59 protein-coding genes (2 of these 59 cut by a window edge) are annotated in these 54,329 nt (G+C 72.3%); 37 read left to right on the forward strand and 22 right to left on the reverse strand.

The features are described from left to right. The 3 genes from Sspor_RS23645 to mshD all read right to left on the reverse strand — a co-directional run. A protein-coding gene (locus Sspor_RS23645; RefSeq protein ID WP_202200910.1) for a CHAD domain-containing protein crosses the window boundary here: on the reverse strand, positions 1-315 show its beginning. It extends 648 nt beyond the left edge of the window; only the first 315 of its 963 coding nucleotides appear in the window; it begins with the start codon at positions 313-315; its stop codon lies beyond the left edge, outside the window. Beyond that, on the reverse strand, positions 296-2,560 hold the full coding sequence (locus Sspor_RS23650; protein ID WP_202200911.1) for an RNA degradosome polyphosphate kinase: 2,265 nt from the start codon (positions 2,558-2,560) through the stop codon (positions 296-298). The genes Sspor_RS23645 and Sspor_RS23650 overlap by 20 nt, the downstream gene beginning before the upstream one ends. Positions 2,561-2,873: 313 nt before the next feature. Beyond that, positions 2,874-3,800, reverse strand: coding sequence for a mycothiol synthase (mshD, locus tag Sspor_RS23655; RefSeq protein WP_202200912.1), 927 nt, complete (start codon positions 3,798-3,800; stop codon positions 2,874-2,876). A gap of 168 nt (positions 3,801-3,968) precedes the next feature. Here mshD and Sspor_RS23660 point away from each other — a divergent pair, with 168 nt between their 5' ends. Beyond that, positions 3,969-5,786: a bifunctional metallophosphatase/5'-nucleotidase gene (locus tag Sspor_RS23660; protein ID WP_202200913.1), complete on the forward strand. Its 1,818-nt coding sequence runs from the start codon at positions 3,969-3,971 to the stop codon at positions 5,784-5,786. A gap of 97 nt (positions 5,787-5,883) precedes the next feature. Here the strand turns inward: Sspor_RS23660 and Sspor_RS23665 are convergent, their stop codons facing one another. Further along, positions 5,884-6,666, reverse strand: a complete 783-nt coding sequence (locus tag Sspor_RS23665; protein WP_202200914.1) for an alpha/beta fold hydrolase — start codon at positions 6,664-6,666, stop codon at positions 5,884-5,886. Between the two features lie 123 nt (positions 6,667-6,789). Here Sspor_RS23665 and Sspor_RS23670 point away from each other — a divergent pair, with 123 nt between their 5' ends. Both Sspor_RS23670 and Sspor_RS23675 read left to right on the forward strand, forming a co-directional pair. Beyond that, positions 6,790-7,359, forward strand: coding sequence for a TetR/AcrR family transcriptional regulator (locus tag Sspor_RS23670; protein WP_202200915.1), 570 nt, complete (start codon positions 6,790-6,792; stop codon positions 7,357-7,359). 141 nt (positions 7,360-7,500) lie between these two features. Then, entirely contained in the window at positions 7,501-8,367 is an 867-nt protein-coding gene (locus Sspor_RS23675) for a phosphatidylinositol-specific phospholipase C (RefSeq protein WP_202203815.1), read from the forward strand. Here Sspor_RS23675 and Sspor_RS23680 read toward each other — a convergent pair. The 3 genes from Sspor_RS23680 to Sspor_RS23690 form a co-directional block, all read right to left on the reverse strand. Further along, positions 8,347-9,762 carry a sensor histidine kinase gene (locus tag Sspor_RS23680; RefSeq protein ID WP_202200916.1) on the reverse strand — a complete coding sequence of 472 codons (1,416 nt, stop codon included), beginning with the start codon at positions 9,760-9,762 and terminating at the stop codon, positions 8,347-8,349. The two genes, Sspor_RS23675 and Sspor_RS23680, sit on opposite strands and share 21 nt — an antisense overlap. A gap of 23 nt (positions 9,763-9,785) precedes the next feature. Further along, on the reverse strand, positions 9,786-10,517 hold the full coding sequence (locus Sspor_RS23685) for a response regulator transcription factor (RefSeq protein WP_202200917.1): 732 nt from the start codon (positions 10,515-10,517) through the stop codon (positions 9,786-9,788). Positions 10,518-10,595: 78 nt separating this feature from the next. Next, on the reverse strand, positions 10,596-11,831 hold the full coding sequence (locus tag Sspor_RS23690; RefSeq protein WP_202200918.1) for a S1C family serine protease: 1,236 nt from the start codon (positions 11,829-11,831) through the stop codon (positions 10,596-10,598). Between the two features lie 141 nt (positions 11,832-11,972). Here Sspor_RS23690 and Sspor_RS23695 point away from each other — a divergent pair, with 141 nt between their 5' ends. Next, complete coding sequence (locus tag Sspor_RS23695) at positions 11,973-13,043, forward strand: DNA polymerase III subunit beta family protein (protein ID WP_202200919.1); 1,071 nt, start codon at positions 11,973-11,975, stop codon at positions 13,041-13,043. Positions 13,044-13,056: 13 nt separating this feature from the next. On the opposite strand, the gene Sspor_RS23700 is transcribed toward Sspor_RS23695, so the two are convergent. Continuing rightward, on the reverse strand, positions 13,057-14,079 hold the full coding sequence (locus Sspor_RS23700; protein ID WP_202200920.1) for a LacI family DNA-binding transcriptional regulator: 1,023 nt from the start codon (positions 14,077-14,079) through the stop codon (positions 13,057-13,059). A 24-nt stretch (positions 14,080-14,103) separates the two neighbouring features. Further along, a complete protein-coding gene (locus tag Sspor_RS23705) occupies positions 14,104-14,931 on the reverse strand; it encodes a response regulator transcription factor (protein WP_202200921.1) in 828 nt (275 codons plus the stop codon). Between the two features lie 459 nt (positions 14,932-15,390). On the opposite strand from Sspor_RS23705, the gene Sspor_RS23710 reads away from it, so the two are divergent. The 13 genes from Sspor_RS23710 (at position 15,391) to ygfZ (ending at position 25,090) form a co-directional block, all read left to right on the forward strand. Further along, a complete protein-coding gene (locus Sspor_RS23710; protein WP_030387258.1) occupies positions 15,391-15,645 on the forward strand; it encodes a MoaD/ThiS family protein in 255 nt (84 codons plus the stop codon). A gap of 10 nt (positions 15,646-15,655) precedes the next feature. Continuing rightward, positions 15,656-17,128 (forward strand): hypothetical protein, encoded by a 1,473-nt coding sequence (locus Sspor_RS23715; RefSeq protein WP_237403992.1) that lies wholly within the window; start codon positions 15,656-15,658, stop codon positions 17,126-17,128. Positions 17,129-17,191: 63 nt separating this feature from the next. Beyond that, the gene (locus tag Sspor_RS23720) at positions 17,192-17,908 is read left to right on the forward strand and encodes an LmeA family phospholipid-binding protein (RefSeq protein ID WP_202200922.1); all 717 of its coding nucleotides are present in this window, start codon (positions 17,192-17,194) and stop codon (positions 17,906-17,908) included. Between the two features lie 161 nt (positions 17,909-18,069). Beyond that, positions 18,070-18,153, forward strand: coding sequence for a putative leader peptide (locus Sspor_RS41605; protein WP_350206375.1), 84 nt, complete (start codon positions 18,070-18,072; stop codon positions 18,151-18,153). Positions 18,154-18,331: 178 nt separating this feature from the next. Next, positions 18,332-19,177, forward strand: coding sequence for a sulfurtransferase (locus Sspor_RS23725; protein WP_202200923.1), 846 nt, complete (start codon positions 18,332-18,334; stop codon positions 19,175-19,177). A 65-nt stretch (positions 19,178-19,242) separates the two neighbouring features. Beyond that, positions 19,243-19,533 (forward strand): DUF1416 domain-containing protein, encoded by a 291-nt coding sequence (locus Sspor_RS23730; protein WP_030011783.1) that lies wholly within the window; start codon positions 19,243-19,245, stop codon positions 19,531-19,533. A 145-nt stretch (positions 19,534-19,678) separates the two neighbouring features. Then, on the forward strand, positions 19,679-19,942 hold the full coding sequence (locus Sspor_RS23735; RefSeq protein WP_202200924.1) for a DUF3099 domain-containing protein: 264 nt from the start codon (positions 19,679-19,681) through the stop codon (positions 19,940-19,942). A gap of 113 nt (positions 19,943-20,055) precedes the next feature. After that, positions 20,056-20,847 (forward strand): hypothetical protein, encoded by a 792-nt coding sequence (locus tag Sspor_RS23740; RefSeq protein WP_237403993.1) that lies wholly within the window; start codon positions 20,056-20,058, stop codon positions 20,845-20,847. After that, positions 20,844-21,680 (forward strand): hypothetical protein, encoded by an 837-nt coding sequence (locus Sspor_RS23745; protein ID WP_237403994.1) that lies wholly within the window; start codon positions 20,844-20,846, stop codon positions 21,678-21,680. The genes Sspor_RS23740 and Sspor_RS23745 overlap by 4 nt, the downstream gene beginning before the upstream one ends. Beyond that, positions 21,677-22,666 carry a hypothetical protein gene (locus tag Sspor_RS23750; RefSeq protein WP_237403995.1) on the forward strand — a complete coding sequence of 330 codons (990 nt, stop codon included), beginning with the start codon at positions 21,677-21,679 and terminating at the stop codon, positions 22,664-22,666. Before Sspor_RS23745 ends, Sspor_RS23750 begins: the two co-directional genes overlap by 4 nt. Positions 22,667-22,947: 281 nt before the next feature. Next, positions 22,948-23,520 carry a heme-binding beta-barrel domain-containing protein gene (locus Sspor_RS23755; protein WP_030659031.1) on the forward strand — a complete coding sequence of 191 codons (573 nt, stop codon included), beginning with the start codon at positions 22,948-22,950 and terminating at the stop codon, positions 23,518-23,520. A 118-nt stretch (positions 23,521-23,638) separates the two neighbouring features. Further along, on the forward strand, positions 23,639-24,094 hold the full coding sequence (locus Sspor_RS23760) for a Fur family transcriptional regulator (protein WP_237403996.1): 456 nt from the start codon (positions 23,639-23,641) through the stop codon (positions 24,092-24,094). A gap of 21 nt (positions 24,095-24,115) precedes the next feature. Beyond that, positions 24,116-25,090 carry a CAF17-like 4Fe-4S cluster assembly/insertion protein YgfZ gene (gene ygfZ / locus Sspor_RS23765; protein ID WP_202200926.1) on the forward strand — a complete coding sequence of 325 codons (975 nt, stop codon included), beginning with the start codon at positions 24,116-24,118 and terminating at the stop codon, positions 25,088-25,090. 9 nt (positions 25,091-25,099) lie between these two features. On the opposite strand, the gene dtd is transcribed toward ygfZ, so the two are convergent. Then, complete coding sequence (dtd, locus tag Sspor_RS23770) at positions 25,100-25,525, reverse strand: D-aminoacyl-tRNA deacylase (protein ID WP_202200927.1); 426 nt, start codon at positions 25,523-25,525, stop codon at positions 25,100-25,102. Between the two features lie 136 nt (positions 25,526-25,661). Here dtd and Sspor_RS23775 point away from each other — a divergent pair, with 136 nt between their 5' ends. The 8 genes from Sspor_RS23775 (at position 25,662) to Sspor_RS23810 (ending at position 30,938) form a co-directional block, all read left to right on the forward strand. Continuing rightward, positions 25,662-26,237, forward strand: coding sequence for an RsiG family protein (locus Sspor_RS23775; protein ID WP_202200928.1), 576 nt, complete (start codon positions 25,662-25,664; stop codon positions 26,235-26,237). 46 nt (positions 26,238-26,283) lie between these two features. Next, a complete protein-coding gene (locus Sspor_RS23780) occupies positions 26,284-27,528 on the forward strand; it encodes a GNAT family N-acetyltransferase (RefSeq protein ID WP_202200929.1) in 1,245 nt (414 codons plus the stop codon). Between the two features lie 12 nt (positions 27,529-27,540). Continuing rightward, positions 27,541-28,305 carry a putative protein N(5)-glutamine methyltransferase gene (locus Sspor_RS23785; RefSeq protein WP_372499688.1) on the forward strand — a complete coding sequence of 255 codons (765 nt, stop codon included), beginning with the start codon at positions 27,541-27,543 and terminating at the stop codon, positions 28,303-28,305. Positions 28,306-28,325: 20 nt separating this feature from the next. Next, on the forward strand, positions 28,326-28,766 hold the full coding sequence (locus Sspor_RS23790) for a hypothetical protein (protein WP_202200930.1): 441 nt from the start codon (positions 28,326-28,328) through the stop codon (positions 28,764-28,766). A gap of 57 nt (positions 28,767-28,823) precedes the next feature. Then, positions 28,824-29,417: a hypothetical protein gene (locus Sspor_RS23795; RefSeq protein ID WP_202200931.1), complete on the forward strand. Its 594-nt coding sequence runs from the start codon at positions 28,824-28,826 to the stop codon at positions 29,415-29,417. An 82-nt stretch (positions 29,418-29,499) separates the two neighbouring features. Next, entirely contained in the window at positions 29,500-29,874 is a 375-nt protein-coding gene (locus Sspor_RS23800) for a helix-turn-helix domain-containing protein (protein WP_202200932.1), read from the forward strand. A 32-nt stretch (positions 29,875-29,906) separates the two neighbouring features. Next, positions 29,907-30,455 carry a hypothetical protein gene (locus Sspor_RS23805; protein ID WP_202200933.1) on the forward strand — a complete coding sequence of 183 codons (549 nt, stop codon included), beginning with the start codon at positions 29,907-29,909 and terminating at the stop codon, positions 30,453-30,455. A 141-nt stretch (positions 30,456-30,596) separates the two neighbouring features. Continuing rightward, positions 30,597-30,938, forward strand: a complete 342-nt coding sequence (locus Sspor_RS23810) for a DUF2516 family protein (RefSeq protein WP_202200934.1) — start codon at positions 30,597-30,599, stop codon at positions 30,936-30,938. A 75-nt stretch (positions 30,939-31,013) separates the two neighbouring features. Here the strand turns inward: Sspor_RS23810 and Sspor_RS23815 are convergent, their stop codons facing one another. From Sspor_RS23815 to Sspor_RS23825, 3 genes are all read right to left on the reverse strand, one after another. Beyond that, on the reverse strand, positions 31,014-32,402 hold the full coding sequence (locus Sspor_RS23815) for a PP2C family protein-serine/threonine phosphatase (RefSeq protein WP_202200935.1): 1,389 nt from the start codon (positions 32,400-32,402) through the stop codon (positions 31,014-31,016). 305 nt (positions 32,403-32,707) lie between these two features. Next, complete coding sequence (locus Sspor_RS23820) at positions 32,708-33,757, reverse strand: C40 family peptidase (protein WP_252309467.1); 1,050 nt, start codon at positions 33,755-33,757, stop codon at positions 32,708-32,710. Between the two features lie 261 nt (positions 33,758-34,018). Continuing rightward, positions 34,019-34,840, reverse strand: a complete 822-nt coding sequence (locus tag Sspor_RS23825) for a class I SAM-dependent methyltransferase (protein ID WP_202200937.1) — start codon at positions 34,838-34,840, stop codon at positions 34,019-34,021. 218 nt (positions 34,841-35,058) lie between these two features. On the opposite strand from Sspor_RS23825, the gene mshA reads away from it, so the two are divergent. Then, positions 35,059-36,429: a D-inositol-3-phosphate glycosyltransferase gene (gene mshA / locus Sspor_RS23830; RefSeq protein ID WP_202200938.1), complete on the forward strand. Its 1,371-nt coding sequence runs from the start codon at positions 35,059-35,061 to the stop codon at positions 36,427-36,429. Further along, entirely contained in the window at positions 36,422-36,907 is a 486-nt protein-coding gene (locus Sspor_RS23835) for a type III secretion system chaperone family protein (RefSeq protein WP_202200939.1), read from the forward strand. The genes mshA and Sspor_RS23835 overlap by 8 nt, the downstream gene beginning before the upstream one ends. A 67-nt stretch (positions 36,908-36,974) precedes the next feature. On the opposite strand, the gene Sspor_RS23840 is transcribed toward Sspor_RS23835, so the two are convergent. Beyond that, positions 36,975-38,273 carry an MDR family MFS transporter gene (locus tag Sspor_RS23840; protein ID WP_202200940.1) on the reverse strand — a complete coding sequence of 433 codons (1,299 nt, stop codon included), beginning with the start codon at positions 38,271-38,273 and terminating at the stop codon, positions 36,975-36,977. 163 nt (positions 38,274-38,436) lie between these two features. Between Sspor_RS23840 and Sspor_RS23845 the strand changes: the two genes are divergently transcribed. Then, positions 38,437-39,195 carry a phosphoglyceromutase gene (locus tag Sspor_RS23845; RefSeq protein WP_202200941.1) on the forward strand — a complete coding sequence of 253 codons (759 nt, stop codon included), beginning with the start codon at positions 38,437-38,439 and terminating at the stop codon, positions 39,193-39,195. A 64-nt stretch (positions 39,196-39,259) separates the two neighbouring features. Here the strand turns inward: Sspor_RS23845 and Sspor_RS23850 are convergent, their stop codons facing one another. After that, on the reverse strand, positions 39,260-39,751 hold the full coding sequence (locus Sspor_RS23850; protein WP_202200942.1) for a hypothetical protein: 492 nt from the start codon (positions 39,749-39,751) through the stop codon (positions 39,260-39,262). Between the two features lie 48 nt (positions 39,752-39,799). After that, on the reverse strand, positions 39,800-40,393 hold the full coding sequence (locus Sspor_RS23855) for a DUF2867 domain-containing protein (protein WP_202200943.1): 594 nt from the start codon (positions 40,391-40,393) through the stop codon (positions 39,800-39,802). Between the two features lie 96 nt (positions 40,394-40,489). Between Sspor_RS23855 and Sspor_RS23860 the strand changes: the two genes are divergently transcribed. Continuing rightward, positions 40,490-41,047: a TetR/AcrR family transcriptional regulator gene (locus tag Sspor_RS23860; RefSeq protein WP_202200944.1), complete on the forward strand. Its 558-nt coding sequence runs from the start codon at positions 40,490-40,492 to the stop codon at positions 41,045-41,047. 100 nt (positions 41,048-41,147) lie between these two features. Here Sspor_RS23860 and Sspor_RS23865 read toward each other — a convergent pair whose 3' ends face one another. Continuing rightward, a complete protein-coding gene (locus tag Sspor_RS23865) occupies positions 41,148-41,297 on the reverse strand; it encodes a hypothetical protein (RefSeq protein WP_202200945.1) in 150 nt (49 codons plus the stop codon). Between the two features lie 170 nt (positions 41,298-41,467). Further along, the gene (gene phoU / locus Sspor_RS23870; RefSeq protein WP_202200946.1) at positions 41,468-42,145 is read right to left on the reverse strand and encodes a phosphate signaling complex protein PhoU; all 678 of its coding nucleotides are present in this window, start codon (positions 42,143-42,145) and stop codon (positions 41,468-41,470) included. Between the two features lie 217 nt (positions 42,146-42,362). On the opposite strand from phoU, the gene phoR reads away from it, so the two are divergent. Then, positions 42,363-43,562: a two-component system sensor histidine kinase PhoR gene (gene phoR / locus Sspor_RS23875; protein WP_202200947.1), complete on the forward strand. Its 1,200-nt coding sequence runs from the start codon at positions 42,363-42,365 to the stop codon at positions 43,560-43,562. 50 nt (positions 43,563-43,612) lie between these two features. Next, positions 43,613-44,284 carry a two-component system response regulator PhoP gene (gene phoP, locus Sspor_RS23880; RefSeq protein WP_465270536.1) on the forward strand — a complete coding sequence of 224 codons (672 nt, stop codon included), beginning with the start codon at positions 43,613-43,615 and terminating at the stop codon, positions 44,282-44,284. Positions 44,285-44,558: 274 nt separating this feature from the next. Here the strand turns inward: phoP and Sspor_RS23890 are convergent, their stop codons facing one another. Beyond that, positions 44,559-45,257 (reverse strand): DUF461 domain-containing protein, encoded by a 699-nt coding sequence (locus tag Sspor_RS23890; RefSeq protein ID WP_202200948.1) that lies wholly within the window; start codon positions 45,255-45,257, stop codon positions 44,559-44,561. Positions 45,258-45,846: 589 nt separating this feature from the next. On the opposite strand from Sspor_RS23890, the gene Sspor_RS23895 reads away from it, so the two are divergent. The 6 genes from Sspor_RS23895 (at position 45,847) to Sspor_RS23920 (ending at position 52,102) form a co-directional block, all read left to right on the forward strand. Continuing rightward, a complete protein-coding gene (locus tag Sspor_RS23895) occupies positions 45,847-46,329 on the forward strand; it encodes a CarD family transcriptional regulator (protein WP_003953493.1) in 483 nt (160 codons plus the stop codon). A gap of 270 nt (positions 46,330-46,599) precedes the next feature. Then, positions 46,600-47,346, forward strand: a complete 747-nt coding sequence (gene ispD / locus Sspor_RS23900) for a 2-C-methyl-D-erythritol 4-phosphate cytidylyltransferase (RefSeq protein ID WP_202200949.1) — start codon at positions 46,600-46,602, stop codon at positions 47,344-47,346. Beyond that, positions 47,336-47,857, forward strand: a complete 522-nt coding sequence (gene ispF / locus Sspor_RS23905) for a 2-C-methyl-D-erythritol 2,4-cyclodiphosphate synthase (protein ID WP_202200950.1) — start codon at positions 47,336-47,338, stop codon at positions 47,855-47,857. Before ispD ends, ispF begins: the two co-directional genes overlap by 11 nt. Positions 47,858-47,951: 94 nt before the next feature. Further along, a complete protein-coding gene (cysS, locus tag Sspor_RS23910; protein ID WP_202200951.1) occupies positions 47,952-49,358 on the forward strand; it encodes a cysteine--tRNA ligase in 1,407 nt (468 codons plus the stop codon). A gap of 94 nt (positions 49,359-49,452) precedes the next feature. After that, complete coding sequence (gene rlmB / locus Sspor_RS23915; RefSeq protein ID WP_202200952.1) at positions 49,453-50,424, forward strand: 23S rRNA (guanosine(2251)-2'-O)-methyltransferase RlmB; 972 nt, start codon at positions 49,453-49,455, stop codon at positions 50,422-50,424. Positions 50,425-50,572: 148 nt separating this feature from the next. Further along, positions 50,573-52,102, forward strand: coding sequence for a DoxX family protein (locus Sspor_RS23920; protein ID WP_202200953.1), 1,530 nt, complete (start codon positions 50,573-50,575; stop codon positions 52,100-52,102). 202 nt (positions 52,103-52,304) lie between these two features. On the opposite strand, the gene Sspor_RS23925 is transcribed toward Sspor_RS23920, so the two are convergent. The 3 genes from Sspor_RS23925 to Sspor_RS23935 all read right to left on the reverse strand — a co-directional run. Continuing rightward, positions 52,305-53,072, reverse strand: a complete 768-nt coding sequence (locus tag Sspor_RS23925) for a nucleotidyltransferase family protein (RefSeq protein WP_202200954.1) — start codon at positions 53,070-53,072, stop codon at positions 52,305-52,307. Positions 53,073-53,100: 28 nt separating this feature from the next. Then, a complete protein-coding gene (locus Sspor_RS23930; RefSeq protein ID WP_202200955.1) occupies positions 53,101-53,514 on the reverse strand; it encodes a hypothetical protein in 414 nt (137 codons plus the stop codon). 204 nt (positions 53,515-53,718) lie between these two features. Beyond that, on the reverse strand, positions 53,719-54,329 hold the 3' portion of the coding sequence (locus Sspor_RS23935; RefSeq protein ID WP_202200956.1) for an ABC transporter ATP-binding protein. Its footprint extends 478 nt past the window's final position; the window shows 611 of its 1,089 coding nt (coding positions 479-1,089); its start codon lies beyond the right edge, outside the window — the gene reads right to left on this strand; it ends in the stop codon at positions 53,719-53,721.

Genomic DNA, 54,329 nt, shown 5'->3' on the forward strand with positions numbered 1-54,329 from the left:
GGCCAGCCGGGCGGCGTACGCGTGCTCGTCGGCCAGCGTCGAGGACAGCCACACCAGCTCGGTGCGCAGCCCGTCGGCCCAGGAGGACTCGGTCACCACCCGGAAGGTGGCCAGGGATCCGCTGATGCGGCGCGCAGCCCCCCGCAGGCTGCGCGCCGCGTCGTTTCCGTCGGCGGCGTCGGCCCCGCTCGCCGTGCTTTCACCGTGCAGGCGCAGTGCGCGCAGGAAAGCGGTGGCCTGCGCACGCAGGTACGTGCCGAGCACGGCACCCGCGTCCGCCGTCGCCGTAATCGGGTCATGGTTTGGCTGAGCCACGCCGGCGCCTCCGGGCGTCTATGAGCGTCTCCTGTACGTGCCGCAGCGGCTGGCCGTCCGCGTCCGTGCTGTGCCGGGTCCACTCGCCGTCCGGGCCCAGGTGCCAGGAGGAGGTGGCGTCGGACATCCCGGTTTCCAGCATCCGGTCCAGTGCCGCGCGGTGGGCCGGGTCGGCGACCCTGACCAGTGCCTCGATACGGCGGTCGAGGTTGCGGTGCATCATGTCGGCGCTGCCGATCCACACCTCGGGTTCGCCGCCGTTGCCGAAGGCGAAGACCCGGGAGTGTTCGAGGAAGCGGCCGAGGATCGAGCGGACCCGGATGTTCTCCGAGAGCCCGGGGACTCCGGGGCGCACCGCGCAGATGCCGCGCACCCAGATGTCGACGGGCACGCCCGCCTGGGCGGCCCGGTAGAGCGAGTCGATGAGGGCCTCGTCGACGATCGAGTTCATCTTGAGCCGGACGTAGGCGGGGCGGCCGGCCTTGTGGTGGGCGGCCTCCTTGTCGATCCGGGCTATCAGTCCGTCCCGCAGCGAGCGGGGGGCCACCATCAGCCGGCGGTAGGTCTCGCGGCGCGAGTAGCCGGACAGCCGGTTGAAGAGGTCCGAGAGGTCCGCGCCGACCTGCGGGTCGGCGGTGAGCAGGCCGAGGTCCTCGTAGAGCCGGGCGGTCTTGGGGTGGTAGTTCCCGGTGCCCACGTGCGAGTAACGGCGCAGCGTCTCGCCCTCCTGGCGGACGACGAGCGACAGCTTGCAGTGGGTCTTGAGGCCGACCAGGCCGTAGACGACGTGGCAGCCGGACTCCTCCAGCTTGCGCGCCCACTTGATGTTGGCCTGCTCGTCGAAGCGGGCCTTGATCTCGACGAGTACGAGGACCTGCTTGCCGGAGTCGGCGGCGTCGATCAGGGCGTCCACGATCGGGGAGTCGCCGGAGGTGCGGTAGAGCGTCTGCTTGATGGCGAGGACGTCCGGGTCGGCCGCCGCCTGCTCCAGGAAGGCCTGCACCGAGGTGGAGAAGGAGTCGTACGGGTGGTGCAGCAGGACGTCCCGCTCGCGCAGGGCGGCGAAGATGTCGGGCGCGGACGCGGACTCGACCTCGGCGAGGTCGCGGTGGGTGCCGGCGATGAACTTCGGGTACTTCAGCTCCGGGATGTCCAGCGAGGCGATCCCGAAGAGGGCGGTCAGGTCCAGCGGGCCGGGCAGCGGGTAGACCTCGGAGGCGTTCACCTTCAGCTCCTGGACCAGCAGGTCCAGTACGCCCGGGTCGATGGACTCCTCGACCTCCAGGCGCACGGGCGGGCCGAAGCGGCGCCGCATGAGCTCCTTCTCCAGGGCCTGGAGCAGGTTCTCGGCGTCGTCCTCCTCGACCTCCAGGTCCTCGTTGCGGGTCACCCGGAACATGTGGTGCGCGAGCACCTCCATGCCGGGGAACAGCTCCTCCAGGTGCGCGGCGATGACGTCCTCCAGCGGGACGTAGCGCTGCGGGGAGGCCTCCAGGAAGCGGGAGAGGAGCGGCGGGACCTTGACCCGGGCGAAGTGGCGGTGGCCGCTGACGGGGTTGCGTACGACGACGGCCAGGTTGAGGGAGAGGCCGGAGATGTACGGGAACGGGTGCGCGGGGTCCACGGCCAGCGGGGTCAGCACCGGGAAGATCTGGTTGCGGAACAGGGTGAAGAGGCGGGCCTGCTCCTTCTCGGTGAGATCGGGCCAGCGGATCAGGTGGACGCCCTCCTCGGCCAGGGCCGGGGAGATGTCCTGCTGGAAGCAGGCGGCGTGGCGGGCCATGAGCTCGCGCGAGCGCGTCCAGATGAGGTCCAGCACCTCGCGGGGCTGCAGGCCGGAGGCCGAACGGGTGGCGACTCCGGTCGCGATGCGCCGCTTGAGGCCGGCCACGCGGACCATGAAGAACTCGTCGAGGTTGCTCGCGAAGATCGCCAGGAAGTTGGCGCGCTCCAGCAGGGGCGTCGTCGGATCCTCGGCGAGCTCCAGCACCCGCTCGTTGAAGGCGAGCCAGCTGCGCTCCCGGTCGAGGAAGCGCCCCGGAGGGAGCTCGTCGCCGTCCTTGTCGTCGTAGGCGTCCAGATCCGCGTCGAGATCGGGCTCCAGGTCGACGTGCGGGCGGTGCGCCGAGATGGAGCCTATGCGGGCGTGGGCTCCGGTGACGGCGCGGCCGGGGGCGGCGGCGGGGGTGTGAGACGGGTGCTGGGCGGGGACCTCGGTGGGGCCTGCGCTGGGCTGGTGGCTCATGACTCCATTCTTCCGCGCACGCGGGAGGACAGGCACGTCGGAAGAGTCGGCTGTCAGTCGGAGTCGGGGTTGCATTGGGGGAGAGTCGCAAGCGCGTCTGAATGCCTGGTTAATGGCGTGTGGCTTCCCGGGTCCGGCGGGGTGCACGACTGCGTCCCGGCGGGTGCGGGGTGCGCCGGAGCACGTGCCGGTGCGGCGCCGTGGCGGGGGCGCCGCCCCCGGGCCCCCGCCGGGCCGCTGCCCGGACCCGCGCCTCGAACGCCGGCGGGGCGGGTTCGGCCCGGCGGGGCCGGATCCGGCGGGGCCGGGGCGGTCAGCTTTCCGTGCGGTACATCAGGTCGACCTCGTGGGTGGTGAAGCCGAGGCCCGCGTAGACGGCCAGGGCCGCCGGGTTGTCGGCGTCCACGTAGAGCATGGCCGTCGGCAGACCCTGGGCCGCCAGGTGGCGCAGGCCGATCGCGGTCAGGGCCTTGCCGAGGCCGCCGCCCTGGGCGCCCGGGCGGACGCCGACCACGTAGACCTCGCCCAGCTGCTCCGCCGCGTGGACCTTGGTCCAGTGGAAGCCGACGAGCTCGCCGTCGCGCTCCGCGAGGAAGAAGCCCTTGGGGTCGAACCACGGCTGCGCGATCCGGTCGTCCAGGTCGCGCCGGGTCAGCGAGCCCTGCTCCGGGTGGTGGGCGAAGGCGGCCGCGTTCGCCGCGAGCCAGGCCGCGTCGTCGGCCCCGGGCACGAAGGTCCGTACGGTCACCCCGGGCGGGAGCACCGGCTCCGGCAGCGGGTCCCCGTCGGCCAGCGGACGGCGCAGCTGGCGCAGCTCGCGGAAGAGGGTCAGGCCGAGGACCTGTGCCAGGTGCCGGGCGGCCGACTTGCCGCCGTGGGCCCATACCCGCAGGCGCTTGCCGGAGGCGGCCAGCAGGGCCGTGCCCATGGCCCGCCCGTGCCCGCGGCCGCGCAGGGCCGGGTGCACGACGAGTTCGGCGGCCGGGGCCTCCACCGGGTCGGTGTCCTCCAGTTGCCCGTAGGCGGCGAGTCGGCCGCCCTCGGTGAGCAGGAAGTGCCGGATCCCCTCGCGCGGGCCGCCGCGCAGCTGGAGCCGGCCCTGTTCGGACACGGCGGTGGTGCCGTCCGTACGGGCCGCGTCCTCGATGAGGTCGAGTACGGCGAGCGCCTGTTCCTCCGTCAGCTCGTCGAGGGTCTGAATCTGCCGTCCGGGCTCCAGGGCCGCTGCTGCGTCAGTCATGGCACGAGCCTACGACCGTCGCGGGGAGGGGTGGAGTGCGGGCGCGTGGTCGGTGCTTCTTCTGCGCGTAACCAACGCGATACCCCTACCCCCTGGTAGAGCTACGCGCGTTGACCTTAGGCTTCGGCGGACCTCCCAAGTCTTACCGCTGTCACATAAGGGGACTAAATGTCAGCGACGCCACAACGGCACCGCCGAACCCGCCGGTTGACCCTCACCGCTCTCGCCGTCACGGCCGGGGCCGGCGCGATGGTCGCGGCCGCACTTCCGGCCGGTGCCGCGAGTGGTGGCGGTGCGGCGAAGAGCCGGACCGTCGATGTACAGATGCTGTCGTTCAACGACTTCCACGGCACCCTGGAGCCCCCGCAGGGCTCCTCCGGCACCGTGACCGAGCGTCAGGCCGACGGCACCACCAAGGCCATACCCGCGGGCGGTGTCGAGTACCTCGCGACCAGCCTGCGCGAGGCCCGCAAGGGCCACGAGTACTCCGTCACGGCCGCCGCCGGTGACATGATCGGCGGCAGCCCGATGCTGTCCGGGCTCTTCCACGACGAGCCGAGCATCGAGGCCCTGAACAAGATCGGCCTGGACGTCTCCAGCGTCGGCAACCACGAGTTCGACGAGGGCAAGACCGAGCTGCGCCGCATGGGTTACGGCGGCTGCCACCCGGTCGAGGGCTGCTTCGAGTACGGCAAGGAGTTCACCGGCGCCGAATTCCAGTACCTCGCCGCCAACGTCACGGACGAGAAGACCAAGCGTCCGCTGATGTCGCCCACCTTCATCTGGAAGAAGGGGGACGTGAAGATCGGCTTCATCGGCGTCACCCTGGAGGGCACTCCGGACGTCGTGACCGCCGAGGGCGTCAAGGGCCTCAAGTTCGGCGACGAGGTCGAGACGATCAACAAGTACGCCGCCGAGCTGAACAAGCAGGGCGTGAAGTCGATCGTGGCGCTGATCCACGAGGGCGGTCTGCCCGCCAGCGGCGCGTACAACTACGACTGCGACGTCCCGGGCGCCGGCGCCGGCATCTCGGGCGCGATCGTGGACATCGCCAAGAACGTGGACGCCAAGGTCGACGCCCTGGTCACCGGCCACACGCACCAGGCGTACGCCTGCAACATCCCCGACCCGGCGGGCAACCCGCGTACGGTGACCTCGGCCGCCTCCATCGGCCGCCTGTTCACCGACACCACCCTCACCTACGACCGGCAGACCAAGGACATCGTCCGTACGCCGGTCACCTCGCCGAAGCCGGTGAACAAGATCGTGGGCCGGGAGCAGCCGAAGGCCCCGGACATGACCGAGCTGATCGACCGCTGGAAGGCGCTGGCGGCCCCGATCGCCAACCGTCCCCAGGGCTTCATCTCGGCCGACATCCCCGGCCGCGGTTCCGAGGCGCCCGAGAAGCCGCTCGGCGACCTGATCGCCGACGCGCAGCTCGAAGCGCTCGCTCCGGCGGACAAGGGTGGCGCGCAGCTGGCCGTCATGAACCCGGGCGGCATCCGCTCGGACCTCGCCTACAAGGCCTCGGGTGACGAGGGCGACGGTGTGGTGACGTACGGCGAGTCCTTCACGGTCCAGCCGTTCACCAACATGATGAACATCGTGGACCTGACCGGCGCGCAGCTGATCACCGCGCTCCAGCAGCAGGTCAGCGGACCGGTCAACGGGCCGAACCCGAAGATCCTGCAGGTGTCGAAGGGCTTCACGTACACCCTGGACATGACGAAGGCCGGCGCGGACCGCGTCGTCGTGGACTCGGTGAAGCTGAACGGCGTGCCGCTCGACCCCGCCAAGACCTACCGGGTCGCGATGAACGAGTTCCTCGCGGGTGGCGGTGACGGCTTCACCGTCCTGAAGGAGCACAAGAACAAGCTGGTGGGCGCGTCCGACCTGGACTGCTTCAACGCCTACCTGACGAAGAACTCCTCGGCGGCGGCCCCGATCGCCCCGCCGGCGGCGAACCGGATCACCGTCGTCAAGTAACACCGCGTGCGGTAGCCCTGGAGGGGCGGCGGGCCATGGGCCCGCCGCCCCTTCGGCGTTCCCCGGGCACCCCCGTGGCGCGGGGTCGGCGCAGGGGTCAGAGGGTGGCCAGGAACGTCCCGACGGCCGCGTGGAACCCCTCCGGGTCGGTGAACGGCACGAAGTGGTCGCCGTCGAGGGGCGTGTACGAGGTCTTCGGGCGCCGGGTGGTCATCGCGTCGGCCACGGTCCGGGTGAGGGCCCGGCTGCGGGTGCCGTGGACCAGCAGGGCCGGGCAGGTGCTCGCGAGCCAGGCGTCCCAGTGGTCGCCCTCGCAGGCGCGGATGGAGTCGAGCATGTCCTGGGGGTGGTAGGCCAGGCGCCAGCCGCTGCCGTCGGGGAGCGGGCGTACCGCGTCGGCGATGAAGGGCGCGGCCGGTCCGGCGGCGGCGAGGAGTTCCTCGCGGGTGGGGGCGGTGTAGGGGAGGCCGCCGAGGAAGTCGAACCAGTTCGGTCCGGTGGGGATGCGGATCTCGATGGTGGCGTCGACGCCGATGAGCGCGGAGAAGCGGTCGGGGTGGGAGGCGGCCAGGTGGTAGGCGTTGAGTCCGCCGAGGGAGTAGCCGAGGAGGGCGACGGGGGCGTCCAGGCCCAGGTGGTCGAGGAGGGCGACGGCGTCGGAGACGTAGCCCTCGCGGCGGTAGTCGGGGGCCCGGTCGGACGCGCCGTGGCCGCGCTGGTCGGGGGCGATGACCCGCCACCGGTCGCCCAGGGCCTCGGCGAGGCCGGCGAAGGCGAGCGCCTCGGACATGCCGCCGTGCAGGGCGAGGAGCGGGCGGCCGGGGCCGCCGAAGTCCATGTAGGAGAGGGTCCGGTCGTCGATCTTCAGCTCGTGGCGCATCGTCGTGCCTCCCGTGGGCCCGTGGATCTTTCCGATGGCTCCACCCTGCCAGCATTTGGGCAAGCGCGCAATACAGCTGTCTTGCGCAAGCGCCCAAGAAGGTGCGGTGGATACGATCCCGGCATGGGAAATCGCGAGGACCTGCTGGCCGGAGCCCGGCGCTGCCTGGAGGAGAAGGGTTATCTGCGCTCGACCGTGCGCGACATCGCCACGGCCGCGGAGGTGAGCATGGCCGCGATCGGCTACCACTTCGGATCGCGCGAGGCCCTGCTCAACCAGGCGCTCTTCGCCGCGATGGAGGAGTGGGCCGCGGGCTCCGGCCGGCTCACCGGTGAGGGGGAGACCGCCGGGGAGCGCTACGCCGACACCTGGGACCGCAAGATCCGGGACTTCGGCGAGATGCGCTGGCTGTGGCTGGCCTCCGTCGAGGCCTTCGTGCACGCGCAGTCCTCGCCCGAGCTGCTCGCGATCCTGGCGGAAGGGCAGCGCCGGAACCGCCGGATGGTGGCCGCCGCGCTGCGCGGGGTGCCGGTGGCCGACGTCACGGAGGAGGACGTGCGGTCCCTCGGGTCGCTGCACATCGCGCTGCTGAGCGGGGTGATGGTGCAGGCCCTGACCGATCCGGCCGGGGCGCCGGACGGCCGCGGGCTGCTCCGGGGGCTGCGCGAGATGGTCGAGCTGCTCGAAGACTGACCACTACCGACGGGTAGTAACTCTGACGTGTGCACGCCATAATCCGGCCATCACCGGGTCGGCAAAGGGGCGGGCATGGGCATCGGCATGGGCACGGGCACGGGTACCGGGGTCACCGGAACCACCGGAACGGGCACGGGAATGGGGCGGCGGACCTTCCTCGCCGGGGCCCTGGCCGCGGGCGCGGCCCTCGGACTGGGAGCCGCGTCCGCCCCGGCCTCCGCGGCGGCCCTCGGCACCCAGGACTGGATGGCCGGCCTCGGCGACTCCACCGCCCTCCAGCGCATGACCATCCCCGGCACCCACGACTCCGGCGCCACCAAGGGCGGCCTCTACGTCGCCTGCCAGAACACCTCCATCGCCCAGCAGCTCGACTCCGGCATCCGCTTCCTCGACGTGCGCTGCCGCGTCACCGGCGGCTCCTTCGCCATCCACCACGCGGCCTTCTTCCAGGACCTGATGTTCGGGGACGTCCTGGTCGCCTGCTGGAACTTCCTCGCCGCGCACCCCTCCGAGACCGTGCTGATGCGCGTCAAGCAGGAGTACTCCGGGGAGAGCGACGCCACCTTCCGCGCCGTCTTCGACGACTACCTGGACCACCGCGGCTGGCGGCCCCTGTTCCGGATCGCCGACACCCTGCCCACCCTCGGACAGGCCCGCGGCAAGGTCGTCCTGCTCGCCGACAACGGCGGCCTGCCCGGCCTGCGCTACGGCGACGGCAATGTCTTCGACATCCAGGACGACTACAACACCGAGCCCTTCGCCAAGCGCGGCCGGATCGAGAACCACTTCCGCAAGGCCGTCCAGCAGCCCGGCAAGCTCTTCGTGAACTACGTCAGCACCGCGGCGTACATGCCGCCGCGCTGGAACTCCGACCGGCTCAACCCGCAGGTGCACGGCTTCGTCGACGGCGCGGAGATGTCGGGCCGGACCGGGCTCGGCGTCGTCCCCATGGACTTCCCGAACACCCGATCCGGCCTGGTGACCTCACTGATCCGGCACAACTGACGGCTCGGAGGGCGGTGGCGTCGGCGCCCCCGGGATACGGAGCACCGCCTCCGTGCCCGGGCCGCCGTCGGCCGCCGCCCGCAGCTCGGCGCTCCCGCCCGCACGCGCCGCCGTACGGGCCACGATCGACAGGCCCAGACCGCTGCCGGGCAGGGCACGGGCCGACTCGGACCGCCAGAACCGCTCGAAGACGTACGGCAGGTCCTCGGCCGGGATGCCCGGACCGTGGTCCCGTACGGTCAGCTCCCCCGCCCGCAGCGTCACCACGACCGTGCCGCCCGGCGGGCTGAACTTCACCGCGTTGTCCAGGACGTTGACCACCGCCCGCTCCAGCGCCGCCGCCTCGCCCCGTACGTACCAGGGCCGCAGGTCCGAGTCGAAGCGGAGCTCCGGACCGCGCAGCCGGACCCGGGACAGCGCGGCGTCGGCGATCTCGTGCAGGGGGACCACCGCGAGCCGGCCCGGGGCGGCCGCGTCCGGCCGGGACAGCTCCTGCAGGTCGCCGATCAGCGAGGCCAGCTCCGTCATCTGCGCCTTGACCGAGGCGAGCAGCTCCCGCCGGTCGTCGGGCGGGATGGCCCGGCCGGTCTCCTCACTGCGGGCGAGCAGCTCGATGTTGGTGCGCAGCGAGGTCAGCGGGGTGCGCAGCTCGTGCCCGGCGTCCGCGATCAGCTGGGCCTGCCGCTCCTGGGAGGAGGCGAGGGCCGCCGTCATCGAGTTGAAGGACCGCGACAGGCGGGCGATCTCGTCGTCGCCCTCGTCGGGGATCCGTACGGTCAGGTCCTCGGTGCGGGCGATGTGCTCGACGGCCTCGGTCAGTTCGTCGACGGGCCGCAGTCCCGTACGGGCCACCCACAGCCCGGCCGCGCCCGCGCCCACCGCTCCTATGCCGCAGACCAGGAGCAGCACCCAGGCGAGGGTGGACAGCGGCTTGTCGATGTCGGCGAGCGGTTTGGCGATGGAGACGCCGAAGACCTGGCCGGTGTCCGGGGCCACGACCGGGATCGTGAGGACGCGCATGTCGACGCCGGCGGAGGTCGTCACGGTCTGCAGGGTCTTGGCCCGCCGGCCGGCCGCGATCTGCTTGTCGGCCTCGGTCACCGGCAGGGCGGTCGGCCCGGCGACCCAGCAGTGCCGGCCGTCGGGGAGGACGATCTGGACGGTCGCGCCCAGATTCCCGGCGGTCTGCTGCCGCGGCTGCTGCGGCGGCGGGAGGCAGTTGTTCTGGAGCACGATCCGGTCCAGCTCGGCGCCGACGTTCGTCGCCATCAGGGAGCGGTCGAGCTGGCCGCGGAGCTGGCTGCGGACCATCACCCAGGACACCGCCGCCACGGCTGCGACGGCGAGTGCCACCGCCACCGTGACCAGCAGGGCGAGGCGGGAGCGCAGTGGCATCGCGCGGAATCTGGCCACCGGGCTCACTCGGGCCCGCTCTCGCCGGCGCGCAGGGCGTAGCCGACCCCGCGCACGGTGTGGACCAGGCGCGGCTCGCCGCCGGCCTCGGTCTTGCGGCGCAGGTACATCACGTACACGTCCAGGGAGTTGGAACTGGGCTCGAAGTCGAAGCCCCAGACGGTCTTGAGGATCTGCTCGCGGGTCAGGACCTGGCGCGGGTGCGCGAGGAACATCTCCAGCAGCGTGAACTCGGTCCGGGTCAGCTCCACCGGCCGCCCGGCCCGGGTGACCTCGCGGGTCACGAGGTCCATGCGCAGGTCGCCGAAGGTCAGGGTGTCCTCGTGGCTCTCGCCGGTGGCCTGCGGGGCCGCGTAGGAGCTGCGGCGCAGCAGGGCGCGGACGCGGGCGAAGAGCTCGTCGAGCTCGAACGGCTTGACGAGGTAGTCGTCGGCACCCGCGTCGAGGCCGGTGACGCGGTCGCCGACGGTGTCGCGGGCGGTGAGCATCAGGACCGGTGTGCGGCTGCCGGAGGACCGCAGCCGGCGGGCGGCCGTCAGCCCGTCCATCCGGGGCATCTGGATGTCCAGGACGATCAGGTCGGGGGAGTACGAGGCCGCCTTGTCGAGGGCGTCGAGCCCGTCGACGGCGGTCTGCACGGCGTACCCCTCGAAGGCGAGACTGCGGCGCAGGGCCTCGCGTACGGCCGGTTCGTCGTCGACGACGAGGATCCGCGCTTCGCCTTCGGCGGGGTTCATGGATGGGTCTCCCGGAAGTGGTGGTCGGCCGTGGGGTGCGGCACGTGGCGGCGGCGCCTCCAGCCTCGCACGGGTGCGTCAGAAGCTGGTGCCGAAGCCGTTGGCGGCGGAGCCGGATCCGGAGCCGGTGTCCGTGCCGGAGGAGCCCGCACCGCCGGGGCCGCCCTTGCGCAGGGAGTCCAGGTCGGCCTTGATCGTGTCGACCGGGATGGCGAAGCCGAGGCCGACGCTGCCGGCGGCGGAGTTGCCGGAGGCGGGGGAGTAGATCGCCGAGGGCATGCCCACGATCCGGCCGTTCATGTCGACGAGGGCGCCGCCGGAGTTGCCGGGGTTGAGGGAGGCGTCCGTCTGGAGGGCCTTGTACGAGGTGGTGTCGGAGCCGGTGTCCCCGTTGAACTGGCGGCCGCCGAAGGAGAAGGGCCAGCTGTCCTCGCCCTGCTGCCGGCCCTGCGGGGACTGCTGCTCCGACTTCGGCACCTTCACCTCGCGGTTCAGCGCGGAGACGATGCCGCTGGTGACGGTGCCGGTGAGGCCGTCGGGGGAGCCGATGGCGACGACCTGGTCACCGACCTTGACGCCGCCGGAGTCGCCGAGCACGGCGGGCTTCAGCCCGGAGGCGCCCTGGAGCTTGATCAGGGCCAGGTCCTTGTCGGGGTCGGTGCCCACGATCTTGGCGGGGTACTTCTTGCCGTCGCTCATCGTCACCTGGATCTCGGCGGCGCCGCTCACCACGTGGTTGTTGGTGACGATCTCGCCGCCGGAGGTCAGGACGATGCCGGAGCCGGTGCCCTGGCCGGAGCCGGTGCGGACGTCGATCCGGACGACCGAGGGGCTGACCTGCTCGGCGACTCCGGCGACGGTGCCGGAGCTGGACTGCGAGACCGTGGTGCCGTCGACCCCGCCGGTGCTGCCCGCCTGCCGGTCCATCAGCTGCTGGACGGCCGCCGCGGTGCCGCCGCCGACCAGGGCCGCGGCGAGCGCCACAGCGGCGAGCAGGGCCACGGGCCGCTTGGCGCGGGGCGCGGGAGCCGCGGCGTGCGCGGGACCGTGAGACCCGCTGCCCTCGTACCCGCCGCCCTCGTACCCGCCGCCTTCGCCCGCGCCGCCCGCGCCCGCCGGGACCGTCTCGCCCCGGATGACCTGCGGCTGCGGCTGGTGCGCCTCGTGCCAGCCGGGTGCGGCGGGCGGGTACGAGGGCGGCGGCGGGTAGGCCGCCGCCCCTGCCCCGGCCGCGGGGTACGCGCCGAACGGCGCGTGCGGGGCCGGGCTGTTCTCCTGCGGGTACTCGCCTTCGCGGCGGAAGCTGTCGGTCATGACGACGACTCTGACCGCCGATCATGAGAGCTTCCTGAGTCAGGCCTGAGAAGCCCGACAGAACCGCGTACGACGCGCATGAGAACCGGCCTTGACCCTCGACCTGGTGGAGGTCCCAGAGTCACGGGTGTGGAGAGCGAGATGCACAGCATTGGCGAGATGGGCCGCGACAGCGGGCTGGGCGTGAGCGCGCTGCGCTTCTACGACCGGGCGGGCGTCCTGCCGCCCGCCCGGGTGGATCCGGCGACCGGATACCGCTGGTACGCGCCCGAACAGCTCGACGAGGCCCGGCTGCTGGCCCGGCTCCGCCAGGCGGGGATGCCGCTCGCGGACATCCGGCTGGTCCTGGCGGCCTGGTCCGGCGGGGACACCGGCCTGGTGCCCCGGCTGCTGGACGGGCACCTGCGACGGCTCGAACGCGAGCTCGCCGATGCGCGCGGCGCGCTCTCCGCGGTACGCGCGCGACTCGGACACAAGGAGAGAAGCATGACCACCACCACCGCCCCCACCACCCGGCTGACCGTGCCCGCCATGGAGCTCGCGGCCGCGCTGGACTCCGTACGCTTCGCCGTCGGGACCGACCCCGAGCTGCCGGTGCTCGGCGGGATCCTCTTCGACGTGCAGGGGACGGACCTGCACCTCGTGGCCACCGACCGCTACCGGATGGCCGTGGCCCGCGCGTCCACCGCCGGCCACGGCGGCGAGCGGGTCCAGCTGGCCGTGCCCGCACCGCTCGCCGACGCCATGCGGGCCGTGCTCACCGACGACTCCCCGGCCCGGCTCACCGTGGACGGCGACCGGGTCGAGCTGGAGACGCAGGGCCGCCGGGTGGCCGGACAGGGCCTGGGCGAGGAGTTCCCCGACTACCGCCGCCTGACGCGGCTCCCCGAGGGCCGCCGCATCCCGCTGGACGTACCGGCCCTGCGGGAGGCCCTCGGCGGGCAGGACGGCGAAAGGTGCGCCCTCGTCCTGACGGACACCGTGACCGTCGCCGACGAGGCCTCCGACGCGGCATCCGACGCTGGGTCCGGTTCCGGCTACGGCGTCGACGGGGACCGGGTCGGGGTCAACCCGGGCTTCCTCCTCGACGCGCTCGCCGTCGGCGACGACATGCTGCTGGAGTACGTCGGCCCCAAGGCCCCGCTCGTGCTCCTGCGCTCCGACACCGAGGACGCCTTCTCGCTGCTGATGCCGTGCACGCTGGACGCGTGACCCGCGTCCGGCGTCAGCGACAGCCGCAGGAGCGGCGGATCACCAGAGCCGACGGGAACTGCTTCAGCCGTTCCCGTCGGGAGCCTGCCACGCGCAGGCCGTCGTCCAGGACCAGGTCCACGGCCGCGCGGGCCATCGCCGGGCGGTCCGAGGCGATCGTGGTCAGCGGCGGGTCGGTGAGGGCGGCTTCCTTGACGTCGTCGAAGCCCGCGACGGCCAGTTCCCCGGGCACGTCGATGCGCAGCTCGCGTGCGGCGCGCAGCACACCGATCGCCTGGTCGTCCGTGGCGCAGAAGATGGCCGTCGGCCGGTCGGGCCGCGCCAGGACCTCCAGGGCGACCTTGTACGCGTCGTAGCGGTTGTACGGGGCCTCGATGAGCCGGCCCTCGACCGAGCGGCCGGACTCCTGCATGGCCCGGCGCCAGCCCTCGACGTGGTCGGCGACCGGGTCGCCGACGGAGGGGGTGTTCTCGATGCCGCCGATGCAGGCGACGTACTCGTGCCCGTGCTCCAGCAGGTGCCGGGTGGCGAGCTGGGCGCCGCCGACGTCGTCCGTGACGACCGCGACGTCGTCGATCGCCTCCGGGCGTTCGTGCAGCAGCACCACCCGGGCGTCCCAGGCCTCGATCTCGCTGGCGGCCTGCTCGCTCATGCCCTGGCTGACCAGGATCAGGCCCGACACCCGCATGCCGAGGAAGGCCCGCAGGTAGTGGACCTCGCGCTCGGTGCGGTAGTCGGAGTTGCCGACCAGCACCATCTTCCCGCGCTCGGCTGCGGCCTGTTCGACCGCGTGCGCCATCTCCGCGAAGAACGGCTGCCGGGCGTCCGGGACGATCATGCCTATGAGGTCGGTGCGCCGCGAAGCCATCGCCTGGGCGACCCGGTCCGGGCGGTAGCCCAGGTCCTTGATCGCGGCGAGGACACGCTCGCGCGTGGCCGGGGCGACCGGCCGGGGTCCGTTGTTGATGACGTAGCTCACGACGGCGGTAGACGTACCCGCAAGTCGTGCAACGTCATCCCGCGTCACCTTGGCCACGCGCGGCAGTCTACGCGGGGTGACCTACCTCTGGGCAGGGCGTCCGGCCGAGTGGATGCTCACAGGGTCTTCGGCCGATCGGGTGACGGCCGGAGCCGGCTGCGCGGCCGTCTGCGCGGCGGTCCGGGACGCGGCCTGGGCCGCCGCCTGGGCCGCGGCCTCCGCCGCCGCCCGCTCGACCTTCTCCGGCGTGACGAAGCGGTAGCCGACGTTGCGGACCGTGCCGATCAGGGACTCGTGCTCGGGGCCGAGCTTGGCGCGCAGCCGCCGTACGTGCACGTCGACGGTCCGGGTGCCGCCGAAGTAGTCGTAGCCCCACACCTCCTGCAGCAGCTGGGCGCGGGTGAAGACCCGGCCCGGGTGCTGGGCGAGGTACTTGAGCAGCTCGAACTCCTTGAAGGTGAGGTCCAGCACCCGCCCCTTGAGCTTGGCGGAGTACGTGGCCTCGTCCACCGACAGGTCGCCGTTGCGGATCTCCATCGGGGAGTCGTCCGAGCCCAGCTGCTGACGGCCGGTGGCCAGGCGCAGCCGCGCCTCGACCTCGGCCGGTCCGGCGGTGTCCAGGAGGACGTCGTCGATGCCCCAGTCGGCGGTGACGGCCGCCAGGCCGCCCTCGGTGACGACCAGGATCAGCGGACAGCCGGGTCCGGTGGAGCGGAGCAGCTGGCACAGCGACCGCACCTGCGGCAGGTCGCGGCGGCCGTCCACGAGGATGACATCGGCTCCCGGGGTGTCCACCAGGGCGGGGCCCTCGGCCGGGGCCACCCGGACGTTGTGCAGCAGCAGGCCGAGGGCGGGCAGTACCTCGGCGGACGGCTGCAGGGCGTTGGTGAGCAGCAGGAGTGAGCTCACGACCGACCACCTGCCCGGGTCGGACGGTGGTGCACGGTTCGCTGGTCCATCACGTCGGTTCCTCCTCGGTCCCGTCGAGGACGTGCGCGGTACTGCTTCGTACGGCTTGCCGGGTGTCCCTGCGGTCCCCGCGCCCTGGGGTCCGTATGGATACCACTGTTCTCGTCTCGTTCAACGTGCTGAAAGCACAAAAGGACCCGGGGGCAACGTTGCCCGGATCCTCTCGCCAAGCAGAATAGCCCACCCGCCCCGGCTCGGCCGAGGCTCTTCCGTTTTCGACTTCTGTGGTTCATCCCACGCGGATGCCCAGCTTGAGCCCCGTTCCACGGGACATGGGGCCGCCGATCGGTGCCGCCGGACCGGCCCGGCGCACACCCGGCGCGTCGGGGCACGCCGGGGTCAGCGGCGGGAGGGGCCATCATGGAGGCCGACGGTAGAGAGCCGACGATAGGAGCTGCAGTGGCAACCGGAACCATCCGCTACTGGGCGGCGGCCAAGGCCGCGGCCAAGACGGCGGAGGAGCCGTACTCGGCGGGCACGCTCGCCGAGGCGCTCGACGCCGTGCGGGAACGGCACCCGGGGGAGCTGACCCGGGTCCTGCTGCGCTGCTCCTTCCTCGTGAACGACGAGCCTGTGGGCAAGCGCCCGCACGATTCCGTGCCGCTGACCGAGGGGGGCACCGTCGAGGTGCTCCCGCCGTTCGCGGGCGGGTGAGCGGGAGCCGATGAGTACGCCTGAGGAACAGCAGCGCCGGCAGTACGCGCAGCAGCAGCACCAGCAGCACCAGCAGCACCAGCAGGACCCGCAGCAGGAGGACCCGTACGGGACCCAGACCTGGCAGTCCGACACCTGGGACACCAGCTACCAGCCGGTGCATCCGCCGCTGGGCGCGGTGCCCGGGCAGCCGGTCGCGCCCGAGGGCTGGTTCCGGGACGAGGCCCCGGCGGCCCCGGAGCCGTACCGGCAGCCGGCGGCTGCGGACGGCTGGTACCGCGACGAGCCGCAGGCCCCGGCCGCGGCCCCCGTGCAGGACTGGCCGCAGGGTGCCGCCGAGACGGCCTACCTGCCGCCGTACCCGGGCCCCGAGCAGCAGCACCAGCCGCAGCACGAGCCGCAGTACCAGCAGCCGGTGGCTCCGGAGGGCTGGTTCCGGGACGAGCCGCAGGCCCCGGCCCCGGCCGCGGCCCCTGTGCAGGACTGGCCGCAGGGTGCCGCCGAGACGGCCTACCTGCCGCCGTACCCGGGCCCCGAGCAGCAGCACCAGCCGCAGCACGAGCCGCAGCACGAGCAGCCTCAGCAGGAGCCGCCGGTCGAGCAGACCGCCTACCTGCCGCCCCAGGCGGCGGCCGACCCGGCCGGGGACCCGGCCGCCGAGGCCCCCGGCGAGCCCCAGGAGATCACCTCCTGGTCCCCGCCCACCCTCTCCGGCAACACCCTGCGCGCCGTCGACCCCGCCCAGGCACGCGCCGAGGGCCGGTCGCCGATCATCGACCCCGGCCCGCAGTCCGCCATACTGACCGCCGTCCTCGGGCTGCTGCTCGCCGTGGCCGCCGCCCTCGGGCAGTACGCCCTGCTCCTGCCGCTGATCGCCCTCCAGGGCCTCACGGCGGCCGGCTGGTTCCGCCTCAACGGCATGTGGCCCGCCCGCCAGGGCATCGCCCTCGCCTTCGCCGGAGCGCTGGTCGCCGACGCGGCCGTGCTCGCCGTGGACCCCTCGTACGGCCCCGGTGCGATCGTCGGGACCCTCGGCGCCTGGGTGCTGCTCACGCTCGTCCTGCAGCTGCGCAGCCACGCCGACCCCGACGAGCGGATGTACGGGCTGATGGCCTCGGTGGCCTCGGCCGCCCTCGCCATCATCTGCGCCGGCTACCTCGCGGCCGATTCCGCGGCCGCCACGGTCGGCGCCGCGGCCGTCGCGGTCGCCGTCTTCGCCCGTGCGCTGCCGCTGCCCACCGCCCCCTCGGTCGGCGTCTCGCTGGCCGCGGCCGCCGGCGCCGGTATCGCGATCGGCGGGATGACCCCGGTCGGTACGGGCGGGGCGCTGATCGGCCTCGCCGCCGGGGTGTGCGCGCTGGTCGGGCTGCGCGTGGCGGCGTACGACTACCCGTCGAAGTTCGTGCACATGACGGCCGGCGTCGCCCTGCCGCTCGCGGCGGCCGCTCCCGCCGTGTACCTGATCGGCCGGGTGGTGGGCTGATCCCTGCCCGACGGCGGGCATGGTCAACTAGAGCGCACGTACCGATTAGTAGGGGGAGGGAACGTGCGTTTCCTGCGCGTGATCGTGATCATCGGAGTGGTTCTGGGGGCCCTGTTCGTGGGGGTGGACCGCTGGGCCGCGAGTTACGTCGAGAACCGGCTGGCCGACCGAATACAGGCGCGGCAGGGCCTGGCCGGTTCCGCGGAGGTGGAGGTCCACGGCTTCCCCTTCCTGACCCAGGTGCTCAGCCGTGACCTCGGCCGGGTCGACCTGAAGCTGCGGGGCGTGGAGGTCACCGCCGAGGACCGCAAGACGCGGCTCTCGGAGCTGGACGCGAGCTTCCACGGCGTGAAGCTGAACGGTGACTACAGCGGTGGCACCGCCGACCGGGCCGAGGGCAGCGCGCTCATCACCTACGCCGACCTGACGGCGGCCTCCCAGACCGGCGCGACCCTCTCCTACGGCGGGGCGCCGGGCAAGGTGAAGGTCACCGCGGCCGTGGAGGTCGCCGGCAAGGCCCTGACGCACAGCGTGGTGTCGACGGTCACCCTGGAGGAGGCACCCGGCGGGAAGGGCGGCAAGATCGTCCGCGTGCACGCCGACCAGGTGCCCGGCGCGGGCGTTCCGCTGGTCGAGAAGTTGATCCGCAAGAAGACGGACTTCGACCGCGATCTCAGCAGCGGCATGCCGGCCGGGCTGCAGCTCTCCTCCCTGACCTCGGACGAGGCCGGTGTGCACCTCACGCTGGGCGGTACGAACGTCGTGGTGGCCGGATCGTGAGACAGTGCGGTCCGATCCGCAGAAGGACGGGCCGCACGGCGGGTCCGGGGGCGGTGCGGCGGCCGCCTCGGAGGCTTCTCATCCCACTATTCGGACGATCCTGTCTCGGTATATGACACGCCGGTGACAGGGCGGCTGATTCGTCCCTACGATCCATGGCTATGAAGCATCAGCAGGCGGACCTCACGAAGCGACGGGCAGTAGACCTGTGTCGCGTCGCCGCCATGCTCTGTCGATCCATGTGACCTGTGAGCGCATCCGCTCCACCGACCGGACGACGGCCCTACGGCCCTTCCCGCGTGACCGCACCAGCCTCCTGAACGCCTGACGCCTCCCCGCGCAGGACCTTGAGCGCACCCGCAGGCACGCAGCACACGCGTCACCCGCACCGCCCCGCCGCACACTGCCCCGGAGGAGAACACCATGAGCCGCAGCGACGTCCTTGTAGACGCCGACTGGGTCGAGGCCCACCTGAACGACGAGAATGTCGTCATCGTCGAGGTGGACGAGGACACGTCCGCGTACGACAAGAACCACATCACCAACGCCGTCCGGATCGACTGGAAGAGCGACCTCCAGGACCCGGTCCGCCGCGACTTCGTGGACCAGGAGGGCTTCGAGAAGCTCCTCTCCGCCAAGGGCATCTCCAACGACGACACCGTCGTCCTCTACGGCGGCAACAACAACTGGTTCGCGTCCTACGCCTACTGGTACTTCAAGCTCTACGGCCACCAGGACGTGAAGCTCCTCGACGGCGGCCGCAAGAAGTGGGAGCTCGACTCCCGCGACCTGGTCGACGGCAAGGACGTCCCGAACCGCCCGGCCACCCAGTACAAGGCCAAGGCCCAGGACACCTCCATCCGCGCCTTCCGCGACGACGTCGTGGCCGCGATCGGCTCCCTGAACCTGGTCGACGTCCGTTCGCCCGACGAGTTCTCCGGCAAGCTGCTCGCCCCGGCGCACCTCCCGCAGGAGCAGTCGCAGCGCCCCGGCCACGTGCCGAGCGCCCGCAACATCCCGTGGTCGAAGAACGCCAACGACGACGGCACCTTCAAGTCGGACGACGAGCTGACCGCCCTCTACCAGGCGGAGCAGGTCGACCTGGCGAAGGACACCATCGCCTACTGCCGCATCGGTGAGCGCTCCGCGCTCACGTGGTTCGTGCTGCACGAGCTCCTGGGCCAGGAGAACGTCAAGAACTACGACGGTTCGTGGACCGAGTACGGCTCGCTCGTCGGCGTGCCGATCGAGCTCGGCGCCAACAAGTAACCAGACCGGACGACCGGGCACGCGACGCCCTCGTAGTACGACCTCTCTAGGACAGGACAGAGAACATGTGTGGAGCACAGATCGGCGGGCCCGACCTCGCGACGCTGAAGCCCGGTGAGACCGCCATCCAGGGCCAGATCACCAAGGACGGCGAGCCGGTGTCCGGCTACGTCCGCCTGCTGGACTCGACCGGTGAGTTCACCGCGGAGGTCCCGACCTCGGCGACCGGCCAGTTCCGCTTCTACGCGGCCACCGGCTCCTGGACGCTGCGGGCGCTCGTCCCGGGTGCCCAGGCGGACCGTGCCGTGGTCGTCGCCGAAGCCGGCGGCGTGACGGACGTGGCGATCGCGGTCTGAGCACCGCACATGTGATCGCCTGATCGAACGGCCGAAGGGCCGCACCCCCGGGGGTTGGACGCCACTGGGACGGGGTGCGGCCCTTCGTGCCGTCCGCGTCCGTCCGTGCCCTTGCGCGCGGGGGCGCCGGACCTACGCTGGAGGCATGTACGCCCGGCGCCGGCGCGTCTACTTCCTGCTCATGGGCGGATGCCTGCTCCTCTTCGTGTCCGCCTGGGCCTTCGTGCGCCTGTTCTCGGTGGAGGCGGCGGTGGCCATGTGCGTGGTCGCCATGGTCATCCCGCCGGTCGCCGCGATGATCGCCAACCGGCGCGGCCCGGACGACCGCTGGTGGGACGACCCCTCGGGCGATCCGAAGTCCGACGAGTGGTGGGACGAACTGGACGGAAAGCGGCGTCACGAGGACTGAAACCTCACGAGACGAGAACGTGATCTACGTTCGTACAACTGCTCCCCGCAGGTGTGGGTCAAGGGGTACGCGCGGGTATCCAGCCCGCGCCGCCGGTTTTGTGGGGGACTCCTTTGGAACACGAACAGACCATTCCTGAGCAGCGGAAAGGGGAGGAGAGCGCACCGGATCCGGACACCTCGACCCCGCGCCGCCGGACGGGTCGCACCACCCTCCTGATCGCGGGCGCGGCCGTACTCGGCGTCCTCGCCGGGACGATCACCGGCTACGCGGTCCAGTACCACCGCGAGCCCACCCCGCTGCCGCCGCTGGCCCAGCAGGACATCGCCGCCCCGAAGCCGCTGGCGGTGAACGACGCGACGAGCCTGCGCTCGATCAACGCCAACCGCTGGCACAAGGCGGACGAGGACCTCGTCGCGAAGCTGGTGGAGGCCCCCGCGGGCGCGACGGTCGCCTTCTCGGGCGGGCAGTCCCCGGACGAGTTCGCCGCGGACTTCTACGCGAACCCTCCCGCGGGGATCGGCTCCCTCATCCGGTACAGCGTCCGCAGGATCGCCACCGAGCGGTGGTCCGAGGACCACACGAACTTCGTCGAGATCCGGCTGCTCCAGTTCCAGAACCGGCACGGGGCCGAGGGGTTCCAGTCGGGAGTGGAGGCCTACATGCCGACCACGAAGCACGCGGGCAACGCGGGCAGTGAGGTTCCGGGTGTTCCCGCCGACTTCGGCCACCTGTGGATCAATTCCGAGGCGAGTGAGAAGCCCGGTTACCTCCCGGTCCGGCGGGGCACCGCGGTGGTCCGCCGCGGCGACATCGTCATGCACATCACCTACGTGAACAACCGAGGCGAGGTCGACGAGAAGGTCGTGGCCGACCTGGCCAAGCGGCAGATGGAGCGGCTGTGAGCGAGCGGGAGAACGAGAACGAGAACGGAGCCGTCGCGGACGCCGTGCCGGACGCCGTCAACGAGGACGCCCAGGACGCCACCGGGCCCGCGCGCAGGGTGAAGACCCGGACGGTCGGGCTGGTGGCGGCGGCCGTGGGCGTCGTCGTCCTCGTGGGCGGGGGCCTGTGGTCCTCCGCCGTGCTCGACGATGCCGAGCGGACCGCGCCGACGCGGTACTGGATGGCGGAGAGCGCGCCCACCGGCTCGCCCGCCCCGATCCCGCCCGTGCCGGCGGCCGAGCTCAAGGCCAAGCTCCTGCCGCTGGCCACGGGATACTGGCCCGGCCCCGACATCGATGCCGAGGGCAACGACTACTTCGTCTCGGGCGAGCGGGCGGTGCAGGCCTTCAAGGACGACCACTCGGGACTGTCCACCGGTGACCGCGAGGCGCGGGACAAGGCGCTGGCGGATCTGAAGCTCAAGGGCCTGGCCGGGCGCAGCTACGCCCGGGGGAACGGCGGCGGAGCGATGGTCTCCGAGATCCAGCTCATGCAGGCGGACCCCAAGGAACTGGGGAAGTTCGCCGAGTTCGCCAAGAAGCTCCTCGATCTCACCGCGGCCGACGGTCAGGCGCCCAAGGTGGACGGTTTCCCCGATGCCAAGTGCGCGCTCGATTCCGTCGTCGACGGCAAGAAGCAGGAGATCGCCACCCTCGAATGCGTGGCCCTCGAGGGAGACGTGCTGGTGACCTACCGGACCTACGGGTGGTCCCCGGGTTTCCACGCGAGCGATGCCGTAGGCCTGTTCAAGGAACAGCTGAACCACCTCAAGTCCCCCGGGGAGTCCGTGTGAGCGAGCAGACCACCACCGGCACCGAGCCCGGCCGTGAGCAGGAGCCCGAGGCCGGGCTCGTGCCCGGGCCCACTGCCGGTCCGGCCCCGCGGACGCCGGAGAGCCCCGAGGCGGCGGCCGCCGCGGCCTCGGACGCCCCCGCCCCCGAGGCCGCTCAGGAGGTAGCCCCGGAGGCCGCGCCGATCGCGCCCAAGGACCGGCGACGCCTGTTCGCCGCACTGCGCTGGACCGCCGCCGTCGCCGTCTTCGCCGTCGTCGGCGCGGGGGTCGCCTACGGGATCACCCTGCCCGAGCGCACCCGCATCCCGGGCCTCTCCACGACGGACGACGGCCGCTGGACGTTCCCGGCGCTGTCGCAACCGGCGCTGCCCGCGGGCGCCCCCCTGGCCCAGGGCCCGGACAACAAGGAAGAGACGCACTACGCGCAGCTCACCGGTCTGCTCCTGCCCGCTCCCGAGGGCGCCAAGGCCGACGACGCGGTCAAGGCGGACAAGGACGGGGCGGTGTCGGCCGACGTCTTCCTGGAGGAGTACGCGCCCGACGTGCGCGAGAAGCTGAAGCAGTCCCTCGAATGGGATGGGCTGCGCCAGATCACCGGCCGGGGCTGGACGATGCCGGACGGCACCCGTACGCATGTCTACCTGCTGCGCTTCCACGCGTCGGGTTTCGTGGACGCCTTCAAGGGCTGTGACACCAACGCACGGCTGAACGGCGTCTCGGCCCTGGAGCTGGACGACGTCTGGACCGGGGTCAAGGGCACACAGAGCGCCATCGTCCCCTTGCGTTTCCCGGGTTCGGGCATGGCCGGCGAGAGCGAGGTCAGCGTGTACCAGGAGATCAAGCCCGTCCTCGGGGGCGAGCAGACCAAGGTCGGGTGCCTCCAGTCGGGTGATGTCCTGGGCATGGTCATCCAGACCCGCAAGGGCGAGGTGGCCTCCGTCCCCTTCCACCAGTCGGTGATCCTGCAGAGCCAGCTGCTGAGCTGACCGCAGCCCGGATCCGGGCCCGCGGCCGGGGTACGGGCCACCTCACACGGTGCGCCCGGCCCCGGGCCAGTACGCTTGGGAACCGGCCCGTACCCCCTGAACGAATTCCGAGGAGCACCCCGTGCTTGAGGCAGTCTTCACCTCCCTGCTGGTCCTGGTCTGCGTCGGCGTCCTGGCCTTCACCGGCCTGGCCGTCAAGAAGCTGTACCAGGGTCAGCGCTGAGCATCCGCCCAGCAGACCGCCCCGGAACCCCTCCGACAGATCGCCTGAGCAGCCATTCATGATCCAGATCCCGTCCGACCTGAACCCGGGCCTCGTCCCCCTCGCCTTCCTCCTCGGCAACTGGGAGGGTGCGGGAGTCTTCGACTTCCCCGGTGAGGAGAAGTGCAACTTCGGCCAGGAGGTCGTCTTCAGCCACGACGGCCGGGACTTCCTGGAGTACACCTCCCACACCTGGGTCCTCGACGCCGAAGGCAACAAGGTGCGCCCGCTGGAGTCCGAGTCGGGCTACTGGCGCATCGACAAGGACCGCAAGGTCGAGATCGTCATGGTCCGCGACCAGGGCGTCGTCGAGGTCTGGTACGGCGAGCTCGCCGACCAGAAGCCCCAGATCGACCTGGTCACCGACGCGGTCGCCCGTACCGCGGCCTCCGGCCCGTACAGCGGCGGCAAGCGGCTCTACGGCTACGTGAAGAGCGATCTCATGTGGGTCGGCGAGAAGGCCACCCCGGACGTCGAGCTGCGTCCGTACATGTCGGCCCAGCTGAAGAAGGTCGTCACGCCCGAGGAGGTCGCCGAGATGGCGCGCAACCTCCCGGACATGCCGGACGACGGCATCGCCTTCTTCCGCTGAGTCCACGGGCCCGGTCCGCGACCGCGCCCACGGGCTGTGCGCACGGCTGTGCGAAAGGCTGTGCGAAAGGGGACCGCGGGATCGCCCGCGGTCCCCTTCGCGCGCATACACTGGCCGGGTGGGGAGCAGCCTGGACACCGAGAGCTCTGACTGGAAGAGCGACCTGCGGCAGCGCGGATACCGGCTGACACCGCAGCGCCAGCTCGTGCTGGAAGCGGTCGACGCCCTGGAGCACGCCACTCCGGACGAGATCCTCGCCGAGGTGCGCAAGACCGCCTCCGGGGTCAACATCTCCACCGTGTACCGCACCCTTGAGCTCCTGGAGGAGCTGAAGCTCGTCTCGCACGCCCACCTCGGGCACGGGGCCCCCACCTACCACCTCGCCGACCGGCACCACCACATCCACCTGGTCTGCCGCGACTGCGCCGAGGTCATCGAGGCGGACGTGGACATCGCCGCCGAGTTCACCGCGAAGCTCCGTGGCGCCTTCGGCTTCGAGACCGACATGAAGCACTTCGCGATCTTCGGCCTGTGCCGCAAGTGCGCCGCGAAGCAGCGTGCCGCCCAGTCGTAGCAGGGTCGTACGCTTGGTCCCATGACCAGCAGCCCCTTGCTCCATCTCCCCGGCGCCGTACCGGCCGAAGGCCGTGACGAGGGCGTCGCCGCCCACTACGGCGAGCTGTACGGCGAACAGCGCGCCCTCACGGAAGGGCGCGGCTTCGTCGACCTCTCGCACCGCGGAGTCGTCACCGTCAGCGGGCCCGAACGCCTGAGCTGGCTGCACCTGCTGCTCACCCAGCACCTCACCGAGCTGCCGGCCGGGCAGGCCACCGAGGCGCTGATCCTCTCCGCCAACGGGCACATCGAGCACGCGCTCTACCTCGTCGACGACGGGGAGACCACGTGGGCGCACGTGGAGCCGGGCACCCAGGGCGAGCTGATCGCCTACCTGGAGTCCATGAAGTTCTTCTACCGCGTCGAAGTCGCCGACCGCACCGAGGAGTTCGCGGTCGTGCACCTGCCGGCCGGCTCCATCGCCGAGGTCGCCCAGGACAAGGAGCACGTCGTCCGGGAGACCGCGTACGGCCGGGACGTCTTCCTGCCCCGCGCCGAGCTGGAGTCCTTCGCCGCCGCGCACGGCCCGGCCGCGGGTCTGCTCGCGTACGAGGCCCTGCGCGTCGAGGGGCACCGGCCGCGGCTCGGCCTGGAGACCGACCACCGCACCATCCCGCACGAGCTGGGCTGGATCGGTACCGCCGTGCACCTGCAGAAGGGCTGCTACCGCGGGCAGGAGACGGTCGCCCGCGTCCACAACCTGGGGAAGCCCCCGCGCCGCCTGGTCTTCCTGCACCTGGACGGCTCGGAGGTGCTGCTCCCGGCGCACGGCACCCCGGTGCGGCTCGCCTCGGACGGGGAGGAGGGCCGCCAGCTGGGCTTCGTGACCACGGCCGTCCGCCACCACGAGCTGGGCCCGATCGCGCTCGCGCTGGTCAAGCGGAACGTGCCGGTGGACGCGCCGCTGCTGGCCGGGAAGACGGCCGCCGCGCAGGAGGTCGTCGTAGCGCCCTGACCGCCGCGGTCAGACGTCGATGACGAGGGTGAACGGGCCGTGGTTGGTCAGCGAGACCCGCATGTCCGCGCCGAACCGGCCCGTCGCCACCGTCGCGCCCAGGGCGCGCAGCCGTGCCACGACCTCGTCCACCAGCGGCTCGGCCACCGGGCCGGGAGCCGCCGCGTTCCAGGTGGGCCGGCGGCCCTTGCGCGCGTCGCCGTAGAGCGTGAACTGGGAGATCACCAGCAGCGGGGCGCCGTTGTCGCTGCAGGACTTCTCGCCCTCCAGGATCCGCACGGACCACAGTTTGCGGGCCAGCAGCTCCGCCTTCTCCGGGGTGTCGTCGTGGGTCACCCCCACCAGCACGCACAGCCCCTCGCCGACGATCTCGCCCACGGTCTCGCCGCCCACGACGACGCTCGCGCCGTCCACCCTCTGCACCACTGCTCGCATACCACCTGTGTACCAGGCTTGCACCCGTCCGGGGCCGATCGGGTGCACTGGGACTGCATGGGGGCCACGGGGAGTGGCACGATGCACGAAGGCGGTGCGGGTGCGCCGCACCGGTCGAGGGGACGGACCTGAACGCATGAATACTTCTGGTACCTCCGTACCTGCATCACCCGCCTCCGTCGCAGCTGCCGCGGTACGACCGCCCGCGCAGCGCACGGCCGAGACGCAGGGGCCGCCGGCCCCGACCGCCGCGCTCGGGCTGCCGGAACTGCGCGCGCTGCGCCGTGACGCGCAGCGCGACGAGGCCGATCTGAGCTACGTACGCAGATTGCTCCAGGGCCGCATCGACATCCTGCGGGCGGAGCTGGCCCGGCGGACGGACCCCGAGGCGCCGGTGGTGGACCGGCTCTCGGTGATCCTGGCCGACGCCCCCTCCAGCCGCAGCGCCTCCGCCCGGCACGTCACGCTCGGCACCCCGCACAGCGAGGAGTACCGGTTGCTGGCCGCGGAGATGCTGTCCGACGTGGAGCTGTCGGACCTGGGCGCCCGTACGGACGACGAACTGCACGACGGGATGGGGCGGCTGGTGCGCTACGAACAGCAGGTCTCGCGGCGCCGCCAGCAGCTCCAGCGCACGGTGGACGACTGCAGTGCGGAGATCACCCGCCGGTACCGGGAGGGAGAGGCGCAGGTGGACGACCTGCTGGCGTAGAAAATTCGGGCGACCGGAGGCGGTCGGGGGATTAGCGTGGGCCGCTATGAGTGCTGACATCCGGCCGATAGCCGAATCCGAACTCCCCGACTGGGTGCGCACCGTGCACACCGGTTTCCTGGTCAGCCCCCGGGTGACCGAGTCCGACATCGCGCAGCGCGCCAAGTACTGCGACTTCTCCCGGATGCAGGGGGCGTTCGACCCCGACACCGGCCGCTGCGTGGCGGCCCTGCGCTCCTTCCCGCAGGAGCTGACCGTGCCCGGCGGGGCGGCCGTCCGCTCCACGGCCGTCTCCAACGTGGCCGTGCTGCCCACCCACCGCCGGCAGGGTCTGCTGACCCGGATGATGGCCGGCGAGTTCGCGGCGGCCGAGGCGCGCGGTGACGCGCTGATGACCCTGATCGCCGCCGAGTACCCGATCTACGGACGGTACGGGTTCGGGCCCGCGACCTCCCTCGTGGAGTGGGAGATCGACGTACCGCGCACCGGGCTCGACCGGAGGCTGTCGGCGCCCGTCGACGGCGGCCGCATCGACCTGGTGGACGTCGAGGAGGTGCGGCGGGTGGGGCCCGGGCTGCACGAGCGGTTGCGGGCGCTCACGCCCGGTGCCGTGAACCGGGACGAGCGCTGGTGGAGCCTGGCGACCGGCCTGGAGGAGTGGTCGTACCGGCCGTACAAGGACAACTTCCACGCCGTGTACCGGACGGCGGAGGGGGAGGTGGCCGGCCTCGCCGTGTACAGCGCGGACGACCACTGGACGGACGCGAAGCTTCCGGAGAACACCGTGCAGGTCAAGTACCTGCTGGCCGTCACCCCGCAGGCGGAGCGGGCGTTGTGGCAGTTCCTGTGCTCGATCGACTGGGTGACGAAGGTCCGCACCGGCTACCGGGCCCCCGACGACCTCGCCCCGCAGCTGCTGCCCGACCCGCGGGCGGCGCGGGTCCTCACCACCGCGGACTTCCTGTGGGTGCGGGTGCTGGACGTCGTACGGGCGCTGGGCGCGCGCACGTACGAGGTGCCCGGGGTGCTCGTCCTGGAGGTCACGGACGAGACGGGCCCGGCGGCGGGCCGCTACCGGCTGGACGCGGGCACCGGCGTGTGCGAGCGGACCGAGGCGCCGGCGGACCTGCGGCTGGACGTGGCCGAACTGGGCTCCCTGTACCTGGGCGGCACTTCCGCGGTGCGGCTGGCCGCGCTGGGCCGGGTGACGCAGCAGCGGCCCGGGGCGGCCGCGCTGGCCGACGCGGTGTTCCGTACCGCGCGCAACCCGTGGTGCCCGGACATCTTCTGAAGAGGACTGAGCTTGTTGACATCACTTGTGGAATCCCTGCGCGCGGCGGGCTGCGTCTTCGCGGAGGAGGAGGCGGAGCTCCTGACCGGGGCCGCCGCCGATGCCGACCACCTGGCGGAGCTGCTGGCCCGGCGGGTGGGCGGCGAACCGCTGGAGCACGTGGTCGGCTGGGCGGAGTTCTGCGGCCTGCGCATGGAGGTCGGCGCGGGCGCCTTCGTACCGCGCCGGCGCACCGAGTTCCTGGTACAGGAGGCGGTGGCGCTGGCCCGGCCCGGTGCCGTGGTGCTGGACCTGTGCTGCGGGGTCGGCGCCCTGGGCGCGGCGGTGGCCGCGGGCCTGCCGGGCGGCGTCGAGCTGCACGCGGCGGACATCGACCCGGCGGCGCTGGCGTACGCGCGGCGCAACGTTGCCCCGTACGGCGGCCGGGTGTGGGAGGGCGACCTGTACGCGGCGCTCCCGTCCGCGCTGCGCGGACGGGTGGACGTGCTGGTGGTCAACGCCCCGTACGTGCCGACGGAGGAGATCGCCCTCATGCCGTCGGAGGCGCGGGACCACGAGCCGCTGGTCTCCCTGGACGGCGGGGCCGACGGGCTGGACATCCACCGCCGGGTGGCGGCGGGGGCCCTGCCCTGGCTGGCCCCGGGCGGCCACCTGCTGATCGAGACCAGCGCGCGCCAGTCCCCGTCGACGGCCTCGGCCCTGACCTCCGCGGGCCTCGCGGTCCGGGCGGTGACCTCGGAGGAGCTGTACGCGACGGTGGTCATCGGCACGGCCTGACGCCGCGCGGCGGCCCAGCGGTGTTCGAGGTGCTGCCGCGCACGGGTCTGGCCCTGCCGAACCGGGCGGGCGTCCTGCGGTTCGGCATGTCCGGGCGGGCGGCCCGGTGGGCCGTCGCGACCCTGGCGGACGTGCGGGACACCTGGGTCTGCGGGACGGGCTGGGCCTTCACCGCCCGCTGCGAAGGCCTGGAACTGCTCGCCTACGGGGACTGCCCGGACCGCCTCGGCCGCACCGGCCACGACCGCCACGGTCTGGCGGCCGTACACCTCGGCCGGTGCGGGCCGGAACCGGCCGGGCCGTCCGCCGTCCCGGTGGTCCTCCACGGCGTCGACCTGTTCGGGTACCCGGCCGCCGAGGTCCTGGAGGCCCTCGGGCCGGGCCCGCACTCCGGCGTGAGCCTGCCGCGGCCGGGACCTCCGGCCGGCTACCTGCGGGAGGTGCGGCTCTCCATCCCGTAGGCGAGCGGGTCCGGCGCAAGAAGACCTACGCGTGGTTCGGGAACCGAGGAGACGAAATTGATCACGGAGTACCAGCAGAGGCTGCGCGAGCGCTACATCGCCGCCCCCGCGCTGCCGGCCCCGGAGCCCTGGCGGCCGGTGCCGGACCGCCGGACGCCCATCGGGGGCCTGCTCGGCATCGGCTTCGCCGTCCACCCCGACCGTGGGCACGACCTCGTCATGGTCGTGTCCAGCGCCGGCCACGGACTCTTCGACGCGGTCACCGGCGAGAGGATCGCCCGCGACCGGGACCCGGACTTCGACACGAGCACCCCCGACGCCCACCCGGACCTCGCCTGCCCCGGGCTCGGCCCGATCGCCGGCGCCCCGGTACGCATCGCCGGACTCTTCGGCGGCGGCCTGCACCGCACCACACCGGACGGCTGGACCCTGGACGTGGTCAGCCCCGAGTGGCCCCGCGACCGCGTCATCCTCTCCGTCGACGGCGGGGCCCACGAAGGCCCGCCGGGAGGGAGCTGGTGGCACGTCTTCCACTCCGATTACTCGGAGCTCCGCGCAGCCGGGTTCTCCCCCTCCGGCCGCACCCTGGCGGTCGCCACCAGCAGCGACCTCACCCTGTGGACCCGGCCCGGGCTCGAGTTCGGCGACTGAGCGGATCGCCGCCCGCCGCCGGGTGGGAGATGCTGCAAGCATGTCGCTTGCAATAGTTAGCAAGGTCGGGCAGGATCTGAGCATGGCATCGCTCAACGTCGGAAATCTCGGCGAGTACCTCCGTGAGCAGCGCCGGCAGGCCCAGCTTTCGCTGCGGCAGCTGGCCGAGCAGGCGGGGGTGTCGAATCCGTACCTGAGCCAGATCGAGCGCGGGCTGCGCAAGCCGAGCGCGGACATCCTGCAGCAGCTGGCCAAGGCGCTGCGGATCTCCGCGGAGACGCTGTACGTGCAGGCCGGGATCCTGGACGAGCGGGACCCGGACGAGGTGGAGACGCGAGCCGTCATACTCGCCGACCCGTCCATCAACGAGCGGCAGAAGCAGGTGCTGCTCCAGATCTACGAGTCGTTCCGCAAGGAGAACGCGCTCGATGCGCCCGCCGACGAGATGCCGTCGTAGACGAACCGAAGTTGATCCGGGAGGACCAGCACATGGCCATCGCCGATGACCTGAAGAAGACCCTCACCGACCCCACTCCCCTCTACTTCGCCGCGGGCACGGCCGATCTCGCCGTGCAGCAGGCCAAGAAGGTGCCCGACCTGATCGAGCAGCTGCGCGCCGAGGCTCCCGCGCGCATCGAGGCCGTGAAGAACACGGACCCGAAGGCTGTGCAGGACGCGGTCACCGCCAAGTTCGCCGAGGTGCTCGGCGCGATCGACCCGAAGAAGCTCGGGGAGACCGCCCAGGACCTGGCGCTGCGCGGTGTCGGCGTGGCCGCCGAGTACGCGGTGCGCGCCAAGGAGACCTACGACAAGGTCGCCGTGCACGGCGAGCAGGCCGTACGGAACTGGCGGGGCGAGGTCTCCGCGGAGATCGTCGACATCGCCGTGGCCGTCGAGCCCGAGGCCGAGCCGGTGGCCGAGCCGGCGCCGGAGCCGGTGGCCGCGGCCGCCGACGGGGAGAAGCCCGGCGCCAGGAAGACCACCGCGCGCAAGAGCCCGGCCAAGAAGGCCGCGGTCACGGCGGACGACGCGAGCTGAGACGCAGCCGCATGAGCGACGGCGGGCCGGGCACCCTTCAGGTGCCCGGCCCGTTGTGGTTCATGAAGGGGCACGTGCCGGTAGCGTGGAGTCGGGCGGCATCCGAAGTGTGAAGCAGTAGCTGAGAAGGCGGTCGAAGCGATGTTGATGAACGGGTTCGATCTGGGCGTGATCCCGTTGCTCATGCTCGCCATGCGGGTGCTCGCCGTCGTGGCCTTCGTGTTCGCCCTGGTGGCACGGGAGGACGCGTACCGGGCGGCCGAGAAGCAGAGCAAGACCTTCTGGCTGGTCCTGCTCGGCGTCACCGTGGCCGTGGGCTTCGTCCCGGGGATGATGTTCCTGCAGATCGCCGGTCTCGTCGCGACCATCGTGTTCTTCGTCGACGTACGCCCGGCCCTCAAGCAGGTCTCGGGCGGCGGCGGCCGACGCGGCGGCGGCAGCAGCAGCGACGGGCCGTACGGGCCCTACAACGGCGGACGCTAGGCCGGAAGAGACGGCCTGGGCGGGCTGCGCGCGGCGGCCGCGAACGCGGCGCGCCCCGGCCGGGGCCCGGTGGGCTCAGCCCTCGGCGCGGGACAGCAGGACCACGGCCACGTCGTCGGTCAGTTCGCCGCCGTTGAGGCGGCGGGCCTCGGTGACGGAGGCCTCCAGCAGGCCCTCACCGCTCAGCCCGCGGTCCAGGTGGCGGTTGATCATGTCGACCATGCCGTCCTGGCCCAGACGTTCCTTGCCCTCGCCGATGTGGCCCTCGATGAGGCCGTCGGTGTACAGCATCAGACTCCAGGTGCCGCCCAGCTCCACCTGGCGGCGCGGCCAGCGGGCCCGGGGCAGCAGCCCGAGGGCCGGGCCGCTGTTCTCGTACGGGAGCAGCCGCGCGCGGCGGCCCGGCCGGGATATCAGCGGGGCCGGGTGGCCGGCCAGGCACAGGCCGGCGCGACGGCCGTCCGGGGCGATGTCGACCGTGCACAGCGTCGCGAAGATCTCCTCGCACGGCCGCTCCACCTCCAGGACCTCCTGGAGGGTGGCCAGCAGGTCGTCGCCGCAGAGTCCGGCCAGGGTCAGGGCGCGCCACGCGATGCGGAGCTCGACGCCGAGCGCGGCCTCGTCGGGGCCGTGGCCGCAGACGTCGCCGATCATGGCGTGGACGGTGCCGTCGGGCGTGCGGACGGTGTCGTAGAAGTCACCGCCGAGCAGGGCCCGGCTGCGGCCGGGGCGGTAGCGGGCGGCGAAGCGGAGGTCGGATCCCTCCAGGAGGGGCGTGGGGAGCAGCCCGCGTTCCAGCCGGGCGTTCTCCTGGGCGCGCAGTTTCGATTCTGCGAGCTTGTACTGGGCGATGTCCGCCCGTTTTCTCTCCACGGCGTAGCGGATGGCGCGGCTCAGCAGCCGGCCGTCCAGCTCGTCCCGGAAGAGGAAGTCCTGGGCGCCGACCCGGACGGCCTCGGCGGCGCGCTCGGCGTCGTCCTCGTCGGTGAGTACGAGGACGGCGTGGCGCGGGGCGAGGCGCAGCACCTGGCGGAGGGCGACCAGCTGGTCCACGGCGGTGGCGGTGGCGGTGCCGATCGCGGTCCCGGTCCCGGTCCCGTTCGCCGAGCTGTGGGCCGTGCCGTTGGCCGCGGCCCCCGGCGTACGGGCGCTGGCGTCCGGAAGGGACAGGTCGAGGAGGATGCAGTGCACGTCGGGGGTGAGCAGCCGCTCGGCCTCGGTGAGGTTGCGGGCGGTGCGGAGCCGGATGCGGTGGCCGTCCGCGTCGAGGATCTCGGGGACGGTGAGGCCGCCGGCCGGGTCGTCCTCGATGACCAGGAGGGTCAGGGGGGTCGTGTGCGGGGCCGCTTGAGGGGTCGCTTGCGCGACGCCCGGGGCGGCTATGGCCGGGGCGGCGGTGTGCAGAACGGCCTGACCGCTCTCCGTGGCAGGGATGTCCCTCTGCCGCGGTACGGGTACGGGCATCGTCTCCGGTTCCTTCCCTCCCCCCGAGGGTGCGCTCGTCCGGCAGACCCTAGCGGTCCCTGCCCGACAAACGGAATGCCGTTCTTGGCGAGGGCCTGCGTCATATGCGGTTATCGCGGGGGAAAATCGGCCTCACTGGATGACAAAGGTCACGGCGGGGCCGTGTTCCGTCCCGTCCAGCGAGACGTGTCCGAGCCCCGCGAGGTTGCCTGCGTCACCCTCCCGCGCATCCGGCCCCGGCCCGCGCATCCGGCCCCGGCCCGCGCATCCGGCCCCGGCCGGAGCGCCGGGCCGCCCCGCGGGGGCTACGCGTCGGGGCGGACCACTGCCTTGATCGGCATCGAGCCGGCGCCCGCCAGCGTCACGTCCCGGCCGGGGCGCGGGGCGTGCACCATCGCTCCGTCGCCCACGTACATGCCGACGTGGCTCGCGTCGTCGAAGTAGATGATCAGGTCGCCCGGGCGCATGTCCTTCAGCGCGACCTTCGGCAGCAGCCGCAACTGCTCCTGCGAGGTGCGCGGAATGCCCCGGCCCGCCGCCAGCCAGGCCTGGGAGGTCAGCCCGGAGCAGTCGAAGGACCCGGGGCCCACGGCACCCCATTTGTACGGCTTGCCGATCTGGGCCGTGGCGAACTGCACGGCCCGCTTGCCCGCATCCGTCGCCTTGCCGCTGACGTCCTTCATCGCGCCCGTCGACAGCCACGCCGTCTGCGCCTTGTACTGGGCTTCCTGCTCCAGCTGGATCAGCCGGGCCTTCTCCTCGGCCTGCAGCTTGCTCTCCAGGTCCTCCGCGGTCCTGATTTTCTCCTCGATCTCCTTCTTCGCGTTCTCCTGCTTGATCCGGTTGGCCTCCAGCGTCTCCCAGCGCTCGCCCGCCTCCTGGGCGTAGCGCTGCAAGTCGGCCTGGGTCCGGTCCAGTTCGGAGAGCATGTCGGAGGCGGCCTTCTCGCCCTGGCGCAGCCGGCCCGCTCCGTCGAGGTAGTGGTTCGGGTCGTCGCTCAGCGCCAGCTGCGCGCCCGGCGGCATCCCGCCCGAGCGGTACTGGGCGCGGGCGGCGGCGCCCGCCCGGTTCTTCAGGGTGGCGATCCGCTCCTTGCCGGCGACGATGAGATTGGCGATCTCGACGATCTTGGCCGACTGGGCCTTGGTCTCGGCCTCGGCGAGGTTGTAGGCGTCCGTGGCGCTGCCCGCCTGCCGGTACAGCTCCTCGATCTCCTTGCGGACCTGCTCCAGGGACTTGCCGCCCGGTCCGGGCAGGGGAGCGGCCGGTGCCGTCGGTGCGGCGGGCGCGGGCGGCGCCGCCGGAGCCGCGTACGCGAGGCCCGTCGCGAGGCCCGGCGCCGTCAGTATCGCCATCGTGCACAGCAGCACGAGAGTGCTTGCGCCTCGCCGTTGCCTTGCGGCTCCCATGGTCCCCCCAGGCACCCGAGCCAGATCCCGTATCAGATCTGACTATTCATCAGTAACTTGTCGCTGCCATCGGGATGGTGCCACGAGTCGATGAATTCCAACACCCTTGTGGACGGCGATCCGATCTTGTCCGCCCCAACGGACGCCGTTCCCGCCCCGCACGGTTCAACGGACCGCCCCCGCCCCCGGTTCCGCCGCGCGCCGCATTCACCCCACCGGGCGCAACGCCTCCCAGGGCAGCGTCAGTTCGCCCTGCCGCCACCGCCGCGGCCCGTCCACCAGCGGCCAGTCGCCGGCCAGCGCCCGCGCCGTCCGGATCCAGCGCTGCCGTGCCCCGTAGGCGGCGTACGGGGCCGCCGCCGCCCACGCCCGGTCGAAGTCCCGCAGGAACGCGTGCACCGGTTCGCCCGGCACGTTGCGGTGGATCAGCGCCTTCGGCAGCCGCTCCGCCAGGTCCGACGGGCGCTCCAGGGAGCCCAGCCGGGTCGCGAACGTCACCGTGCGCGCCCCCTCCGGGCCCAGCGCCACCCACACATGCCGCCGCCCGATCTCGTCGCAGGTCCCCTCCACCAGCAACCCGTCCGGGGCCAGCCGCCCGCACAGCCGCGCCCAGACCTCGGCGACCTGCTCCTCGTCGTACTGGCGCAGAACGTTCGCCGCACGGATCAGCGCCGGGCGGGCCCCACCGTCCAGCGGCACCTCGAAACCGCCGTGCCGGAAGCTCAGCCCCTCCCGCTCGTACGGCTTCGCCCCCGCCACCCGGGCCGGCTCGATCTCGATGCCGACCACGCGCACCCGCGGCGCCGCGTCCCGCAGCCGCGCCAGCAGTTCGACCGCCGTCCAGGGAGCGGCCCCGTAGCCCAGGTCCACCGCCACCGGCGCCTCCGCGCGCCGCAGCGCGGCCCCGTGGGTGGCCGCGATCCAGCGGTCCATCCGGCGCAACCGGTTCGGATTGGTCGTCCCGCGCGTCACCGAGCCCACAGGGCGGCCGGGCGCGCGGCTGGAGGGCGGGGTACTGCGGGAGGCCATGAGCCGAGGGTAAGCGGAGGGCCCGCGCACCATGAAAATGCCGTCACGCGCCACCGAATACGAGGAAACCTCCAGGAAAACCGGACACCCCGGAATGCGGGGGACTGCCATCCGGGTTGCACTCCTTGCAGGGCGTCCTACGCGCCCTCGCCGTCATGCCGTCCCGCATGTCGTCCGAGCGTCGTGCGCGCGCCGTCCGAGCCGAGAGGACTGGTCCTTTGAGCCAGTACGTGTCCCGCCTCAGCGGCCGCCTCGCCGCCGCCCGTGCCACCCGCCACGAGCCGCCCCGGCTGCGCCTCCCGGCCGTCGGCCACCACCGCAAGCCGCGCCGCGTGGCCATGCTCAGCGTGCACACCTCACCGCTGCACCAGCCCGGCACCGGCGACGCCGGCGGGATGAACGTCTACATCGTCGAGCTGGCCAAGCGGCTCGCCGCGATCAACATCGAGGTCGAGATCTTCACCCGGGCCACCACCGGCGGGCTGCCGCCCGTGGTCGAGCTCGCACCCGGCGTCCTCGTACGGCACGTGGACGCCGGCCCCTACGAAGGCCTCGCCAAGGAGGAGCTCCCGGCCCAGCTGTGCGCCTTCACCCACGGCGTGATGCAGGCCTGGGCCGGCCACCGCCCCGGCTACTACGACCTCGTCCACTCCCACTACTGGCTCTCCGGCCACGTGGGCTGGCTCGCCGCCGAACGCTGGGGCGTCCCGCTCGTGCACGCCATGCACACCATGGCGAAGGTCAAGAACGCGGCGCTGGCCGAGGGCGACACCCCCGAGCCGGCCGCCCGCGTCATAGGCGAGACCCAGATCGTGGCCGCCGCCGACCGGCTCATCGCGAACACCGCCGAGGAGGCCGACGAGCTCGTCCGGCACTACGAGGCCGACCCCACCAAGGTCGCCGTCGTCCACCCCGGCGTGAACCTCGACCGGTTCACCGTCGGCGACGGCCGCTCCGCCGCCCGCGCCCGCCTCGGCCTCCCGCAGGACGCCGTCATCCCCCTCTTCGCCGGGCGGATCCAGCCGCTGAAGGCCCCCGACATCCTGCTGCGCACCGTCGCCGTCATGGTCGACCAGGACCCCTCGCTGCGCCGCCGCCTCTTCGTCCCCGTCGTCGGCGGGCCCAGCGGCAGCGGCCTGGCCAAGCCGGAGGGCCTGCAGAAGCTCGCCGCGAAGCTCGGCATCGCCGACCTCGTGCACTTCCACCCGCCGGTCGCGCAGGACGGGCTCGCGGACTGGTTCCGGGCGGCGTCCGTGCTGGTCATGCCCTCCTACAGCGAGTCCTTCGGGCTCGTCGCGATAGAGGCCCAGGCCGCCGGGACCCCGGTGCTCGCCGCCGAGGTCGGCGGGCTGCCCGTCGCCGTCAACGACGGGGTCACGGGGATCCTCGTACCCGGGCACGACCCGGTGGACTACGCGCGGGAGCTGCGGCGCTTCGTGGACGAGCCGGCGCTCGCGGACCGGATGGGCGCCGAGGCGGCGCGGCACGCGCAGTTCTTCGGCTGGGACACCGCGGCGAGCGGCACGGCCGACGTCTACACCGCGGCCATGCATGATCATCGCCGTCGCGTACGCTCCCACCATGGCTGACACCGCCGAGATCATCGAGAGCGCGCTCACCGCCGCGGAGCTGAGCTGGGAGAGCCCCGAGCCGGGCTCGTACGTCGTCCAGCTCCCCGGCACCCGCAAGCTGAGCACCACCTGCTCGCTCAAGGTCGGCCGGCACTCGCTGTCGGTCAACGCCTTCGTGATCCGGCATCCCGACGAGAACGAGGCGGGCGTCCACCGCTGGCTGCTGGAGCGCAACCTCAAGCTGTACGGCATGGCGTACGCGGTGGACCGCCTCGGCGACATCTACCTGACGGCCCGGCTCCCGCTGTCGGTCGTGGACCCGGAGGAGCTGGACCGGCTGCTCGGCACGGTCCTGGAGGCGGCGGACGGCTCCTTCAACACGCTGCTGGAGCTGGGCTTCGCGAGCGCGATCCGGCGCGAGTACGAATGGCGGGTCTCGCGCGGCGAGCCGACCTTCAACCTCGACGCCTTCAAGCACCTGACGCGTCCGTCGTAGATACGGCCTCGCCGGCGCGTGAGGCGCGGGGTCCGGGGCCGGAGCCCCGGCAGCGGCCCGGGCCGCGCTACACCTCGGCGTCGGCCGGAACCGGCTTGGCCGCCGGTCGGGGAGCTCCACCGGCCACGGCCACGGCCGCGCCCGGGCCCGCGTCGCCCTCGGAGAGCCCCCGCATCAGCAGCCAGTAGCCGGCCGCCGCCACCGTGCCCAGCACGCCCGTGGCCCCCCAGAGCCAGTCGGCCCCGAACCGGTCGATCAGGAGGCCCGCCATCAGGGGCGCCACCAGCGAGGCCACCGCCCAGGACAGGTTGTAGACCCCCTGGTAGCGGCCGCGCCCGTGGACCGGCGACAGCCGTACGACCAGGCTCATCTGGGTCGGCGAGTTCACGATCTCGGCCAGCGTCCACACGCACACCGTCAGCGCGTACGTCCACAGCGGCCCGGCGAAGGCCGTCAGCGCGAACCCGTACCCGGCCAGCAGCGCCGAGATCACCAGGAGCTTCTGCGGGTCCCGCCGCTCGATGAACCCCGTGACCGGGATCTGCAGCAGCACGATCAGCAGCCCGTTCCCCGCGATGACCAGCCCGTAGTCCCCGGGCGAGAAGCCGGCGGAGCCCATGGCGACCGGCAGGCCGACCGAGCCCTGCGTGAAGATCAGCGAGATCAGGAACGACAGCCCGACCACGCCCATGAACCGCCCGTCCCGCAGCACCGTCCCGAGCCCGATCGCGGGCTCGTCGGCGGCGCCGGCCGACCCGCTCACGGGCCGTTCCGGACGGGACTCGGGCAGCTTGACGAAGACCAGCACCGCACAGACCAGCGTCAGTGCGGCCTCGCCCAGGAAGCCGGCCAGATAGCTGTACTCCGCGATCACGCCCGCCGCGGTCGCGCTGACGGCGAAGCCGAGGTTGATGGCCCAGTAGTTGAGCGCGAAGGCCCGTACACGGTCCTCGGGGCGGACGATGTCCGCCATCATCGCCGCGACCGCCGGGCGCGAGGCGTTCGAGGTCACGCCGACCAGCAGCGCCACGGCAGCGATCGCCGCCGGGTGCTCCATGAAGCCGAGCAGCGCCACCGAGAAGGCGGTCGACGCCTGGGCCGCCAGCAGCGTGGGCCGCCGCCCGAGCCGGTCGGTCATCACACCGGCGGCGAGCGAGGAGAGCACGCCGCCGAGCCCGTGGAGGGCGACCACGAGTCCCGCGAAGGAGGCCGAGTAGCCCCGGTCCAGGGTCAGGTACAAGGCCATGAAGGTGGCGACGAAGGCCCCGAGCCGGTTCACGAGGGTGCTCGTCCAGAGCCACCAGAACGCGGTCGGCAGCCCCGACACGCTCTCCCGGGCGGCTTGTCCGATACGGGCGACGGGCATGGAGAAGTTCCCCCCGGGGGCGTCAGTTTGTAAGCGTCACTCTTGCAGTCCGCACATTACGAGGGTCGGGGATTCGAACGCCACCGGATTGACGCCTGCCGTCAATCCGCCGGGACCGGGCGCCGCGCGCGAGCGCCGCCGGGCGTCCACTAGGCTCGTACGCATGGCCGACGCACCGTACAAGCTGATCCTCCTCCGCCACGGCGAGAGCGACTGGAACGCGAAGAACCTGTTCACCGGCTGGGTGGACGTCAACCTCACCGAGAAGGGCGAGAAGGAGGCGGTCCGGGGCGGTGAGCTGCTCAAGGACGCCGGCCTGCTGCCCGACGTGCTGCACACCTCCCTCCAGAAGCGCGCGATCCGCACGGCGCAGCTCGCGCTGGAGGCCGCCGACCGCCACTGGATCCCGGTGCACCGCTCCTGGCGCCTGAACGAGCGCCACTACGGTGCGCTCCAGGGCAAGGACAAGGCGCAGACCCTCGCGGAGTTCGGCGAGGAGCAGTTCATGCTGTGGCGCCGCTCGTACGACACCCCGCCGCCGGTCCTGGAGGACGGCACGGAGTTCTCGCAGTCCGCGGACCCGCGCTACGCGTCGATCCCGAACGAGCTGCGTCCGCGCACGGAGTGCCTCAAGGACGTCGTCGAGCGCATGCTGCCGTACTGGTACGACGGCATCGTCCCGGACCTGCTGGCGGGCCGCACGGTCCTGGTCGCCGCGCACGGCAACTCCCTGCGCGGCCTGGTCAAGCACCTGGACGGCATCTCCGACGCCGACATCACGGGCCTGAACATCCCGACCGGCATCCCGCTCTTCTACGAACTGGACGCCGACTTCAAGCCCCTGACCCCGGGCGGCACCTACCTCGACCCGGACGCCGCGGCGGCCGCCATCGAGGCCGTCAAGAACCAGGGCAAGAAGTAACCCCACGCTCGAAGAGGCCCCCGGCACGCTGATCCCAGCGGGCCGGGGGCCTCTTGGCCGCCCGCTACCGGGAGTCGAGCAGCTTCTCGCAGGCCGGGGTGATGCGGAGGGCGAGGAGGGAGAGGAACGGCGGGTCGGTCGGGCCTTCGGGGATGATGGTCACATCCCAGGTGCCCTTGGCCATGGCCACCGCCGTCGGGGCGGTACGGCGCCGGGTGACCCGCCAGCCGCGGTCGGTCAACCGGCTCACCATCGTGATCAGCTGCTCGTCGTCGGCCGGGCCGTCGTGAGCCCGGGCCGCCACGCACTCGGACGCGTGCAGCGCGGAGCCGCGGGCCTGCGCAGGGCCCGCGCCCGCAGCGGCCGTGGCGAAGTCGAAGTCCCCCAGCACGTCCTCCCGGGCCGGGTCCGGACCGCTGTACCGCTCGCCCGAGGGCGGCTCCGCCACCCAGGCGCTGCGGGCCGAGGCGTCGCCGTCCGGGGACAGCAGCGCCCCCGCCACGATGACGCCGATCCCGGCGGCGACCACCGCGAGCGTCCTGATCCTGCCGCGCATCCGTCCCATCCCCCTCGTGATCTCCGGCAGGAGTGTCGCACGCAGGGGTCAGGCCGCGTCCGTCGGCGGGTTCGCGTGCCATTCGCGGCCGATCGAGCGCAGCAGGGCCGGGTAGACCCCGAGGTGGCGGAACGGCTTGATGCCCAGCATGTACAGGCTGCCGAGGCGGCCGTTCGGCTTGACCAGGACGGTGAGCTGGCCGCGGTAGCCGCCGTTGCCGTCCGGGACCCAGCCGATGTGCAGCACCCCGTGCATGGTCCGGTTGGCGGACTCCGCCGCCCACTCGTCGTGGGTCTGGAAGACCGAGGTGAACGGGGCCGACCGCAGGTCCGGGCCGCGTTCGCCCTCGCGGAGGTCGGCCGGCAGCCGGTCGCGCAGGGTGGGGACCCGGGTGCCGAGGCCGCCGTCGGGCTTGTCCCAGCCGAACAGCCTGCCCAGCCCGCGGCGGGCCGCGAAGAGGACGCGCGCCACGGGGGAGGGGACCGGATCCCCGGTGCCCCCCGCGAACTGGCGCACCAGGCGGGCGAGGTCGTCGGGCCCGCCCGGGGTCGGTAGTGCCCACACGTCCTCGACCCGGAAGTCTCCGGCGATCTCGTGGATCCGCCAGGGGCGGGAGGTGTGGGCGGTCTTGGGGAGTCTCATCGGTCGGCCCCTATCTATACGATGCCGTATAGATCGAGGTTAGCACCCGTCTATACGGCACCGTATAGACGGGGGTCGCCTGAGGAGGAGCACAGCATGGGCGCGACCCGCACACCGCGCGGTAAATGGATCGAGGAAGGGCTGCGGGCCCTCGCGGCCGGCGGCCCCGAGGCCGTCCGAGTCGAGGCGCTGGCGCAGGCGCTCGGCGTCAGCAAGGGCGGCTTCTACGGGTACTTCGGCAGCCGGGGCGCGCTGCTCACCGAGATGCTCGACACCTGGGAGCACGAGGTCGCCGAGGCCGTGATCGAGCAGGTCGAGAGCGGCGGCGGAGACGCGCGGTCCAGGCTGGAGCGGCTGTTCGCGATCGCCTCGTCGGCCGACGGGCCGGTCAGGGGCACCACGGCCGACCTCGCCATCCGCGACTGGGCCCGGCGCGACGAGGACGTCGCGCAGCGGGTGCGGCGTACCGACAACCGGCGCATGGAGTACCTGCGTTCGCTGTTCCGCGCCATCTGCACCGACGAGGACGACGTGGAGGTCCGCTGCCTGCTCGCCTACTCGCTGCGGATCGGCGAGCACTTCATCCACGTCGACCACGGCGCTCGCACCCGCGCGGAGGTCATGGAGCTGACCCGGAACTGGCTCCTGAGATAGCCGGCGGACGTACGGGACGGTTCCGCGCGCACGCATGGGAAAGGCCCCGGCCGAGGGAACTCGGACGGGGCCCGTCCTCGCGTGCGGCCGGTGGAGGCCGTCAGCCGCCGCACTGGCAGGGGGCGCCGGACTGGCAGCCGCAGCCGCAGCCGGAGCCGCAGCCGCAGGCCGCGAGCAGCGGTAGCCGCAGCGGCTCGGGCCTCGGGGACTGCTCCTGCTCCGGGGTGATGGGGACGGGGGAATCGGGCATGGTTCCTCCTCGCAGGGGCGGTGCCCCGCGGCATACGGGACTACGTACGACGACCGCCCTCGCCCTCATTCATGCCCAGCGGTACCGGCGCGTCAACGGCGCATTGGGGCTCGGCGTGGCCCGCGGTCGGGCCGCCCCCGTCCGGATTCCCCGCTTCCGGTGCCGGTGGGTCAGACGCCGTCGACCTGGGTCGGCTGCTGGAGGTCGTCCGCGTGCTCACCCGTCACCAGGTAGACCACGCGCTTGGCCACCGACACCGCGTGGTCCGCGAAGCGCTCGTAGTAGCGGCCCAGCAGGGTCACGTCCACGGCCGTCTCGATGCCGTGCTTCCAGCGGTCGTCCATCAGGTGCTGGAACAGCGTGCGGTGCAGCTGGTCCATCTCGTCGTCGTCCTGCTCCAGCTGGAGCGCGAGGTCGACGTCCTTCGTGATGATCACCTCGGCGGCCTTCGCCATCAGGCGCTGCGCCAGCTGCCCCATCTCCAGGATGGTCGCGTGCAGGTCCCGCGGCACGGCGCGGTCCGGGAAGCGCAGCCGGGCGAGCTTCGCCACGTGCTGGGCGAGGTCGCCGCTGCGCTCCAGGTCGGCGCTCATCCGCAGGGAGGTCACGACGATGCGCAGGTCGGTGGCGACCGGCTGCTGGCGGGCCAGCAGGGCGATGGCGCGCGCCTCCAGGTCGTGCTGGAGGTCGTCGACCTTCTGGTCGGCGGCGATGACGCTCTCGGCGAGCTTCAGGTCGGCGTCGAGCATGGACGTCGTGGCCCGCCCGATCGCGGAGCCGACGAGCCGGGCCATCTCGACCAGGCCTTCTCCGATCGAGTCCAGTTCCTCGTGGTACGCGTCGCGCATGTCTCGTGTCCCTCTCTCGACCTACTACTGCGGTACTGCCCGGGGGCGGGCCGGGGCGGCCAGCGGCCCCACGTTGACACCGTGAGCCGCAAACGCGTCCGACTCCGGCACCACAAGTGAATCAACCCCGTCGCCAGGGTGAACTCTGGGCGACGACTGTTCGAGGTGCCACCCGAACGGCTGTGGAAGTGTCGTCGCGCCTGCTTAACCTGGATCCATGGACGTGAACGCGGCGGTCGCCGCAGCTGCAGCGATCGCCGGTCTTTGCACCGGTGTGATCGCGATGCTGGCGTTCCGCTGGAGCGAGCGCGACCAGGCCCGCCCCACCCGGAGCTCCATGCGCCCCGACATCAACGCGGTGCTGCCGCCCGGCGTGGACACCGTCCTCTCGGTGCTGCGGTCCTCGGCGGTCGTACTGGACGAGGGCGACGCGGTGGTCAAGGCCAGCTCGGCGGCCTACGCCCTCGGCCTGGTCCGCGGCGGCAAGCTCGCCGTGGAGCCGATGCTCCACATGGCCCGCGACACCCGCCGTGACGGGGAGATACGCCAGGTCGAGCTGGACCTGCCCCGGCGCGGCACCGGCCGCGGAGAGGCCCTCGCCGTCTCGGCGCGCGTCGCCCCGCTCGGCTCCCGCCTGGTGCTCCTCCTGGTCGAGGACCTCACCGAGGCCCGCCGCATCGAGGCCGTGCGCCGCGACTTCGTCGCCAACGTGTCCCACGAGCTGAAGACCCCGGTCGGGGCGATCTCCCTGCTGTCCGAGGCCGTCATGGACGCCGCGGACGACCCCGAGGCGGTCAGCCGCTTCGCGGGCCGCATGCAGATCGAGTCCACCCGCCTGATCAACCTCGTGCAGGAGCTCATCGACCTCTCCCGGGTACAGAACGACGACCCGCTGGAGGACGCCGAGCCCGTGCGCGTGGACACGCTCGTCGCCGAGGCCATCGACCGCTGCCGCCACACGGCCTCCTCGAAACAGATCACCATGGCCGCGGGCGGCACCGCCGACCTGCGGGTATGGGGCAACCGCGGACAGCTCGCGGCCGCCCTCGGCAATCTGGTCGAGAACGCCGTCAACTACAGCCCCGCCCGCACCCGCGTCGGCATCGCCGGACGCAGGGTGACGGCTCCTGGGGGAGACTTGATCGAGATCGCCGTGACCGACCAGGGCATCGGCATCCCGGAAAAGGACCGCGAGCGCATCTTCGAGCGCTTCTACCGCGTGGACCCGGCCCGCTCCCGCGCCACGGGAGGAACGGGCCTCGGCCTTGCGATCGTGAAGCACGTGGCGGCCTCGCACGGCGGGGAGGTGTCGGTATGGAGCTCGGAGGGCCAGGGTTCCACGTTCACCCTGCGACTCCCTGAAGCAGCCGCCCCGGCCCCGGTGGCGGCCCCCCGCACCCACCCGACCCCTGCCTGACCCAGAACCGCTCCAGCCATTCCTGCCCCGGAGGTCCTTCCGTGACCCGAGTGCTCGTCGTCGAGGATGAGGAATCCTTCAGCGACGCCCTGTCCTACATGCTCCGCAAGGAGGGCTTCGAGGTCGCCATCGCCGCGACCGGCCCCGACGGGCTCGACGAGTTCGAGCGCAACGGCGCCGACCTCGTCCTCCTCGACCTGATGCTTCCCGGCCTGCCCGGCACGGAGGTCTGCCGGCAGCTGCGCGGCCGCTCCAACGTCCCCGTGATCATGGTGACCGCCAAGGACAGCGAGATCGACAAGGTCGTCGGGCTGGAGATAGGAGCAGATGACTACGTCACCAAGCCCTTCTCCTCCCGCGAGCTGGTCGCCCGCATCCGCGCGGTCCTGCGCCGCCGCGGCGAGCCGGAGGAGGTCACCCCGGCGGCCCTGGAGGCCGGCCCCGTACGGATGGACGTCGACCGCCACGTGGTCACGGTCTCCGGCGGCAAGGTGGACCTCCCGCTGAAGGAGTTCGACCTGCTGGAGATGCTGCTGCGCAACGCGGGCCGCGTGCTGACCCGTATGCAGCTCATCGACCGGGTCTGGGGCGCGGACTACGTCGGCGACACCAAGACCCTCGACGTCCACGTCAAGCGCCTGCGCGCCAAGATCGAGCCGGACCCGGGCGCCCCGCGCTACCTGGTGACGGTGCGCGGCCTCGGCTACAAGTTCGAGCCGTAGGCCGACGGCGTACGCGCGGCCCGGAGCCGGTCGGAGGCCGGCACAGCGTCCCGAAGCCGGTGAGGCCCCCTGGGCCGCACCGTGCGAGGGGCGCACGCGGGATGGTGCTCGAGCCGGACCCGGGCGCCCCGCGCTACCTGGTGACGGTGCGCGGCCTCGGCTACAAGTTCGAGCCGTAGGCCGACGGCGTACGCGCGGTCCGGAGCCGGATATACGGGAAGGGCCCCCGGCCGCATCAGCGGCCGGGGGCCCTTCCCGTATGCGTATGTCCGCGTCAGTGGCCCGCGGCGTGCGACGGGGAACCCGACGGCGTGCCCGCGGGGGAGCCGGACGGGGTGGCGCCCGCGGCCGCACCGGTGGCCGCGCCCGAGGGAGTGCCCGAGGGAGTGCCGGACGGGGTGGTACCCGCGGCCGGGGGCGTGGCCGGGGACGCGGCGGGCGTCGGGGCCGCGACGGGGGCCGCGGACGGGCCGAACGGGGCGAAGGCGCCGGTGGCGGGGACCACGAAGGCCTGCAGCTCGACGCCGCCCGCGTTGCTCAGCTGGAAGACGACGTCCTGCACTTCGCCGTCCCGGGCGGCCACGGAACCGTCCTCGATCACGGCGGAGGCGTTGCCCTTGCCGCCGATCACCACGTAGCCGAGGGCCGGCACGGTGATCTTGCCGGAGCCCTCGGCGGGCTTCAGCGCGACCTTGCCCTTGCCACCCGGGAGGGTGATGCCGTCAAGCGTCTGTGCCTTGGTGCCGTTGTTGAAGACCGTCGCGGAGACGACCGCGGGGCCCTTCTCGCCCTTCTGGCCCTGGGTGATCACCAGTGCGTTCTGGACCTCGATGTCGCCCTTGGTGGCGGCGGCGTTGTCCGGCTTGATCTGGAGGGTCTGCGCATCCCGGCCCGCACCGCATGCGGCCAGCGAGGCGATCGAGAACACGACGGCGGTGGCGGCGAGGGCGCCGCGTCGAAGGCTGCGGCTCACGGCGGCGGCAACTCCTTGGACGAACGGAAGGGGCGGGTGGGCGCTCGGAACGGCCGAGGTAAAGCCGCTCTAAGGGTGTGTCAGCGCGCTTAGGTTACCGAGCCGCCGCCCCGCCCCCGCACCCGACCCTCCGCAGGGCGGCCCCCACCCTGGGAGCGCCCCGCGATCTTGCATTCCGGGGTGCCGTCCACCGCGCCGATCTTGAGGCGCTCGCATATCCCGTGCCGGACCCCCGTTGATCAATTTCCGGATTCTCTCGAACGGCACTTCGTGATCAATTCAGGATTGGGCCGGAACCCGCCCGGTGAGGGGGCCGCCAGTCGGACGGAGTAGTTCGGTTTCCCGACTCGGAACCCGGCAAAACGGGACGTACGTCACACTGATGGGGGTGCCGGGCAGGTGTAGCGTGGCCCTTTCGCCCGGTCCGCGCAGCGCCCCCGACCTGCGAATACCCGCTTCCGGAAGCTCTCCGCAGCACGTTCCTGTTGCTGTTGTCAAGCCCCGAGATGTGCCCTGACCTGCGAAAACGCCATTCATAACAGTCAGTTCTCGTGTTACCCTGGATAGCCACGGAAGGGGTACCTGTCACATGACGTTCAAGGTTGGCGACACCGTGGTCTATCCCCATCACGGGGCCGCGCTGATCGAGGCCATTGAGACTCGTCAGATCAAAGGCGTGGACAAGACCTACTTGGTGCTCAAGGTCGCTCAGGGCGACCTGACGGTTCGTGTGCCTGCGGACAATGCGGAGTTCGTCGGCGTTCGCGACGTAGTCGGCCAGGACGGGCTGGACCGGGTCTTCGAGGTGCTCCGCGCACCGTATGCAGAAGAGCCGACGAACTGGTCCCGGCGCTACAAGGCAAATCTGGAGAAGCTCGCTTCTGGCGATGTCATCAAGGTCGCCGAAGTGGTGCGTGACCTGTGGCGTCGTGAGCGTGAGCGCGGGCTTTCCGCGGGTGAGAAGCGCATGCTCGCGAAGGCGCGCCAGATTCTGGTGAGCGAGCTCGCGCTCGCTGAGAACACGAACGAGGACAAGGCCGAGGCCCTCCTCGACGAGGTGCTCGCGTCCTGACGCGAGTCCCCGTGCACCATGTGGTGCGCAGCTTGCCGCGGTGCCCGATGACTGGGTCTCTCCTCCACGAGAGGCCTGTTGCCGGGCGCTGCGGCATGTCTGTATCCGTATCTCTTGCCTCACTGCCCCACCGCCACCATCGCGATGGCGTGCCGGGTTCGGGCAGCCTGCTCGACCGGTCGTCACGGAAGGGGCGAGGGGCGTCGCACCCGGCACCCTTCAGGCCATACCCATGTCGGCCGAAGTCACAAACCTGGCTCGGAGCTACTGATGTCTGACGTAACGCGTCCCCACCGCACCGCCGCGGTGATCCCGGCCGCCGGCCGGGGGGTACGCCTCGGTCCCGGTGCCCCCAAGGCCCTGCGGGCCCTCGGCGGTACCCCGATGCTCATCCACGCCGTACGCGCGATGGCCCGCTCCCGTGCGGTCTCCCTCGTGGTGGTCGTCGCCCCGCCCGCCGAGGCCGCCGAGGTGCGCCTGCTGCTGGGCGAGCACGCGCTGCCCGAGCGCACCGAACTGCTGGTCGTGCCCGGCGGGGAGACCCGCCAGGAGTCCGTCCGCGCCGGCCTGGACGTGCTGCCGCCGGACATCACCTCCGTGCTGATCCACGACGCGGCCCGGCCGCTCGTGCCCGTGGACACCGTGGACTCGGTCGTCGAGGCCGTGCGCGACGGAGCGCCCGCCGTGGTGCCCGCGCTGCCCCTGGCCGACACCGTCAAGGAGGTCGAGCCCGGCAAGCCCGGCGAGCCCGAGCCCGTCCTCGGCACGCCCGAACGGGCCCGGCTGCGCGCCGTGCAGACCCCGCAGGGCTTCGACCTCGCCACCCTCCGGCAGGCGCACGACGCGATCGCCGTCGACGGCGAGGGCGCCACCGACGACGCCGGCATGGTGGAACGGCTCGGTGTCACCGTCGTGGTGATCCCGGGCCACGAAGAGGCCTTCAAGGTCACCCGCCCGCTCGACCTGGTCCTCGCAGAGGCCGTACTCGCCCGCAGGAGGGCCACCGATGGCTACTGATCCCACCCGGCACGACGCGCCCGCCGCGCCGCTGATCCCGCTCGTCGGCATCGGCACCGACGTGCACGCCTTCGAGACCGGCCGTGAGCTGTGGTGCGCCGGCCTGCTCTGGGAGGGCGAGGACGGCCTCGCCGGGCACTCCGACGGCGACGTCGCCGCCCACGCCGCCTGCGACGCGCTCTTCTCCGCCGCCGGTGTCGGCGACCTCGGAGCGCACTTCGGCACCTCCCGCCCCGAGTGGTCCGGAGCCGCCGGCGTCACCCTTCTGGCGGAGGCGGCCCGCATCGTCCGCGCCGAGGGCTTCGAGATCGGCAACATCGCCATCCAGGTGATCGGCGTACGCCCGAAGATCGGAAAGCGGCGCGAAGAAGCGCAGAAGGCGCTCGCGGCCGCCGCCGGCGCCCCCGTCTCGGTGTCCGGCACCACCACCGACGGGCTGGGGCTCACCGGCCGTGCCGAAGGGCTCGCCGCCATCGCCACCGCCCTCGTGTACCGGACGAACCGGGCCTGATCCCTCGTAGCGGTCGCACTTCTTCGGCAACAAAGGTGCCCCGGGCCCCCAAAGGGTCGCGGGGCACTGCTACAGGGCCACTACCCTGGATGCCGTGACTATTCGCCTGTACGACACCAGCGCCCGGCAGATCCGCGACTTCACCCCGCTCACCGCGGGCTGTGTCTCGATCTACCTGTGTGGCGCCACGGTGCAGGCCGCCCCGCACATCGGGCACGTCCGCTCGTACCTGAACTTCGACGTCATGCGCCGCTGGTTCGCCTACCGCGGCTACGACGTGACCTTCATCCGCAACGTCACCGACATCGACGACAAGATCATCGCCAAGGCGGCCGAACAGGGCCGCCCCTGGTGGTCCATCGGCTACGAGAACGAACTGGCCTTCAACTCCGGCTACGACGCGCTCGGCTGCCTGCGGCCCACCTACGAGCCGCGCGCCACCGGGCATGTTCCGGAGATGATCGAGATGATGCGCGGGCTCATCGAGCGCGGCCACGCGTACGAGTCCGAGGGCAACGTCTACTTCGACGTGAAGTCCTTCCCCGGCTACCTCTCGCTCTCCCGCCAGGAGCTCGACAACATCCGCCAGCCGGAGAGCACCGGTGAGACCGGAAAGCGCGACCCGCGCGACTTCGCCATGTGGAAGTCCGCCAAGCCCGGCGAGCCCTCCTGGGAGACCCCGTGGGGCCGCGGCCGTCCCGGCTGGCACCTGGAGTGCTCTGCCATGGCGCACAAGTACCTCGGTGAGGCCTTCGACATCCACGGCGGCGGGCTCGACCTGATCTTCCCGCACCACGAGAACGAGATCGCCCAGGCCAAGGCCTTCGGCGACGAGTTCGCGAAGTACTGGGTCCACAACGCCTGGGTCACCATGTCCGGCGAGAAGATGTCGAAGTCCCTCGGGAACTCGGTCCTCGTCTCCGAGATGGTCAAGCAGTGGCGTCCGATCGTCCTGCGCTACTACCTCGGCACCCCGCACTACCGGTCGATGATCGAGTACAGCGAGGACGCGCTGCGCGAGGCCGAGTCGGCCTTCGCCCGGATCGAGGGCTTCTACCAGCGCGTCATCGAGAAGGCCGGCGGCCCCGTCGAGCCGGCGCGCGAGGTCCCGCCCGCCTTCGCCGAGGCCATGGACGACGACCTGGGCGTCCCGCAGGCGCTCGCGATCGTCCACACCACCGTCCGCCAGGGCAACAGCGCGCTCGCCGCCGACGACAAGGACGCGGCCATCGCGCGCCTGTCGGAGGTACGGGCCATGCTGGGCGTCCTCGGCCTGGACCCGCTCGACCCCCACTGGGACGGCGGGAACGGGTCCGACCGCGGCGAGGAGCTCCACGGCGCCGTGGACACCCTCGTACGCCTGGTCCTGGAACAGCGCGAGTCCGCCCGGGCCCGCAAGGACTGGGCCACCGCCGACGCCATCCGCGACCAGCTGCAGCAGTCCGGACTGGTCATCGAGGACAGCCCCACGGGTCCGCGCTGGACGCTCGGCCCCCGCTGAGCCCAGGCAGCTGAGTTTGGTGTGCTGCCCGGCGCTCCGGGCGGCACACTCTTCATACGTACATATCGCAGCACCAACGAAACAGGTAGAAGTCATGGCCGGGAACAGCCAGCGCAGGAACCGCCGCACGTCCAACAAGAAGGGCGCGACGGTCGGCAGCGGTGGCCAGCGGCGCAAGGGTCTGGAGGGCAAGGGCCCCACGCCCAAGGCCGAGGACCGCAAGAAGCACAAGGCGAACCGCATCGCCAACGCCATGGCCCGCCAGGCCGCCAAGCGCCGCCCGGCGCCGCGCCGCGGCGGCCCCAAGGGCACCAGCGAGATGGTCGTCGGCCGCAACCCGGTCTTCGAGGCGCTGCGCGACGGCGTCCCGGCCACCACGCTCTACGTCCAGCAGTTCATCGACAACGACGAGCGCGTCCGCGAGGCCCTCCAGCTCGCCGCCGAGCGCGGCAACATCAACCTGATGGAAGCCCCGCGCCCCGAGCTCGACCGCATGACCAACGGGCTCAACCACCAGGGCCTGGTCCTCCAGGTCCCGCCGTACGAGTACGCGCACCCCGAGGACCTCACCGCGGCCGCCTACGACGACGGCGACGACCCGCTGATCGTGGCCCTCGACGGTGTCACCGACCCGCGCAACCTCGGCGCGATCGTCCGCTCCGTCTCCGCCTTCGGCGGCCACGGCGTGGTCATCCCCGAGCGCCGTGCCGCCGGTATGACCGCCGGTGCCTGGAAGACCTCGGCCGGCACCGCCGCCCGTACCCCGGTCTCGCGCGTCACCAACCTGACCCGCGCGCTCCAGGACTACAAGAAGGCCGGCATCACCGTCGTCGGCCTCGCGGCCGAGGGCACCCACGAGGTCCAGGACCTCGAGGTGCTCGGCGGCCCGGTCGTCATCGTCGTCGGCTCCGAGGGCAAGGGCCTGGGCCGTCTCGTCGGCGAGAACTGCGACTACCTCGTGCGCATCCCGATGCCGGGCGGCGCCGAGTCCCTCAATGCCGGTGTCGCCGCGGGCGTCGTCCTCTACGAGGCGGCCCGCCGCCGCGCCACCCGCGGCCGCGCCTGATCCTCCGGCCACTGATCCACTTGGCTCACGGAACATGACCCGTGAGCGTGTCACCCCGCCCGATTCGGGCGGGGTGGCTTGATCTTGACGGGTCTCGGACACATCCCTGACGTCAAGGCAGTGTCCTAAACACTGATCACTCGGTTAGATGAGTGTGGACACCAGAACGTCAGGGTTCGACGACCAGCCCGCGCTGAGCATGGTCAAGGTGCCGTGCGACCCCGCACAGGTCATCGTCAACCACGCCAGCTTCCGCGTGCGGCTCGCACCGAGCCCGAGCGCGCGTTCCAAGCCCGCGAAGGCCCCCGGCCGCGCACCCGTTCTGGGTGGCGCCGTGGTGGCGGCCGCCGGGGCCACCCGCCGCCGGGCCCCCGTGGTCTGGAGCGGCAAGTCCGACGCCGGTGACGCCGCCGCCATGGGCGGACTGCTCCAGGCCGTCCGCGAGGCCGGCCGGGGACTCGACGAGTACGACGGCGGCGCCACCCAGGTCATCCCCCGCGTCGACCTGGCCCACGACCTCGCCGAGGACACCCTCGCCACGCCGACCGTCATCGGCCAGCGCAGCTACGGGGACCCCGCCGAGACCCGCCCGCTGTCCGCCGTACGGGACCTCCCGTACGAGCAGCCGCACGGCCCCGGGACCGGCCCCGGGCCGGAATCCCGGCGCCCCGCCGGCGACAACCGCGGGCAGGCCTCCTACTACCCCGGCCGCCGGATGAACCTCGGCGTCGTGCTGCTCCCGCTGCGCGTCTTCCTCGGCTTCATCTCCATCTACGCGGGCATGGGCAAGCTCTGCGACCCCGTCTACTTCGACGGCGGCGAGCGCGGCTCCATGGTCACCTGGCTGCACACGCTGAACCCGTGGGCGCTCGCCGAGCCGCTGCGCGACTTCGCCCTCGCCCACCCCGTCGGCGCGGGCCTGAGCGTGGCCTTCCTCCAGGTCATCGTCGGCGTGCTGACGGTCTTCGGACTGTGGCAGCGGTTCGCCGCCTGCTTCGGGGCGCTGCTGTCCGCGGCGCTGCTGATGACGGTGAGCTGGAAGACGGTCCCGGCCTACGACGCGCCCGACATCATCTACCTCGCCGCCTGGTCCCCGCTGATCATCGCGGGCGCCCCGGTCTACTCCCTCGACGGACGCCTCGCCGGCGAGGCCTGGCGGACCCTCGGCCCGCGCTCCGAGATCTGGCGGCTGCGGCGGCGCGTCCTGCGGCGCGGGGCCGTCATGGCCACGGTCGTGTGCGGGCTGACGCTGCTCGTCGGTTCGCTCCTCGGCGGCGCCGTCCGCTCCTCCACCGTCGTCACGGTGCCCGGTCCGGGCGAGGCTCCCAGCAACTACCTGCCGGGCCGTCCGCTGCCGCAGGCGCCCGCCAGGCAGCAGCCCGGACCGCAGCAGCCCAAGCAGTCGCCGACCAAGTCGGCCTCGCCCTCGGCCGTCGCGACCGAGCCGGCCGCCAAGTCCGGGAAGACCGCGTCGGGCGCCCCGACCAAGGGGACCTCGGGCACCCGCTCCGAGTCGCCGGCCGCGACGCGCGGCACCACCGGCAAGCAGCAGACCCCGCGCAGCACCCCCCGCCAGTCCTCCTCGCCGAGGCAGCCGTCCTCCTCCGCGGGCAGCAGCACGGGCGGCGGGGCTCCGGCCCCGAAGCAGCCGGGCCTGATCGGCGGGCTCATCGGCTGACACACCGGCACGGCAGGACCGGGGCCCGGCGCGCGTGAGCGTGCCGGGCCCCCGTGCGTGTGCGGGCCCGGTGTGCGGGTGGGGTCCCGTGCGTGTGCGGGCCCGGTGTGCGGGTGGGGTCCCGTGCGTGTGCGGGCCCCGTGTGCGTGCCGGGCGCGCGAAGCCGCGTACGGTACGGGCGGCGATCGGCGCGGGAAGGGCCTCAGGCGCCCTTCTGAGCCGCCAACTCCCGTGCGGCCTCGGTGAGGTCCTTGGCGGTGTCGATGGCCCGCCAGTAGGCCCCCTGTGGCAGCGGGAAGCCCGCGAGGCGCCGCTCACGGGCCAGGCGCGGGAACGTGGTGCGCTCGTGGTCGCCCAAGTCCGGGAGCAGTGCGGTGAATTCGGCGCTGAAGACGTACACGCCCGCGTTGACCGGGTAGGGCGACTGGGGGGCCTCGATGAAGTCCAGGACCTGCCCGAACTCGTTGGTCTCCACGACCCCCCAGGGGATCCGCGGCCGGGCGAGCGCGAGCGTGGCCACCGCGTCGCGCTCCGCGTGGAAGGCGGCCATCTCGCGGAGCGAGAAGCGGGTCCACACGTCGCCGTTGGTCGCGTACCAGGTCCCGTCGGGGTGGGGGAGGTGCCGGGCGGCGTACTTGAGACCGCCGCCGCGGCCCAGCGGCTCCTCCTCGACCACCGTGGTCACGCGGAGCGGCAACCGGGCCCCGGCCAGCCACTCCTGGAGCACCTCGGCCAGGTGTCCGCAGGAGACCACGGCATCGGTGACCCCCTCCGAGGCCAGCCAGGCCAGCTGGTGCCCGATGATCGGCACCCCCGTCCCCGGGATCTCCACCATGGGCTTCGGGCGGTCGTCCGTGTACGGCCGCAGCCGCGACCCCTGGCCGCCCGCCAGGACGACGGCCTGGGTGGGGGCGGCGGGGAACGCGGCTGCGGGGGGAGCGGATTCAGCGGATCGGTGGTCGTCGGTCATGGCGGCCAGCGTAGGGACGCGGCGTGCGTCAGCCCATGGAGGCGACGCCGGAGGCGTACGAGGTGTCGCAGACGGGCCGGGCGAACGACTGGGCCTTCGTCGGGCCGTACGCGTCCACGGCCGCCCGTCCGAGGGCCCGCGCGATGCCCACGCAGTGATCGGCGAGCGAGGGCCGCCGGTTGACCTCCTGCTGGAGGTGGGTGAGGACGTCGTCCGGCCGGCCGCCCTGCTGCAGCTCGCCGACGAGCTGATCGCGCAGCACCTCGTGCGCGGCACGGGGCTTCGCGGGGACGGAGACGTCCTCGGCGGAGGCGGTCAGGATCTGGGAGGACGAGGTGTCCGCCCAGGGGACCATGGTGACCGCGAGGGTCCCGGACAGGACCAGGACGACGGGCAGGACCAGGGCGAGGGAACGGCCGATACGGCGGGCAGAGTGGGTCACGAGGGCGAGAGTAGCGCTCGGTGAAGATTTGGCGACATTTAGTCACCCTGTCGGGGGATGGTTCGACGTGGTTTTTCGAATCCGGGGTTGACGGTTGGGGCCGAATGGCCCGGTCTGCCGGGGTTCGGGACGCCGCCGGGATCGGCAACGGACGCCGGAGGGGCGCCCCTTGACGGGACGCCCCTCCCACACTTCCCGGAGCCGTCAGCCGGACAGCCGCTCGCCGGAGGAGGTGGAGAAGACGTGGATCTCGTCCGCGCGCGGCACCACGTGGAGGCTGGAGCCCTTCTCCGGGACCTGGCGGCCGCCCACGCGGACGACGAGGTCCTGCGAGCCGTCGGCGGACGCGGTGGAGCCGTAGACGTAGCCGTCCGCGCCGAGTTCCTCGACGACGTTCACGGTGATGGTCAGACCGCCGGTCTCGGCGACGTCGAAGTGCTCCGGACGCACGCCGACCGTGACGGTGCGGTCGCCCGCGTCGGCCGCCGCGGACAGCGCCTCGCGGGACACCGGGACGACGCTGTCGCCGAACTTCACACCGCCGTCGGTGATCGGGACCTCGACCAGGTTCATGGCCGGCGAGCCGATGAAGCCGGCGACGAAGAGGTTCGCGGGGCGGTCGTACATGTTGCGCGGGGTGTCGACCTGCTGGAGCAGCCCGTCCTTCAGGACGGCCACGCGGTCGCCCATCGTCATGGCCTCGACCTGGTCGTGGGTGACGTAGACCGTGGTGATGCCGAGGTCGCGCTGGAGCGCCGCGATCTGCGTGCGGGTGGAGACGCGGAGCTTGGCGTCGAGGTTCGACAGCGGCTCGT

Source organism: Streptomyces spororaveus, from assembly GCF_016755875.1.
GTDB classification, from domain to species: domain Bacteria; phylum Actinomycetota; class Actinomycetes; order Streptomycetales; family Streptomycetaceae; genus Streptomyces; species Streptomyces spororaveus.

Excerpts from the sequence above, each read along its gene's own strand:
- Sspor_RS23650 (WP_202200911.1), bottom strand. The coding sequence starts at position 2,560 with ATGAGCCACCAGCCCAGCGCAGGCCCCACCGAGGTCCCCGCCCAGCAC.
- mshD (WP_202200912.1), bottom strand. The coding sequence starts at position 3,800 with ATGACTGACGCAGCAGCGGCCCTGGAGCCCGGACGGCAGATTCAGACC.
- Sspor_RS23660 (WP_202200913.1), top strand. The coding sequence starts at position 3,969 with ATGTCAGCGACGCCACAACGGCACCGCCGAACCCGCCGGTTGACCCTC.
- Sspor_RS23665 (WP_202200914.1), bottom strand. The coding sequence starts at position 6,666 with ATGCGCCACGAGCTGAAGATCGACGACCGGACCCTCTCCTACATGGAC.
- Sspor_RS23670 (WP_202200915.1), top strand. The coding sequence starts at position 6,790 with ATGGGAAATCGCGAGGACCTGCTGGCCGGAGCCCGGCGCTGCCTGGAG.
- Sspor_RS23675 (WP_202203815.1), top strand. The coding sequence starts at position 7,501 with ATGGGGCGGCGGACCTTCCTCGCCGGGGCCCTGGCCGCGGGCGCGGCC.
- Sspor_RS23680 (WP_202200916.1), bottom strand. The coding sequence starts at position 9,762 with ATGCCACTGCGCTCCCGCCTCGCCCTGCTGGTCACGGTGGCGGTGGCA.
- Sspor_RS23685 (WP_202200917.1), bottom strand. The coding sequence starts at position 10,517 with ATGAACCCCGCCGAAGGCGAAGCGCGGATCCTCGTCGTCGACGACGAA.
- Sspor_RS23690 (WP_202200918.1), bottom strand. The coding sequence starts at position 11,831 with ATGACCGACAGCTTCCGCCGCGAAGGCGAGTACCCGCAGGAGAACAGC.
- Sspor_RS23695 (WP_202200919.1), top strand. The coding sequence starts at position 11,973 with ATGCACAGCATTGGCGAGATGGGCCGCGACAGCGGGCTGGGCGTGAGC.
- Sspor_RS23715 (WP_237403992.1), top strand. The coding sequence starts at position 15,656 with ATGAGTACGCCTGAGGAACAGCAGCGCCGGCAGTACGCGCAGCAGCAG.
- Sspor_RS41605 (WP_350206375.1), top strand. The coding sequence starts at position 18,070 with ATGAAGCATCAGCAGGCGGACCTCACGAAGCGACGGGCAGTAGACCTG.
- Sspor_RS23725 (WP_202200923.1), top strand. The coding sequence starts at position 18,332 with ATGAGCCGCAGCGACGTCCTTGTAGACGCCGACTGGGTCGAGGCCCAC.
- Sspor_RS23730 (WP_030011783.1), top strand. The coding sequence starts at position 19,243 with ATGTGTGGAGCACAGATCGGCGGGCCCGACCTCGCGACGCTGAAGCCC.
- Sspor_RS23735 (WP_202200924.1), top strand. The coding sequence starts at position 19,679 with ATGTACGCCCGGCGCCGGCGCGTCTACTTCCTGCTCATGGGCGGATGC.
- Sspor_RS23755 (WP_030659031.1), top strand. The coding sequence starts at position 22,948 with ATGATCCAGATCCCGTCCGACCTGAACCCGGGCCTCGTCCCCCTCGCC.
- ygfZ (WP_202200926.1), top strand. The coding sequence starts at position 24,116 with ATGACCAGCAGCCCCTTGCTCCATCTCCCCGGCGCCGTACCGGCCGAA.
- dtd (WP_202200927.1), bottom strand. The coding sequence starts at position 25,525 with ATGCGAGCAGTGGTGCAGAGGGTGGACGGCGCGAGCGTCGTCGTGGGC.
- Sspor_RS23775 (WP_202200928.1), top strand. The coding sequence starts at position 25,662 with ATGAATACTTCTGGTACCTCCGTACCTGCATCACCCGCCTCCGTCGCA.
- Sspor_RS23780 (WP_202200929.1), top strand. The coding sequence starts at position 26,284 with ATGAGTGCTGACATCCGGCCGATAGCCGAATCCGAACTCCCCGACTGG.
- Sspor_RS23800 (WP_202200932.1), top strand. The coding sequence starts at position 29,500 with ATGGCATCGCTCAACGTCGGAAATCTCGGCGAGTACCTCCGTGAGCAG.
- Sspor_RS23805 (WP_202200933.1), top strand. The coding sequence starts at position 29,907 with ATGGCCATCGCCGATGACCTGAAGAAGACCCTCACCGACCCCACTCCC.
- Sspor_RS23810 (WP_202200934.1), top strand. The coding sequence starts at position 30,597 with ATGTTGATGAACGGGTTCGATCTGGGCGTGATCCCGTTGCTCATGCTC.
- Sspor_RS23815 (WP_202200935.1), bottom strand. The coding sequence starts at position 32,402 with ATGCCCGTACCCGTACCGCGGCAGAGGGACATCCCTGCCACGGAGAGC.
- Sspor_RS23820 (WP_252309467.1), bottom strand. The coding sequence starts at position 33,757 with ATGGCGATACTGACGGCGCCGGGCCTCGCGACGGGCCTCGCGTACGCG.
- Sspor_RS23825 (WP_202200937.1), bottom strand. The coding sequence starts at position 34,840 with ATGGCCTCCCGCAGTACCCCGCCCTCCAGCCGCGCGCCCGGCCGCCCT.
- Sspor_RS23835 (WP_202200939.1), top strand. The coding sequence starts at position 36,422 with ATGGCTGACACCGCCGAGATCATCGAGAGCGCGCTCACCGCCGCGGAG.
- Sspor_RS23840 (WP_202200940.1), bottom strand. The coding sequence starts at position 38,273 with ATGCCCGTCGCCCGTATCGGACAAGCCGCCCGGGAGAGCGTGTCGGGG.
- Sspor_RS23845 (WP_202200941.1), top strand. The coding sequence starts at position 38,437 with ATGGCCGACGCACCGTACAAGCTGATCCTCCTCCGCCACGGCGAGAGC.
- Sspor_RS23850 (WP_202200942.1), bottom strand. The coding sequence starts at position 39,751 with ATGCGCGGCAGGATCAGGACGCTCGCGGTGGTCGCCGCCGGGATCGGC.
- Sspor_RS23855 (WP_202200943.1), bottom strand. The coding sequence starts at position 40,393 with ATGAGACTCCCCAAGACCGCCCACACCTCCCGCCCCTGGCGGATCCAC.
- Sspor_RS23860 (WP_202200944.1), top strand. The coding sequence starts at position 40,490 with ATGGGCGCGACCCGCACACCGCGCGGTAAATGGATCGAGGAAGGGCTG.
- Sspor_RS23865 (WP_202200945.1), bottom strand. The coding sequence starts at position 41,297 with ATGCCCGATTCCCCCGTCCCCATCACCCCGGAGCAGGAGCAGTCCCCG.
- phoU (WP_202200946.1), bottom strand. The coding sequence starts at position 42,145 with ATGCGCGACGCGTACCACGAGGAACTGGACTCGATCGGAGAAGGCCTG.
- phoR (WP_202200947.1), top strand. The coding sequence starts at position 42,363 with ATGGACGTGAACGCGGCGGTCGCCGCAGCTGCAGCGATCGCCGGTCTT.
- Sspor_RS23895 (WP_003953493.1), top strand. The coding sequence starts at position 45,847 with ATGACGTTCAAGGTTGGCGACACCGTGGTCTATCCCCATCACGGGGCC.
- ispD (WP_202200949.1), top strand. The coding sequence starts at position 46,600 with ATGTCTGACGTAACGCGTCCCCACCGCACCGCCGCGGTGATCCCGGCC.
- ispF (WP_202200950.1), top strand. The coding sequence starts at position 47,336 with ATGGCTACTGATCCCACCCGGCACGACGCGCCCGCCGCGCCGCTGATC.
- rlmB (WP_202200952.1), top strand. The coding sequence starts at position 49,453 with ATGGCCGGGAACAGCCAGCGCAGGAACCGCCGCACGTCCAACAAGAAG.
- Sspor_RS23920 (WP_202200953.1), top strand. The coding sequence starts at position 50,573 with ATGAGTGTGGACACCAGAACGTCAGGGTTCGACGACCAGCCCGCGCTG.
- Sspor_RS23925 (WP_202200954.1), bottom strand. The coding sequence starts at position 53,072 with ATGACCGACGACCACCGATCCGCTGAATCCGCTCCCCCCGCAGCCGCG.